General features: G+C 70.9%; 52 protein-coding genes (1 of these 52 running past the window's edge). 29 read left to right on the forward strand and 23 right to left on the reverse strand.

Annotation, left to right across the window (positions count from 1 at the left end):
* Window positions 1–100 precede the first annotated feature (100 nt).
* Window positions 101–982 (reverse strand): LysR family transcriptional regulator, encoded by an 882-nt coding sequence (locus E0504_RS25230; protein WP_112105369.1) that lies wholly within the window; start codon window positions 980–982, stop codon window positions 101–103.
* A 504-nt stretch (window positions 983–1486) separates the two neighbouring features.
* Between E0504_RS25230 and E0504_RS25235 the strand changes: the two genes are divergently transcribed.
* From E0504_RS25235 to E0504_RS25270, 8 genes are all read left to right on the forward strand, one after another.
* Window positions 1487–2329, forward strand: coding sequence for an alpha/beta hydrolase (locus E0504_RS25235; RefSeq protein ID WP_112105368.1), 843 nt, complete (start codon window positions 1487–1489; stop codon window positions 2327–2329).
* Between the two features lie 52 nt (window positions 2330–2381).
* The gene (locus tag E0504_RS25240) at window positions 2382–3566 is read left to right on the forward strand and encodes an acyl-CoA dehydrogenase family protein (protein WP_112105367.1); all 1185 of its coding nucleotides are present in this window, start codon (window positions 2382–2384) and stop codon (window positions 3564–3566) included.
* A gap of 112 nt (window positions 3567–3678) precedes the next feature.
* Window positions 3679–5328: an ABC transporter substrate-binding protein gene (locus E0504_RS25245; protein WP_112105366.1), complete on the forward strand. Its 1650-nt coding sequence runs from the start codon at window positions 3679–3681 to the stop codon at window positions 5326–5328.
* A 14-nt stretch (window positions 5329–5342) separates the two neighbouring features.
* Window positions 5343–6293: an ABC transporter permease gene (locus E0504_RS25250; RefSeq protein WP_112105365.1), complete on the forward strand. Its 951-nt coding sequence runs from the start codon at window positions 5343–5345 to the stop codon at window positions 6291–6293.
* A gap of 9 nt (window positions 6294–6302) precedes the next feature.
* On the forward strand, window positions 6303–7193 hold the full coding sequence (locus tag E0504_RS25255; protein ID WP_131625968.1) for an ABC transporter permease: 891 nt from the start codon (window positions 6303–6305) through the stop codon (window positions 7191–7193).
* Window positions 7184–8899, forward strand: coding sequence for a dipeptide ABC transporter ATP-binding protein (locus E0504_RS25260; RefSeq protein ID WP_373693936.1), 1716 nt, complete (start codon window positions 7184–7186; stop codon window positions 8897–8899). The genes E0504_RS25255 and E0504_RS25260 overlap by 10 nt, the downstream gene beginning before the upstream one ends.
* A complete protein-coding gene (locus E0504_RS25265; RefSeq protein WP_131625969.1) occupies window positions 8896–10734 on the forward strand; it encodes a rhodanese-like domain-containing protein in 1839 nt (612 codons plus the stop codon). The genes E0504_RS25260 and E0504_RS25265 overlap by 4 nt, the downstream gene beginning before the upstream one ends.
* The gene (locus tag E0504_RS25270) at window positions 10731–12137 is read left to right on the forward strand and encodes an FAD-binding oxidoreductase (protein ID WP_112105374.1); all 1407 of its coding nucleotides are present in this window, start codon (window positions 10731–10733) and stop codon (window positions 12135–12137) included. Before E0504_RS25265 ends, E0504_RS25270 begins: the two co-directional genes overlap by 4 nt.
* A gap of 88 nt (window positions 12138–12225) precedes the next feature.
* Here E0504_RS25270 and E0504_RS25275 read toward each other — a convergent pair whose 3' ends face one another.
* The 3 genes from E0504_RS25275 to E0504_RS25285 are packed head-to-tail and all read right to left on the reverse strand — an operon-like array spanning window position 12226 to window position 16020.
* Complete coding sequence (locus tag E0504_RS25275) at window positions 12226–13593, reverse strand: NtaA/DmoA family FMN-dependent monooxygenase (RefSeq protein WP_112105361.1); 1368 nt, start codon at window positions 13591–13593, stop codon at window positions 12226–12228.
* A gap of 28 nt (window positions 13594–13621) precedes the next feature.
* Window positions 13622–14818, reverse strand: coding sequence for an LLM class flavin-dependent oxidoreductase (locus E0504_RS25280; protein WP_131625970.1), 1197 nt, complete (start codon window positions 14816–14818; stop codon window positions 13622–13624).
* A gap of 5 nt (window positions 14819–14823) precedes the next feature.
* Window positions 14824–16020 (reverse strand): LLM class flavin-dependent oxidoreductase, encoded by a 1197-nt coding sequence (locus tag E0504_RS25285; RefSeq protein WP_112105359.1) that lies wholly within the window; start codon window positions 16018–16020, stop codon window positions 14824–14826.
* 504 nt (window positions 16021–16524) lie between these two features.
* Here E0504_RS25285 and E0504_RS25290 point away from each other — a divergent pair.
* Window positions 16525–16851, forward strand: a complete 327-nt coding sequence (locus E0504_RS25290) for a hypothetical protein (RefSeq protein ID WP_112105358.1) — start codon at window positions 16525–16527, stop codon at window positions 16849–16851.
* Between the two features lie 92 nt (window positions 16852–16943).
* Here E0504_RS25290 and E0504_RS25295 read toward each other — a convergent pair whose 3' ends face one another.
* Together E0504_RS25295 and ddaH are read right to left on the reverse strand one after the other, a co-directional pair.
* Complete coding sequence (locus tag E0504_RS25295) at window positions 16944–17090, reverse strand: hypothetical protein (RefSeq protein WP_165938603.1); 147 nt, start codon at window positions 17088–17090, stop codon at window positions 16944–16946.
* A 209-nt stretch (window positions 17091–17299) separates the two neighbouring features.
* Entirely contained in the window at window positions 17300–18256 is a 957-nt protein-coding gene (gene ddaH, locus E0504_RS25300; RefSeq protein ID WP_368672059.1) for a dimethylargininase, read from the reverse strand.
* 82 nt (window positions 18257–18338) lie between these two features.
* On the opposite strand from ddaH, the gene E0504_RS25305 reads away from it, so the two are divergent.
* From E0504_RS25305 to E0504_RS25320, 4 genes are all read left to right on the forward strand, one after another.
* Complete coding sequence (locus E0504_RS25305; RefSeq protein WP_112105356.1) at window positions 18339–19235, forward strand: alpha/beta fold hydrolase; 897 nt, start codon at window positions 18339–18341, stop codon at window positions 19233–19235.
* A gap of 93 nt (window positions 19236–19328) precedes the next feature.
* Window positions 19329–20654, forward strand: coding sequence for a DUF427 domain-containing protein (locus E0504_RS25310; protein WP_235013769.1), 1326 nt, complete (start codon window positions 19329–19331; stop codon window positions 20652–20654).
* On the forward strand, window positions 20651–21397 hold the full coding sequence (locus E0504_RS25315; protein WP_131625972.1) for a DUF427 domain-containing protein: 747 nt from the start codon (window positions 20651–20653) through the stop codon (window positions 21395–21397). Before E0504_RS25310 ends, E0504_RS25315 begins: the two co-directional genes overlap by 4 nt.
* A 661-nt stretch (window positions 21398–22058) precedes the next feature.
* Entirely contained in the window at window positions 22059–23126 is a 1068-nt protein-coding gene (locus E0504_RS25320) for a DUF222 domain-containing protein (RefSeq protein ID WP_131625973.1), read from the forward strand.
* A 200-nt stretch (window positions 23127–23326) separates the two neighbouring features.
* On the opposite strand, the gene E0504_RS25325 is transcribed toward E0504_RS25320, so the two are convergent.
* The 3 genes from E0504_RS25325 to E0504_RS50500 all read right to left on the reverse strand — a co-directional run bounded on the left by E0504_RS25325 (window position 23327) and on the right by E0504_RS50500 (window position 25008).
* On the reverse strand, window positions 23327–23797 hold the full coding sequence (locus E0504_RS25325) for an NUDIX hydrolase (protein ID WP_131625974.1): 471 nt from the start codon (window positions 23795–23797) through the stop codon (window positions 23327–23329).
* 3 nt (window positions 23798–23800) lie between these two features.
* Window positions 23801–24550, reverse strand: coding sequence for a helix-turn-helix transcriptional regulator (locus E0504_RS25330; protein ID WP_131625975.1), 750 nt, complete (start codon window positions 24548–24550; stop codon window positions 23801–23803).
* 299 nt (window positions 24551–24849) lie between these two features.
* Window positions 24850–25008, reverse strand: coding sequence for a hypothetical protein (locus tag E0504_RS50500; protein WP_165938605.1), 159 nt, complete (start codon window positions 25006–25008; stop codon window positions 24850–24852).
* Window positions 25009–25230: 222 nt separating this feature from the next.
* Between E0504_RS50500 and E0504_RS25340 the strand changes: the two genes are divergently transcribed.
* Window positions 25231–25527 carry a hypothetical protein gene (locus E0504_RS25340; RefSeq protein ID WP_131625977.1) on the forward strand — a complete coding sequence of 99 codons (297 nt, stop codon included), beginning with the start codon at window positions 25231–25233 and terminating at the stop codon, window positions 25525–25527.
* Between the two features lie 212 nt (window positions 25528–25739).
* Here E0504_RS25340 and E0504_RS25345 read toward each other — a convergent pair whose 3' ends face one another.
* Window positions 25740–27998 carry a serine/threonine-protein kinase gene (locus E0504_RS25345; RefSeq protein WP_131625978.1) on the reverse strand — a complete coding sequence of 753 codons (2259 nt, stop codon included), beginning with the start codon at window positions 27996–27998 and terminating at the stop codon, window positions 25740–25742.
* Window positions 27995–28579, reverse strand: coding sequence for a hypothetical protein (locus tag E0504_RS25350; protein ID WP_131625979.1), 585 nt, complete (start codon window positions 28577–28579; stop codon window positions 27995–27997). The genes E0504_RS25345 and E0504_RS25350 overlap by 4 nt, the downstream gene beginning before the upstream one ends.
* Window positions 28580–28998: 419 nt before the next feature.
* On the opposite strand from E0504_RS25350, the gene E0504_RS25355 reads away from it, so the two are divergent.
* The 6 genes from E0504_RS25355 to E0504_RS25375 all read left to right on the forward strand — a co-directional run bounded on the left by E0504_RS25355 (window position 28999) and on the right by E0504_RS25375 (window position 32876).
* Window positions 28999–29193, forward strand: a complete 195-nt coding sequence (locus E0504_RS25355) for a hypothetical protein (protein WP_131625980.1) — start codon at window positions 28999–29001, stop codon at window positions 29191–29193.
* A gap of 74 nt (window positions 29194–29267) precedes the next feature.
* On the forward strand, window positions 29268–29438 hold the full coding sequence (locus E0504_RS50505; RefSeq protein WP_165938606.1) for a hypothetical protein: 171 nt from the start codon (window positions 29268–29270) through the stop codon (window positions 29436–29438).
* 62 nt (window positions 29439–29500) lie between these two features.
* Window positions 29501–29866: a hypothetical protein gene (locus tag E0504_RS25360; protein ID WP_131625981.1), complete on the forward strand. Its 366-nt coding sequence runs from the start codon at window positions 29501–29503 to the stop codon at window positions 29864–29866.
* Between the two features lie 51 nt (window positions 29867–29917).
* The gene (locus tag E0504_RS25365) at window positions 29918–30118 is read left to right on the forward strand and encodes an ABC transporter permease (protein ID WP_131625982.1); all 201 of its coding nucleotides are present in this window, start codon (window positions 29918–29920) and stop codon (window positions 30116–30118) included.
* 98 nt (window positions 30119–30216) lie between these two features.
* Complete coding sequence (locus E0504_RS25370; protein ID WP_131625983.1) at window positions 30217–32409, forward strand: cell division protein FtsK; 2193 nt, start codon at window positions 30217–30219, stop codon at window positions 32407–32409.
* A gap of 242 nt (window positions 32410–32651) precedes the next feature.
* Complete coding sequence (locus E0504_RS25375) at window positions 32652–32876, forward strand: hypothetical protein (RefSeq protein ID WP_131625984.1); 225 nt, start codon at window positions 32652–32654, stop codon at window positions 32874–32876.
* A gap of 75 nt (window positions 32877–32951) precedes the next feature.
* Here the strand turns inward: E0504_RS25375 and E0504_RS25380 are convergent, their stop codons facing one another.
* The 5 genes from E0504_RS25380 to E0504_RS25400 form a co-directional block, all read right to left on the reverse strand.
* Window positions 32952–33776, reverse strand: coding sequence for a hypothetical protein (locus E0504_RS25380; RefSeq protein ID WP_131625985.1), 825 nt, complete (start codon window positions 33774–33776; stop codon window positions 32952–32954).
* Window positions 33777–34019: 243 nt separating this feature from the next.
* Complete coding sequence (locus E0504_RS25385; protein ID WP_243657614.1) at window positions 34020–35516, reverse strand: recombinase family protein; 1497 nt, start codon at window positions 35514–35516, stop codon at window positions 34020–34022.
* 500 nt (window positions 35517–36016) lie between these two features.
* Window positions 36017–36847, reverse strand: coding sequence for a crotonase/enoyl-CoA hydratase family protein (locus tag E0504_RS25390; RefSeq protein WP_112105352.1), 831 nt, complete (start codon window positions 36845–36847; stop codon window positions 36017–36019).
* Between the two features lie 78 nt (window positions 36848–36925).
* Entirely contained in the window at window positions 36926–37972 is a 1047-nt protein-coding gene (locus tag E0504_RS25395; RefSeq protein WP_112105351.1) for a DUF2889 domain-containing protein, read from the reverse strand.
* A gap of 84 nt (window positions 37973–38056) precedes the next feature.
* Entirely contained in the window at window positions 38057–39064 is a 1008-nt protein-coding gene (locus E0504_RS25400; RefSeq protein WP_071065562.1) for an LLM class F420-dependent oxidoreductase, read from the reverse strand.
* A 237-nt stretch (window positions 39065–39301) separates the two neighbouring features.
* Between E0504_RS25400 and E0504_RS25405 the strand changes: the two genes are divergently transcribed.
* On the forward strand, window positions 39302–40270 hold the full coding sequence (locus tag E0504_RS25405; protein WP_112105350.1) for an HdeD family acid-resistance protein: 969 nt from the start codon (window positions 39302–39304) through the stop codon (window positions 40268–40270).
* Window positions 40271–40400: 130 nt separating this feature from the next.
* A complete protein-coding gene (locus E0504_RS25410; protein WP_235013766.1) occupies window positions 40401–41243 on the forward strand; it encodes an enoyl-CoA hydratase-related protein in 843 nt (280 codons plus the stop codon).
* On the opposite strand, the gene E0504_RS25415 is transcribed toward E0504_RS25410, so the two are convergent.
* The gene (locus tag E0504_RS25415) at window positions 41227–42198 is read right to left on the reverse strand and encodes a GlxA family transcriptional regulator (protein ID WP_071065565.1); all 972 of its coding nucleotides are present in this window, start codon (window positions 42196–42198) and stop codon (window positions 41227–41229) included. The genes E0504_RS25410 and E0504_RS25415 overlap by 17 nt on opposite strands.
* A gap of 271 nt (window positions 42199–42469) precedes the next feature.
* Between E0504_RS25415 and E0504_RS25420 the strand changes: the two genes are divergently transcribed.
* On the forward strand, window positions 42470–42970 hold the full coding sequence (locus E0504_RS25420) for a hypothetical protein (protein WP_112105349.1): 501 nt from the start codon (window positions 42470–42472) through the stop codon (window positions 42968–42970).
* A gap of 19 nt (window positions 42971–42989) precedes the next feature.
* On the opposite strand, the gene E0504_RS25425 is transcribed toward E0504_RS25420, so the two are convergent.
* Window positions 42990–43583, reverse strand: coding sequence for a MarR family winged helix-turn-helix transcriptional regulator (locus E0504_RS25425; RefSeq protein WP_071065567.1), 594 nt, complete (start codon window positions 43581–43583; stop codon window positions 42990–42992).
* Window positions 43584–43945: 362 nt separating this feature from the next.
* On the opposite strand from E0504_RS25425, the gene E0504_RS25430 reads away from it, so the two are divergent.
* Entirely contained in the window at window positions 43946–45700 is a 1755-nt protein-coding gene (locus E0504_RS25430) for a serine/threonine-protein kinase (protein ID WP_112105348.1), read from the forward strand.
* A gap of 5 nt (window positions 45701–45705) precedes the next feature.
* Here E0504_RS25430 and E0504_RS25435 read toward each other — a convergent pair whose 3' ends face one another.
* Window positions 45706–48294 carry a helicase C-terminal domain-containing protein gene (locus tag E0504_RS25435; RefSeq protein WP_112105347.1) on the reverse strand — a complete coding sequence of 863 codons (2589 nt, stop codon included), beginning with the start codon at window positions 48292–48294 and terminating at the stop codon, window positions 45706–45708.
* Window positions 48295–48712: 418 nt separating this feature from the next.
* Between E0504_RS25435 and E0504_RS25440 the strand changes: the two genes are divergently transcribed.
* Window positions 48713–49840 (forward strand): RNA-guided endonuclease TnpB family protein, encoded by a 1128-nt coding sequence (locus E0504_RS25440; protein ID WP_112105346.1) that lies wholly within the window; start codon window positions 48713–48715, stop codon window positions 49838–49840.
* A 19-nt stretch (window positions 49841–49859) separates the two neighbouring features.
* On the forward strand, window positions 49860–52682 hold the full coding sequence (locus E0504_RS25445; RefSeq protein ID WP_235013765.1) for an acetate--CoA ligase family protein: 2823 nt from the start codon (window positions 49860–49862) through the stop codon (window positions 52680–52682).
* 156 nt (window positions 52683–52838) lie between these two features.
* Here the strand turns inward: E0504_RS25445 and E0504_RS25450 are convergent, their stop codons facing one another.
* Together E0504_RS25450 and E0504_RS25455 are read right to left on the reverse strand one after the other, a co-directional pair.
* The gene (locus E0504_RS25450) at window positions 52839–53828 is read right to left on the reverse strand and encodes a hypothetical protein (protein WP_131625987.1); all 990 of its coding nucleotides are present in this window, start codon (window positions 53826–53828) and stop codon (window positions 52839–52841) included.
* Window positions 53829–53833: 5 nt separating this feature from the next.
* Window positions 53834–54709 (reverse strand): alpha/beta fold hydrolase, encoded by an 876-nt coding sequence (locus E0504_RS25455; RefSeq protein ID WP_131625988.1) that lies wholly within the window; start codon window positions 54707–54709, stop codon window positions 53834–53836.
* A gap of 55 nt (window positions 54710–54764) precedes the next feature.
* Here E0504_RS25455 and E0504_RS25460 point away from each other — a divergent pair, with 55 nt between their 5' ends.
* Window positions 54765–55493, forward strand: coding sequence for a TetR/AcrR family transcriptional regulator (locus tag E0504_RS25460; RefSeq protein WP_112105869.1), 729 nt, complete (start codon window positions 54765–54767; stop codon window positions 55491–55493).
* Between the two features lie 183 nt (window positions 55494–55676).
* Complete coding sequence (locus E0504_RS25465) at window positions 55677–56147, forward strand: DUF4180 domain-containing protein (RefSeq protein ID WP_235013875.1); 471 nt, start codon at window positions 55677–55679, stop codon at window positions 56145–56147.
* A gap of 86 nt (window positions 56148–56233) precedes the next feature.
* On the opposite strand, the gene E0504_RS25470 is transcribed toward E0504_RS25465, so the two are convergent.
* Both E0504_RS25470 and E0504_RS25475 read right to left on the reverse strand, forming a co-directional pair.
* Window positions 56234–56440 carry a hypothetical protein gene (locus E0504_RS25470; RefSeq protein ID WP_131625989.1) on the reverse strand — a complete coding sequence of 69 codons (207 nt, stop codon included), beginning with the start codon at window positions 56438–56440 and terminating at the stop codon, window positions 56234–56236.
* Between the two features lie 96 nt (window positions 56441–56536).
* Window positions 56537–56728 carry a hypothetical protein gene (locus E0504_RS25475; protein WP_131625990.1) on the reverse strand — a complete coding sequence of 64 codons (192 nt, stop codon included), beginning with the start codon at window positions 56726–56728 and terminating at the stop codon, window positions 56537–56539.
* A 281-nt stretch (window positions 56729–57009) separates the two neighbouring features.
* Here E0504_RS25475 and E0504_RS25480 point away from each other — a divergent pair, with 281 nt between their 5' ends.
* On the forward strand, window positions 57010–57470 hold the 5' portion of the coding sequence (locus E0504_RS25480) for a FadR/GntR family transcriptional regulator (protein ID WP_112105865.1). The gene runs 346 nt beyond the window's last position; only the first 461 of its 807 coding nucleotides appear in the window; its start codon is at window positions 57010–57012; its stop codon lies off the right edge, out of view.

Raw genomic sequence — 57470 nt, forward strand, 5'->3', positions numbered from 1 at the left:
CTACCTGACCGGCGCTCTAGCAGTCACTTCCACCACCCCGGCCACCTCGACCTGGCAGATTCGCCATCCCGCTGCGACCGTGAGCGGCCCGCGGGGGTGGTCAGGCGGGGGCGCGGCCGGCGGCGAGGGTGCATGCGACCGCGTCGGCGATGAGGCTGGCCAGCCGTGGGGAGGCTCCGCGGCGCAGCCGGACCTGCATGGGCTCGGGGTCGACCGCGGGAAGGTCGGCCCGCCGCTCGAGGCCCTGCGGCGGCGGGCCGACGTCCGCCAGCAGGGCGACTCCGACGCCGGCCCGCGCCGCGTGCAGAACCCCGGCCAGGTAGCCGGACTCGCCGACGACCGACGCGACCCGGCCGGCGCGGGCGAGGGTCGTCAGGGCCTGGGTTCGGATCGTGCACGGGTCGTCGACCGCGACCAGGGGCAGCGGGCGGTCCGGCGGCGGGACGAGCCAGCCGGGGGCCGAGTACCACGCCAGCGGGAGCAGCCCGGCCGGGCGCCCCGCGGGGCTGCCGCCCGTCCCGACCAGGACGGCGACGTCCAGCGTGCCGCGGTCGAGGGCGTGGGCGAGCCGGACGCCGCGGTCGAGGCGGAACCTGACCTCGACGTCCGGGAACTGCTCGGTGAGCACGGCCATCACCCGGGGGATCAGGTGGTCGGCGGCGTGCTCGGTCGAGCCGACGGTGATCAGGCGCTGTAGGACGGACGCGCCCACTCCGAGCAGCTCCAGCGCGTCGTCGTGGGTGGCGAGGATGCGCCGCCCGGCGGAGAGCAGCAGCTCGCCGTCGGGGGTGAACCGGGAGCCGCGGCCGACCAGCTCGACCAGGGGCCGGCCCACCACCTTCTCCAGCCGGCGCACGTGCTGGCTCACCGCCGACTGGGAGATGCACAACGCCTCGGCCGCGCGGCGGAATCCACCGCAGTCGGCGATGGCCACGAGACTGCGCAGCGCCGTCAGATCCAGCGTGTTGGACACGGCAGCCATTCTATGTGATCTATCACGTTTTGCGATCAGTTTGATCACTCGGGGCGGCTTTACACTGCCCGATTTTCCAACCATCCTGATGCACATGCTGGGGAATGTGGGCGGGAGCGCGCCGGGACGAGCGAGTGCCACCGGCCGGCACCCGGCGGGCGTCGCGGCAGCGCCGCGGGTCCTCACCCGCCGACGTTTCGTCGACTACGGAACCCTCGCCTCGGCCTGCTGTCGCGCTCACTGACCGCCCGCGCGTCCGCGCCGCGCGGTCGGGACGGCGGCAGACCGGGCCGGTCCCGGCGGGCCGGTTCCTGCCTCTCGGCCCGGCACCGAGGCCCCGCGGCCGCGGTCGCCTGACGTACCCCTCGGGGCACAGGCCGGCGCCCCGGTATCCACCCCGCGCCGTCAGATCCGGCTGCGTGGGCGGGGCATGCCCCAACTCACCACGCCACGCGCCGCCCGCGGATCGACGTCCGCGGCGGCCACCCGACCGCACACGACAGGACTTCAGCGATGACCTCCTTCCAAGTCGTCCAGGACGCCCCGGCCAACGCGGTGGCCGGGTGGGACAACCCGCAGCCCGTGGCCCCGCGCGGCACGGTGATCCTGGTCGCCGGCCGCGGCGAGCACCCTGGTGTCTACGAGCGGTTCGGCACCCGGATCGCGGCCGACGGGTACAAGGTCAGGGTGGTCGCCGACGCGACCAGCGACGAGGACGGGGCCCGGGCCCGCGTCCGCGAGCTGCTCGACGACCCGGACCTGCCCGGCCCGCGGGTACTCGCCGGCTCCGACGCCGGTGCCGCGTTCGTCGCGGCCCTCGCGGCGACCGGAACCGGCGCGCGCAACGAGGTCGACGGCGTCATCCTGGCCGGCCTGCCCACCGCCGGCGAGCCGGCGGACAGCGGCGCCGGGGACAACGGGCCGGCCCGGGCGGACTCCTGGGAGAACGAGCTGGCCGAGCGCACCGCCTGCCCCACCCACCAGTCGCGGCTGAGCAACGACCCGCGGGTTCGGCGCGGCGCGCTGCTGGACCCGGTGCCCGCCGGCTGGCTCGCCGCCGCCGACCTGGGCCTGGTACGGGTGCCGGTGCTCGCCGTCCATGGTGACGCCGACCTGGTCAGCCCGGTGCGGGCGGCCAGGGCGAGCGTCGCGAAGGCGCCGTCCGCGGAGTTCGTGACCATCGCCGGCGGCCGACACGACGCGCTCAACGACGCCACGCACCGCACCGCCGCGGCCGTCATCGTCCTGTTCCTCGAGCGGCTTCGGGCCCTTCCCCAGACGGAGAGTGGCCCGGCCGGGCTCGCCGCCCCGGCCGCCGCGCTCCCCCGGATCGCCGAGTGGACGAGCTGGGCATGACGACTCCCACGTCCACGCCGACGATGCCCGTCCCGCGCCGCGGAGGAACGCCATGACCATCGAGCTCGGTACGACGACGCCGACCGTCGACGCGCGGTCGGCACTCCCGCCGGTGGACGTCACCGACGACGCCCTCGCCGCGGTGACCGCCCAGCTCGCCGCCACCGCGGAGGAACACGACCGCTCGGCCGAGTTCCCCTGGCGGGGCCTTCGGGTGGTCCACGACGCGGGCCTGCTGCGCCTCGGCATCGCCCCGCGCTACGGCGGCGCCGACCTGAGCTCCGTCGACAGCATCCGGGTGTTCGGGGCGTTGGGGCAGGGCGACCCGTCCGTCGCCCTGATCACCGCGATGACCGTGTTCCAGCACGCCCTGCAGAGCAAGGACCCGTGGTGGCCCGACGAGCTCTACCGCAAGGTCGTCCGCGACTCCCTCGAGCAGCCGGTGCTGATCAACGCGATCCGCGCCGAGCACGAGCTGGGCGCGCCGGTCCGCGGCGGGCTGCCGGCCACGACGATCCGGCGGACGGCGTCCGGCTGGGTCCTCAACGGGCACAAGGGCTATGCGACGGGTTCGGAGGGGCTGAGCTACCACCTGGTGTGGGCGGCGACCGACGACGCCGATCCGCTGCAGGGCCACGCGATCGTCCCCGGGGACTCCCCCGGGATCAGGATCGAGCGCACCTGGGACCATCTCGGCCTGCGGGCCAGCAGCACCCACGACGCGATCTACACCGACGTGGAGATCCCGGCCGAGAACTTCCAGGGGGCGCCGGCGTCGGAGCACCGGGGCGACGCGGCGTTCGCCGGCGTGGCGCTGGGAGCGTCCGCCCTGTACGTCGGGGTCGCCCGGGCCGCGCGGGACTTCTTCGCCCGGTTCGCCCAGGAGCGCGTCCCGACCGGGCTGGGACGTCCGATCGCCACCACCGAACGCATCCAGGCCGTGGCCGGGGAGATCGAGGCCCAGCTCGTCCTGGCCGAGGAGCTCGCCTTCGGGCTGGGCCGCCGCATCGACGCCGGTGAGTCGATCCCCCCGCAGCGTCTGGTGCTCGCGAAGCCGCTCATCGTCCGGGCCGCCGTCACGGCGGTGCAGACAGCCGTCGCCGCGATCGGCAATCCCGCGCTGACCAGGCACAACCCACTCGAGCGCCACCTTCGGGACGTGCTGTGCGCCCGGGTCCACCCGCCGCAGGAGGACACCGCGCTGCTGGTCGCCGGCCGCCACGCGCTCGCGCGCTGAACGACCGTCCGGTCACGCCGACCGGTTCCTCCCGCCCTGCACAGGTTCCGAGGATCCCCAACGTCCTGAGATCACCACTACCTGAGCTCATCGCTAGAGGAGCACCCTGACCATGAGCACCTCGCGCCGCCGCCGATCCACGCGGCGACTCACCGCGGCAGCCGTCCTCGCCTCCGCCACCCTGGCGGCGTGCGGGGGCGGCGGGTCCGGTGGAGACGGCGGCACGGACACCGGGACCCCGGTACCGGGCGGCACCCTGAAGATCGCGTTCTGGAGCAGCCTGCAGAGCTGCTTCGACCCGAACCAGGTCTACGTGATCGAGACCCGCAGCATCAACCGGAACTTCGCCGACTCGCTCACCGACCAGGACCCCGAGACCGGGAAGATCGTGCCCTGGCTGGCGAAGAGCTGGAAGGTGAACCCGGACGCCACCGAGTACACCTTCGTCCTGCGCGACGGCGTGACGTTCAGCGACGGCACCCCGCTCGACGCGAACGCGGTCAAGACCGCCTACGACGGGGTGCACGAGCTGGGCGCCAAGTCGCCGCTCGGGCTCTCCCTCCTGGCCGGCTACGAGTCGACGACGGTGGTCGACCCGCGCACCGTCACCGTGAAGCTCTCGACGCCGAACGCCGCCTTCCTGCAGGCGACGTCCACCACGACCCTGGCGATCCTCTCGCCGCAGACATACAAGGAGACCCCCGAGGACCGCTGCACCGGGAAGGTGGTGGGCTCGGGCCTGTTCGAGCTCGACAGCTACACCGCCGGCAAGGAGATCAAGCTGCACCGGCGGGACGGCTACGCCTGGCCCAGCGAGCTGGTCGAGAACACCGGCGCGGCCCACGTCGACGGCATCGAGGTCAGCTACATCGCCGAGGACAGCGTCCGGGTCGGCAGCCTGACCAGCAAGGCCATCGACATCGCCTGGCCGCGGCTGCCGATCAGCTCCGCCGACCAGGAGGTCGTCAAGGCCGCGGGCGGCACCATCGAGACCCGCTCCCTGCCCGGGATCTCCGGCCTGCTGTTCCCCAACATCACCGGTGACCGCCCGCTGTCCGACCCGTTGGTGCGCCAGGCGCTGAACAAGGCGATCGACCGCGGGAGCTACGCCTCCACCGTCTTCTGGGAGGGCTACCCGGTCGTCCAGGGCCCCTACGACGCGACGACCCCGTACGCGGCGAACCTCTCGGCGAAGCTCGGCCACGACCCGGACGGCGCGGCGAAGCTGCTGGACGAGGCCGGCTGGAAGCCCGGCTCGGACGGCTACCGCCACTCCGGCGACCGCAAGCTGACCCTCACCTACCTCACCCCCGCGGCGAGCGCCGGTGACCAGCTGCTGCAGGACCAGCTCAAGAAGGTCGGCATCGACCTGCAGATCAAGGTCGTCACGCAGGCACAGGCCATCCCACAGGCGACCGCCGGTGACTACGACCTGACGCCCGGCTACCTGACCCGGGGCGACCCCAGCGTCCTGGGCGCCATGCTCGACAGCGCGGCGGCACCGCACTACGCCTCCAGGTACGGCGAGGAGCCGCAGACCGCGACGAAGATCAGCGAACTGTTCGCCCGCGGGCTGACCACCGCCGACCCGGAGGAGCGCGGCGCCGCCTACGAGGAGCTGCAGACGCTGCTGATCGACGAGGGAGTCGTGTTCCCGCTCTACGACCGGCTGCAGGTGGTCGGGCTGTCCGACACCGTGCACGGTTTCGCCTGGACGTCGGAGGGCTTCCTGCGGGCCAACGACCTCTGGCTGACCAGCTAGCGTCGGCCACGACGATGCCGAGATATCTCGCCGGACGGGTCGCCCAGGCACTGGTGGTGCTCTGGGCGGCCTACACGGTCACCTTCGTCATCCTGCACGTCCTGCCCAGCGATCCGATCGCCCTGCAGCTGTCCGCCGGCGGCGTGGAGGCCGACCAGGTCCCACCCGAGCAGCTCGCGGCGCTCAAGGCCCGGTACGGGCTGGACGATCCCGTGATCACCCAGTACTTCCAGGGGATGTGGGGGGCCCTGCGCCTGGACTTCGGGGACTCGCTCACCCAGAACGTCACGGTGAGCAGCCTGCTGGCCGACCAGCTCCCCTCGACCCTGGCGCTCACCGCGTTCTCGATCGCGATCGTGCTGGTCGGTGGGGTGGGCCTGGCCTACCTGGCGACCTACGTCCAGTGGCGCCCGGCGCGGTCGCTGCTGACCCGGCTGCCGGCCGTCGGGGTGTCGCTGCCGACGTTCTTCGTCGGGCTGCTCGCCATCCAGGTGTTCGCCTTCTCCCTCGGCTGGTTCCCGGCGACCGGCACCGACGGCTGGCGCACCCTGGTCCTGCCCGGGATCACGATGGCGCTGCCCGGGGCGTCGATCCTCGCCCAGGTGCTCATCAAGAGCCTCGGCGACATCTGGCAGGAGCCCTACATCGTGACGGCCCGGGCGAAGGGGCTCAGCCGCGCGGGCATCCAGCTCCGGCACGCGTTCCGCAACGCGCTGCTGCCGGGCCTGACCCTGTTCGGCCTGCTCGTCGGCTACACGGTCACCTCCTCCGTGGTGGTCGAGACGGTGTTCTCCCGGGACGGGGTGGGCCGGCTGGCGCAGCAGTCGGTCCTCGCCCAGGACGTGCCGGTGGTCCAGGCGGTCGTCATCGTCGCGGCCGCGATCTTCGTCGCCGTGAACCTGCTCGTCGACCTGCTCTACTCGTTGCTCGACCCGCGGGTGGCGCACACGCCGCGGGTCGTCTAGGCGGTACCGATGACTGACAACACTCTCGTCGCCGGTGGGAGCCGGTCCGGGTCGTCCGCCGCCGTGCGCCGCGCCGCGCTGTTCCAGGCGGCACGGCCCTACCTGCGCCGGCCCGGATTCCTGCTGGCGCTGGTGTTCGTCGTGCTGGTCGTCGTCTCGGGGCTGCTGCCGGGCCTGTTCACCTGGCACAGCCCGACGGCCACCTCGCCGGCCGAGAAGCTGCGCGGCCCGGGGCTGGACCACCTCTTCGGCACCGACGAACTCGGCCGCGACCTGTTCTCCAGGGTCGTGCACGGCTCGACGCTCACGATCAGGGCCACCGGTGGCGCGGTGCTCGTCGCCGCCGTGGCGGGTCTGGCGATCGGGGTCGTCGCCGGGTTCGCCGGTGGCTGGGTCGACAGCGTGCTCATGCGCCTCGTCGACGTGCTGCTCGCGATCCCGGCGCTGCTGCTCGCGCTGTCGATCGTCACCGCGATCGGGTTCGGCACCCTGCCCGTCGCGATCGCGGTCGGTGTCGGCATCGCACCCGGTTTCGCCCGCACCACCAGAGCAGAGGTCTTCCGGGTCCGCGGTCAGGCCTACGTGGAGGCCGCCCGGACCGGCGGGGCGTCCTGGGGGCGGGTGCTGCTGCGGCACGTGCTGCCGAACTCGTGGGGTCCGGTGGCCGTACTCGCCGTCCTCGACTTCGGCACCGCGGTGCTGGCGATCTCCGCGCTGAGCTTCCTCGGTTTCGGGGCGGCGCCTCCCGCCGCCGAATGGGGCACGCTGATATCCAGCGGGCGCAACTACCTCATCACCAGCCCCTGGCTGTCGCTGCTGCCGGGCCTGTTCGTCGGGCTGGTCGTGTTCAGCCTGAACCACATCGCCCGGACCCTGGAGGAGGTGCGACGGTGGCAGTGAACCCGCCCACCCCGACCCCGACCCCAACGCCGGTACCGGTGGCAGGCACGGACGGCGGGTTCGTCGTGGAGCTGGCCGGGCTGGGCGTCGCCTACCTCGACCGCTCCGGTGTCGCCCATCCCGCGGTGACCGACCTCGACCTCGTCATCGCCCCCGGTGAGACCGTCGCGATGGTGGGTGAGTCGGGATCGGGCAAGACCACCACGGCCAACGCCGTCCTCGGCCTGCTGCCCGCCAACGGGCGGATCACCGCGGGCACGATCCGGATCGGCGGCGCCGACGTCACCCGGGCCGGCGAGCGCACTCTGCGGGCACTGCGCGGCCCGGTCGTCGGTCTCATCCCCCAGGACCCGATGGTGGGGCTGAACCCGACGATGCGCGTCGGCGGACAGGTCGCCGAGGCGGCGCGCCGACGCGGCGTCGACCGCCGGCTGCTGTCCGCCGCGGTGGTCGAGGCACTCGAACGCGCCGGCCTCGACGAACCCGTCCTGCGCGCGCGGCAGTACCCGCACCAGCTCTCCGGCGGCATGCGCCAGCGGGTGCTGATCGCCATCGCGCTGGCGGGCCGTCCGCGGCTGATCGTCGCCGACGAGCCGACCAGTGCACTCGACGTGACCGTCCAGCGCCGGATCCTCGACCATCTCGCCCGGCTGGTCAGCGAGACCCGCACCGCCCTGCTGATCATCACCCACGACCTCGGTGTCGCCGCGGACCGCGCCGACCACGTCGTCGTCCTGCGGGACGGCCGGGTGGTCGAGCGGGGTGAGCCGGCGACGGTCCTGCTCGCGCCGTGCGACCCGTACACCCGGCGGCTGATCGGCGCCGCTCCCGCGCCGTCCGGCGCGGGGCAGGTCGTCCCGCGGTTCACCGAGGTGCGGACCGCGCCGGAGATCCTGCGCCTCGACGGGGTCACCAAGGACTTCACCCTGCCCCGGACGAGAGGGGGCGCGCGCACCTTCCGGGCGCTGGAGGACGTGAGCCTGACCGTGCGCCGCGGGCAGACCCTCGGCCTCGTCGGCGAGTCCGGATCCGGCAAGACCACCGCGCTGCGGATCGCGATGCGGCTGGAGGCCCCGACGACCGGTCGGGTCCTGCTCGACGGCACGGACATCACCGAGGCCGGCTGGTCCGCGCTGCGCCCGCTGCGGCGGCGGTTCCAGCTCGTCCACCAGAACCCGTTCTCCTCCCTCGACCCGCGCTTCACCGTCGCCGAGTCGATCGCCGAACCGCTCGTGTCGTTCCGGGTGGGCACCCGGGCGAGCCGCCAGGCGCGGGTGAGCGAACTGCTCGACCAGGTGGCGCTGCCGCGGGACTTCCGCGACCGCCGCCCGACCGAGCTCTCCGGCGGCCAGCGCCAGCGGGTGGCGATCGCCCGGGCGCTCGCGCTGGCACCCGAACTGGTGTTCCTCGACGAGCCGGTCTCGGCGCTCGACGTGTCGGTGCAGGACCAGATCCTGCGGCTGCTCAGCCAGCTGCAGCAGGACCTGGGCGTGAGCTACTTCTTCATCTCGCACGACCTGGCCGTCGTCGCCCGGCTCGCGCACCACGTGGCGGTGCTGCGCGCCGGACGGGTCGTCGAGCAGGGCCCCGCCGCCGACGTCTTCGCCGCACCGGCTCAGGACCACACCCGGGAACTGCTCGGCGCGATCCCCGGCCAGCGATTCGCCGCCGCGCTCGCGGCACCTCGACCTGAGGAGACGGAATGACCAGCAGATACGTCATCATCGGAGCGGGTGCCGTCGGGGCAACCGTCGCCGCCCAGCTGCACGGCGCGGGCATCGACGCCGTCCTGGTCGCCCGCGGGGCGAACCTGGAGGCGCTGCGCGCCGGCGGCCTGCGTTACATCCGGCCCGACTCCGACCGGCGCCTCCCCCTCCCCGCCGTCGGCGGTCCGGACGAGATCGACCTGCTCCCCGGCGACGTGCTGGTCCTGGCCACCAAGTCCCAGGACACCGAGGCCCTGGTCGCCCAGTGGGCGTGGCAGCCGGTACGCCCGGGTGGCACCGCCGCCGAGCAGCTGCCCATCCTGCTCCTGCAGAACGGGGTGGAGAACGCCCGCACCGCGCTGCGCAGGTTCGACACCGTCATCGACGCGGTCGTGATCATCCCCTCGTCCTACTCGACGCCCGGCGAGGTGGTCTCGCCGGCCGCTCCCCTGGCCGGCGCCTTCTACCTGGGGCGCGCACCGCGGGGCGAGAGTGCGGCGGCGACGCGGATCGCCGCCGACCTGCGCCGCGCGCAGTTCGGCGTGAAGGTCGTCCCGGACGTCGAACGGTGGAAGGCCGGGAAACTGCTCGGGAACCTCGCCTACAACCTCGACGCGGTCTACCCGCCCGGCAAGGCCCGCGAGACGCTGGGCGCGACCCTCGTCACCGAGGCCCGCGAGGTGCTGACCAACGCCGGGGTCGAGGTGACCGACCTGCTCTCCGGCGACACCGGGCTGGACCTGTCCGGCTTCGTCCTGCACGACATCCCCGGCCATCCGCGCCAGGGCAGCTCGACGTGGCAGAGCCTGGCCCGCGGTGCCTCGGTGGAATCGGACTTCCTCAACGGCGAGATCGCGCTGCTCGCCCGCCTGCACGGGACGTCCGCCCCGCTGAACGCGGGCGTGCAGCGACACATCGCCCTCGCCGCCCGGGGCGGGCTGGGGCCGGGTGGCCTGGGCGAGAGCGACATCGCCGAACTGCTCGCCTCCGCGCCGCGCGCCGGTGACGTCCTCGTCGACGCGAAGCGACTGCACGACGAGCTCACGACGGCCCGCGCGCCGGTGCTGCTCGACGTCCGCTGGGCGCTGGGCGACCCGCACGGGCGGGACCACTACCTGGCCGGCCACCTGCCGGGCGCGGTGTACGTCGACCTGGACACCGAGCTGGCCGCCCCGCCGGGCGGGACCGCGGGACGCCATCCGCTGCCCGCCGTCGAGGACCTGCAGCGGGCGGCCCGACGCTGGGGGGTGGCGACCGGCCGGGGAGTCGTCGTGTACGACGACAACGGCGGGCTGGCCGCCGCGCGGGCCTGGTGGCTGCTGCGCTGGGCCGGTCTGACGGACGTCCGCATCCTCGACGGCGCGCTCGGCGCCTGGCGGGAGGCCGGATTCGAGCTGGCGACCGGCGACGTCGTCCCCGAGCCGGGTGGCGTCGTCCTCGACGCCGGTCACCTGCCCACCCTCGACGCGGACGAGGCGGCCCGGGTCGCCCGCGACGGCGTGCTGCTGGACGCCCGCGCCGCGGAGCGCTTCCGCGGCGAGATCGAACCGGTCGACCCGCGCGCCGGCCACATCCCCGGCGCGGTCAGCGCGTCCACCGGCGACAACCTGGACGAGCACGGCCGGTTCCTCTCCCCGGAACGGCTGCGGGAGCGCTTCGCCGCACTGGGGACGACCGGCGCGGGCGAACCGGTCGGTGTCTACTGCGGCTCCGGGGTGACCGCGGCGCACGAGATCGCGGCGCTGGCCGCCGCCGGCATCGAGGCCGCGCTCTACCCGGGCTCGTGGTCCGCCTGGTCCTCGGACCCGCAGCGGCCCGTCGCCACCGGGCCATGACGGACCGGCGGCTCACGGCAGGAGAGGCGTTCACGGCCGTACTGCCGGGCGGGCGGTGGAGCCAGGACGACGCGGTCGTCGACGCCCACCGGCTCGACCGCTCCGGATGGCATCCGCCGGGGCGGCCGCTCGGCGTCGCGTTCGCGCACACCGTCGACGACGTGCGGGCGGTGCTGCGCGAGGCGGTCGCCCGGGGGGTCCCGGTGACGGTACGGGGCGCCGGAACAGGTCTGGCCGGCGGCGCCGCGGCCCCGGACGGGGCCGTGATCCTCGACCTCGGCGGCATGAACCGCATCCGCGAGCTGTCGGTGGCGGACGCGGTCGCCGTCGTCGAGCCCGGGGTGATCACCGACGACCTGGACCGGGCCGCGCGGGCGGTGGGCCTGACCTACTCCCCCGACCCGGCCAGCTCGGCGATCTCCACCGTCGGCGGGAACATCGCCACCAACGCGGGCGGCCTGCGGTGCGCCAAGTACGGCGTGACCCGGGAGTCCGTGCTCGGCCTGGACGTGGTCCTCGCCGACGGCGAGCTGGTCAGCACCGGGCGGCGCACCGTCAAAGGCGTCGCCGGCTACGACCTGACCGGGCTGTTCGTCGGCTCGGAGGGCACGCTCGGCGTCGTCGTCGGAGCCACCCTGCGGCTGCGGCCCGCGCCGCGACGCACGGTCACCCTGGCGGCGTTCTTCGACTCCTTCGGCGCCGCCGTGGACGCGGTCACCGAGATCATGGCCACCGGGATCGTGGTGGCCATGGCGGAGCTGCTCGACGGGCCGACCATGCGGGCCGTGGACGCGGCGACGGGCAGCGACCTCGCCACCTCGGGACAGGCCTTCCTGCTCGTCCAGACCGACGGCGCCGGAGCCGGCGACGAGGCCGACGCCGTCGAGGCGGTGCTGCGCGGCCGCGCCCGCGCGGTGCGCCGCTCCGCGGACACCACGGACGCGGCGGCGGCGGAGCTGCTGGCGGCGCGCCGGGCGGCGCTGCCGGCCCTCGAACGGATCGGCCGGGTGCTGATCGAGGACATCGCCGTCCCCCGGTCGCGGCTGGCGCGGGCGGCGGCCCGGATCGCCGAGATCGGCGCCGATACCGGTGTCCAGATCTTCACCATCGCCCACGCGGCCGACGGCAACCTGCACCCGATCATCGTCGTGGACCGCACGGGCGGCGCGGGCGGCCCCGCCGGGGAGACGGACGAGATCCCGGCCGAGGCGTGGAAGGCCGCCGACCTGATCTTCCAGACCGCACTCGACCTGGGCGGCACCGTGACCGGCGAGCACGGGATCGGCGCGCTCAAGCGCCGCTGGCTCGGCGCGGAGCTCGGGACGGCGAACCACTCCCTGCAGCAGCGGCTGCGGCGCCTGTTCGACCCGACCGGGATCCTCTCGCCCGGTCGCGGCCTGTGACCGGATCCACCGCCATCCCGAGGTCGGCCTCGATCTCGGGCAGCGACCGTCCCTGTTGGCCACTACCCGGGTCTGCCGCAGGAAAGCCTCAGACCGCGTGAACCGGCCATCCTGGTACCGGGGCGAGACCGAGATGGTCGCGCAGCGTCGTCCCCGTGTAGTCGGCCCGGAACACGCCGCGTTCCTGGAGCAGCGGGACGACCGTGTCCGCGAACTCGTCCAGGCCGGCGGGGGTGATGTGCGGGACGAGGATGAACCCGTCCGCCGCGCAGGCCTGTACGAACCGGTTGATCGTGTCCGCGACGGTCGCCGGGCTGCCGACGAACGCCTGCCGCCCGCTGACCTCGATGACCAGCTCGCGGGTGGTGAGCTTCCCCGCCTCGGCGATCTCGCGCCAGCGGCGGGCGGTGGCCAGCCGGTCCTCGTACATCCGCACGCTCGCCCTGCCCTGGGCGACGGTGTTCTCCCCGGGCTGGGGGTCGACCTCGGGCAGCGGCCCGTCCGGATCGTGGTCACCGAGGTCGCGGTTCCACACCTGCTCGAGGAACTGGATCGCGGTGGCGCCGCTGACCTGCTGGCGGCGGACCTCCTCGGCCCGCTCCCGCGCCTGCGCGTCGGTGTCGCCGAGGACGAACGTCGCCGCCGGCAGGACGAGGAGATCCTCGGGCGCACGGCCGTAGCGGGCGAGGCGGCGCTTGACGTCCGCGTGGAACGCCTGCCCGGCGTCGAACGTGCTGTGCCGGCTGAAGATCGCGTCGGCGGACCGGGCGGCGAACTCCCGGCCCGCGTCGGAGTCACCGGCCTGGAAGATCACCGGCCGGCCCTGCGGGCTGCGCGGCACCGTGAACTGCCCGCTGATGTCGAAGTGGGCGTCGTGGTGCTCGAACGCCCCCGCCTTGGCATCGGCCAGGAAGACGCCGGACTCCTTGTCCGCGACGATCTCGTCCCCCCGCCAGGAGTCGAACAGCTCGCTGGCCGTCCGCAGGAACAGCTCGGCGCGCTCGTAGCGCTGCTCCTCGGCCAGGAAGCCACCGCGGCGGAAGTTCTCCCCGGTGAACGCGTCCCAGGAGGTGACGACGTTCCACGCGGCGCGCCCGTCGGAGAGATGGTCGAGACTGGCGAACTGGCGGGCCACCTCGTACGGCTCGTTGAACGTCGAGTTGATGGTCCCGGCCAGGCCCAACCGGTCGGTCACCGCCGCCAGCGCCGCGAGCACGGTGAACGTGTCTGGACGCCCGACGACGTCCAGGTCGTGGATGCGCCCGCGCTGCTCCCGCAGCCGCAGCCCCTCCGCCAGGAACAGGAAGTCGAACTTCGCCCGTTCCGCCGTCCGGGCGAAATGGACGAACGACTCGAACGCGATGTGGCTGCCCGAACGCGGGTCGCTCCACACGGTCGTGTTGTTCACGCCCGGGAAGTGCGCGGCGAGGTGGATCTGCCTGGTCGGGCTGCTCATCCGGTTCCTCCCGGTCAGGACGGACGCGTCAGGTGGCGGCGGGTTCGGGTGGGGCGGCGGCGTAGCGGTTGGCCGCCCGGGGGAACCCGAGCAGGCCGCGCAGCGTGTCCGCGCCGTACTCGGGCGGAACCAGGCCACGACGCCGGAGCTCCGGCACCAGCCCGCGGGTGATCGCGGTCAGATCGGTGGGAACCCCCGCCGGGCGCAGCTGAAATCCGTCGATACCCGCCCCCGCCCACTCCTCGAGGACGTCGGCGAGGCCGGCCGGCGTGCCGGCGAAGACGGCGGCGTCCGACCGGAACTCCCGGCCCGCGAGCTCGTCCAGGCGGGCCCTGCGCGCGGCGGCCCGGCCCTCAGCCTCGTCGAGGAACACCACCAGGTCGGCGAACACCCGCAGGGACTCCGCGAGCCGCCCGGCCGCGGCCTGCTCGGCCCGCAGGTCGCGCAGGATCCGCGCCGCGTCGGCGGCGTCGCGCGGTGTCACGTGGACGAGGTCCACCGAACCCGCGGCGAAACGGTACGGGACGGCCGCGTGCGCGAGCGCGGTGACCAGCGGCTGCCCCTGCGGCGGGCGCGGCACGATCGACGGACCCCGCACGCTGAACCACCGGCCCGCGAAGTCGATGTGGTGCAGCTTGTCGCGGTCGATGAACCGCCCCGTGGCCACGTTGCGGATCTCGGCGTCGTCCTCCCAGCTGTCCCACAGCCGGCGCATGACCTCGGCGTAGTCCGCGGCCTCGTCGAACAGGTCCGCGGGCCGCGCCGGCGGCAGGTCACGACGGCCGAAATGGGCGGCCTCGTCCCGCCCCGCGCGGACCCTGACCCGCACCCCGGCCCGCCCGGAACTGACATGGTCGAGAGTGGCGACGGCCTTGGCCACGTGGAACGGCTCGGTGTGCGTCACGACCACCGTCGGGACGAGGCCGATGGCCCGCGTGCGCGGCGCGGCGCGGGCCGCCACCAGGACAGCGTCGAGCCGGCCGCGGACCTGGTCGACCCGGCCGTCCGGGCCGTCATACCGGGACGACTGCAGCGCCAGCGTGTCCTCGATCGTCACGAAGTCGAGCCGGCCACGCTCGGCTTCCTGGACGAGCTCCGTCCAGTAACGGCCGGAGAACAGCTCGCGGGGACGGGCGTCGGGCTCCCGCCAGGCGGCGGGGTGCCAGCCGCAGCCGTCGAGCGCGACGGCGAGCCGCAGCTCGCCCGGGGCGGTGGGACCGGTCATCGATGTCAGCCCACCGCGCTCGACCGGGACCAGGCCTCGGCGAGCAGCTCGTAGGAACGCACGCGATCGGCGTGATCGTGGGTGATCGTGGTGATCAGCAGCTCGTCGGCGCCGGTGGCGTCCCGCAGGACCCGCAGCCCCCGCACGACCGTCTCGGGCGAGCCGACGAACTGGGTGTCCACCCGGTCGGCGACCAGTGCCCGCTCGGCGTCGCTCAGCCCGCGCGCCGCCACCTCCCCGGGGCTCGGGTACGGGATGGCGCCACCGCCCGCGCGGATGCTGGCCACCCACGGACCGTAGCCGCTGGCGAGCCGGCGGGCGGTCTCGTCGTCCGACGCGACGACGACGTCGGCGGAGACCATCACCCGCGGCTCGTTCAGCACGCCGGGCCGGAACGCGGCCCGGTACGCCGCGATCGTCTCGAGCACCGTGGACGGGACGATGTGGTAATTCGCGCCGAGCGGCAGGCCGAGGGCCGCGGCCGTGAGCGCGCTCCCGCCCGCGGTCGCCGCCAGGATCCAGATCTCCAGATCTGCGCCCTCCGCGGCCGGCGCGGACAGCGCCGTACCGTCAGGCGCACGGTAGGTACCACCGACGAACGCCTGGATGTCGCGGACCAGCGCGGTGTAGTCCTCCTCGGGTCCGTCCCGGAAACCGACCAGCCGCAACTGCCGGCCGAGGCGCTCCACGTCGAAGGTGACCGCCGGCGACTCAGGGAGGAGCAGGCCGTCGACCACCCGCGCCGAGGGTCGAGGCGGCGGCTGCGCTGTGCCGTTCAGGGGCTGCGCTGTGCCGTTCAGGGGCTGCGCTGTGCCGTTCGGCGTGGGCTTGGCGGCCCGGTCGACCAAGCGGCCCAGGTTGGATCGACCAAGCCCCAGGTCGACCCGCCCGGGGTGAAGGTGCGCGATCGTGCCGAACTGCTCGGCGACGACCACCGCCGTGTCATGCCCGGTCTGGACCGCCCCGGAGCCGACCCTGATCCTCTCCGTCGCCGCTGCGACCAGGGCGATCAGAACGGCGGGTGCGGCGGAGGCGACCCCCGGGGTCAGGTGATGCTCGGCGAGCCAGTAGCGGGTGTAGCCGAACCGCTCGGCCTGCCGGGCCAGATCGAGCGTGTTGCGCAGCGCGTCGGCCGCCGAGGATCCCGAGGGGAGGGGGGCCAGGTCGAGCACCGACAGCGGGACTGAGCCTGCTGGGGGCATGGGAAGCCACCGCCCTTCGACCACCGTCAGTAACCCCACTTTGTTCAGTCAATTAGTGAAGATATGGCTGTCGCCGCACGCTGTCCAGCCCCCTGACCACTCTGCCGGCCCGCGTTCCGCCCGGATCGTTCAGCCGGGACCGTTCCGCCCGGGCAGTTTCGCCCGCGCCGGTCGGTGTGCGGGATCGCGCCGGGTTCGCCCGCCCGCCGCCCCATCCGCGACCGGCGCTCCCGCGATCGGCGGCGAGCGGCAATGCCGACGCACGCGCCCGCGCCGCAACAAAGCCGTCGAACATCCCGCGACCCGCCGACCAGACCGCAGAATCCGAACTATTTAGAACAGCTCGAAATTCAGGATTCGCCCGACGGAGATGGACGCCACACCCACCCTGCCACCAGCCCACATAATTAGTCCTCGACTTTGCCGGGAAGCGCTTCTGGGGTAGCGTCATGGGCGCCGCCTAGCGGGAAATAAAAAGCCCGACTGAAAGGAGTCTCCCGAACCATGGAGCAGCAGCAGGCACAGCAGGTGGAGCAGCAGCTTCGGCAGAACTGGCGCCAGATCCGCTACCGCATCCTGGACCAGTTCGGTCAGGTGAGCACCGCCGACCTGGACGCGTCGACCAGCGTCAACGACCTCGTTGCGCGGATCGCGGACAAGACGAACCACAGCGAGCGGTACGTCGAGAACCGTATCCAGGAGCTTGTCGGAGCCGGCTCGGCCCTGGGCGGCGCCTCGCGCGACCGGCTCGGTTCCAGCCAGTACAACCAGTTCGGCCAGGGCGGCCAGGGCAGCCAGCAGCAGGGCCAGCCGTTCGGGGCGCAGCAGTGACCCGATGAGGTCTCACCGGACGGCGTCACCTGCCCGGTAGGGCGGAAACACCGTCCGGCGTAGCCGGGTTCCGGTCGCTTCGGAGCAGCCGCTCAGACGGCGGCGGCGAGGAGCGACCGGAAATCCAGCAGCTCGTCGATCAGATCGGTCACCACCGGATCCCGTGGAAGCCGGTTCAGCTCGACCAGCATTGCATCTGTTTCTTCTATGGTCGGCAGGCCGTCCACGGCCGCGACCATCGTAACAATTTTAGTCATAGGTTGTCCGACGTCGTCCCGATGATTCTCTCCAGAGTACTTCATGCCGCGATAGAAAGTACCTCCACAGCGCATCAGGCGAAAGTTGTCCTGATTGCCACGCCCGGCGCGCCCACGGAACGTGCACGATCTTCGCCGAAACGGCGCGGCGGTCTCGCTTGGTGAGCACTCCCGAGCTCGGTCGGCCAGGCTCAGCCGGCCGGACGCAGTTCCAGCGTGCAGCATTTCGCGCCGCCGCCACCCCGCCGGATCTCATCCGTGGCCACGCCGACCGGGATGAATCCATGGTCACGCAGAGTGCTCGCGAACCCGACAGCATCGGCCGAGATCACCACGTGCAGCCCATCACTGACCGCGTTCAGCGCGAACGCGACTGCCTCCCGCTCGGACACCGTGAGAGCCCCCGGAAACGTCTCCTGGAGCAGGGCGTTGCTACGCGCGCTGAATGCCGCCGGGTAGTACGCGACAAGGTCCTCGGTGAGGACACAGAGCGCGGTGTCGAGATGGTAGAAACGCGGATCGACCAGCTCCAGGGTCAGCACCCTGCGGCCGAGAACACCCGCCACCTCGGCGTGCGCACGTGGCTCGGTACGGAAACCCGTCCCGGCCAGGACAACGCCGCCGACCGGCAGGAAATCTCCTTCGCCCTCGTTGACGTACGACGGGGCGTGCACCCGCCGCATTCCAGCCCCGCGGAACCAGTCGAGGTAGTGGTCAGCCTCGGCCCGCCGCTGCGGGTACCGGAAACGCGCCCCGACCGCGATGCCGTCGACGACCAGGCCGCCGTTGGCCGCGTAGACCATGTCCGGTAGCCCGGGAACCGGCTCGACCAACTCGACCTGGTGGCCCAGCCCCAGATACACGGCCCGCAGCGCCTCCCACTGGGCGTGTACCCGGGCGAGGTCCGTCGGTACCTCGGGGCGCATCCACGGGTTGATGGCATAGGTGACGTCGAAGTACTCCGGTGGACACATGAGGTACCTGCGGGCAGAGGCTCGACGCGAGACAGTCGAATCCCTCGGGGCAGCGTCCACGCACCCCAGGATGCCAGCCCGCCGCCGCAGGCCCCGCGGACGAGACAACCGCGGAATCACGGGAACATCGGACGGACACGGATCGTCGGTCTGGCAGGACTTCGTCCGTGCCATGCGCAGGCCCTCCAGGGCCGGACGCGGCGTCCTCACCCGAGTCCATTGTCAACGAACGTCGTCTAGCGAACGGGGGCTACCGATGCCGTACTTCGACCTCGGGGTCGAGACCAGGCTGTTCTTCACCGACGATCCGGCCCGGGACGGGACCGCGATCCTCGGTGAGAGCCCAGGCCCGGTGAGCCTGAACGGGACGAGAGCGCCCAGCGCACCCCCGCCCCTGGTGCTCGTCCACGGCTGGTGTTGCGACTCGCACGACTGGAACTTCCAGATCCCAGCCTTCCTCCGGCGCCACCGCGTGATCGCCGTCGATCTGCGTGGCCACGGTCGGTCCACCGGTTCGAAGGGGCTGCGGCCGCGGATCCTGGCCGCCGACATCGCGGCCCTGCTTCGCGAGTTGGGGGTGACCGCGAGCAACGGCGGGGTGGTCGCCGTCGGACACTCGCTGGGCGCGATGGTCGCCAGTGCGCTGGCCGTGGAACATCCCGATCTCGTCCGCGCCGTCGTCGCGGTGGAGCCCGCCTACGGCCTGCCCGAAGCTGACGTTGAGAGATCCGCACGGTCGCTGGCGAACCTCGGCGAGCCGGGCGGGGTCGAGCGCCTGCTGAGGTATCTCGCGGCGCTGGCTGGCCCCGACGCCCCCGAGCACCTGACGACCTGGCACCGACGACGCGCGCTGGGCGTACCTGTCGACGTGGCCCAGGCGGCCTTCGCCGGCATGTGGCTGGATGTCGACCAGTTCGGCCGCCGGGAGCAGAGCGACGACTACCTGGCCAAGCGGACCTGCCCCGTGCTGTCCGTGTACGGGGAACGGCGCGCCGACCAGGCCGAATGGGAACGCGACTTGTCCGCGGGCCCGTCCGACGAGGTTCACGTGCTGCCGGGCGGCCACTGGCTGCATCAGGAGCACCCCGAGGTGTTCAACTCACTGGTCCTCGGGTGGCTGACCCGCCTGTCCTCGACGGCGGGCACCCACTGAGCGGCCACCGACGGCTCGAAACAGTCGGGTCCGATGCCCCTCGACTCCGGATTCCTCGTCCCAACCCTGGGCACAGTGTTAGCTTCCTGTGACGTGCAGCCTGTAACGGCCGACGCGACGTCGGCAAGCGATCCGGCTTTAACTCGGCAGCCATGCCCCTACCCGGCCCGAGCGTGGTGGGGTGACACCCTGGTCGCGGAGTCGACAGCCGCCGTCCGGGTACAGGAACCGGGGCAGGTCCCCGTCCTTTACTTTCCACGCTCCGACATCCGGTTCGACTCCTTCGGAGACGAGGGCCGGACGGTGTCGTGCCCGGTGAAGGGCACGGCACGCTTGTGGTCCCTCGAGGGGAAGGTCGACGCCGACGCCGTCGACTGGCACGACCCCGCCAGCACGACGACGGTCGACGGCCGGGACGCGCTGTGGGCCTTCACCCAGCCGGCTTCCGGCCTGGAGTGGCTGACCGACTTCGCCGCCTTCGACCACGACCGGGTCCGGGTGGAGATCGTCGACGAGCTCCCCGGCGAGCAGCCCCGCGACAGCACGATCAAACGCTTCCCCACCTGGGGCGACGCCTCAGATCTCATCGACATCATGAATGTCCGCCAGGCCGGCGACCGCAGATACGTCAGCGTGGCCCTTGCTGATCCCCGGCGGCCTGTCGTCGAAGGCAGCCAGATGCTCGGGCAGGCCGTGGTGGCCGGCGGTCGCCACGCGCCCGGGCGGCGGGTTGTCTCGGCGCACATGGTGTTCTACCGGGCAGCGGACGCGCGCGAACCTCTCGAGTTCGAGGTGGACGAGCTCAGCTCCGGCCGGAGCTTCACAACGCTGGCAGTACACGTCTCCCAGCGCGGAAAGCGGCGCGCCAGCGGCACCCTGCTGCTCGATGTCACCGCACCGGACGTCGTCCGCCACTCCGCGGCCCCGCCGCCATCCGCAGGCCCCTACGACAGCAAGCCCTACGACATGTCCGTGACCGGACGCGACATCCGCATGGTCGACGCGGCGTACACCGACGACCCGGCCGCGCCCGTGGGTCCTCCGGTCATCGACACATGGGTCCGGTTCCGCACGGTGCCGGACGACCCGTGCCTACAGGCCGGGCTGCTCGCCCAGTTCACCGGGCACATCTCCATCGCCGCCGCCCTGCGCCCGCATGAGGGGGTCGGCCAGAACCAGGCCCATCGCACGCTGTCGATGGGGATCAACGCGATTGGCATCTCCTTTCACTCCAATGTCCGGGCCGACCACTGGATGCGCTATCACCATCTGTCGACCTTCGCCGGCGACGGAATGACCCATTCCGAATGCCGGGTCTACGACGAGGCCGATGCACTGATCTCGTCGTTCACCGTCGACGCCATGATGCGGGGCTTCAGGAATGACGGGCGCGCGGTCGACGACAGGACCGCGCTATGAGTCTCACGACTGGACGAGGCCCCCTGTCCACGCGGCCAGCCGGCCGCTTCAGCGCGTCTCTCCCGACACCGCTTGTCTACGTCGAGCCCTTCCAACGTCGGGTACGCGGCCGTTCCGACGGTCGGACCGTGATCGACAGCGAGCGAGTGCTGCTGGTTCATGCACCGGGACAACCTCCGACCTATGCGTTCCCCTCCGAGGATGTCCAGGTGACTGTGGCATCCGAACCCGAGCCCGCCGTCGCAGGACACGTACGGGTTCCATGGGACGCTGTCGACGAATGGTGGGAAGAAGAGGAACGGATGCTCGGGCATCCGCGCAACCCCTACCACCGGGTCGACTGCCTTCGCTCGACTCGGCGCCTGCGCGTCGAGGTCGGCGACGCGGTCCTCGTCGACACCTCGGACACCGTTGCCCTGTACGAGTCCGCGCTCGCACCACGGCTGTACGTTCGCCGCCAGCAGGTCGACATGGGACTTCTCCGCCCGAGCACGACGACGACCTACTGCCCCTACAAGGGAGCCGCGTCCTACTGGTCGGCGATCGTCGGGGACGTCGTCGTGGAGGACGTCGCCTGGTCGTACGAGGATCCGCTCCCCGAAAGTATCCCGATCTCCGGCCTGCTGAGCTTCGACGGATCGCGTGTGACGGTGAGGCACGATCTGCCCGCCCCGACCCGCGCCCTCGAGGACCTCGAGCCGCAGCCGGACGGACCGACCTGCAGTAACGGCGGACGGTGCTGACCGGGTAAGTCGCCGTTCCCAGCAGCTGGGGTGCATCGCGGCTGGGCCGCCATCGGCCGACCCAGCCGCGATCACCGCGCGGCCACCCAGGGCATGATCTCCTGGATGGCCGAAGTGCGGGTGTGATCGCAGGCGACGGCGGTGTGACTCGGCCCGAAAAGTCGCACCGACCACTCCGCCCTCAACTCTGGCCGGCCCACGAACCCGACGTGGCGCAGAGAATCCCGCGACACCGGAACCCACCCAACCATCCAGGCACTGTTTATTTGATAACCCTCGAATTCATTTATAGATTCGACGACATTTAGCCCTGCCGTCAATGTGACGGTGACACCCGCCGACAATCACCGTCCGCGACGACGCTACGCGGACCACCCAATCCGGTCAACCGCCTTGCCGGGCCGACCGACAGCCTTCGCGCACCGCGTCCGGACCGGTCCCTCCGCCGGGAAAAATACCTGGTCGGGGCACCAATAGCGGGGTGCGATGAGACGGGCGAGAACCATCTCGCCGGCGCGCTCACACAGCCCGGGGACCTCCCCGCGAGCGCAGGAGACACATTTGTGGTCTCGTCAACGAGCACGCTTGCCTGACCGCACCAACCTCACCTAGAGTCGAACGCACGTTCGAAACGGTCTCGCGTTGGCAGGCGGTCATCCCCATGCACACACCCAGCCACACCCCGCCCCAGACGTCGGAGACGAATACAGAGCAGCCAAAGCGGCACCCGAAACTCCTCCTCAACGTGCTCGCAGCCGCACACGCCGAACTGACCGGAGACACCAGACCGACCTTCACAACGGCGCAGGAAATCGCCATCACACAAACCGAGGAGGCCAACCAGATCTCCGGCAGCGGGTCGGCTGCCGAACAATTCCGCCATCACCTCGACAACTACCAGAGCAAGGCCATGCTCCTGGGCTGGATCCAGGCAGAAATGATCGAGGACCTCGCCGCACTCGCCCGGATCTGCTCACCTGACAACACCACAACCACCGCAGCGCCCAGCGAGCTCGCACCCGAGGACGTCGCCATCGAGATCAGCGTCTCCCCCATCACCGCCGCCCGCGACATGTCCCACGCCCGCACCATCACCAACCGCCTCCCCCACGCACTCCACGAACTGAGAAAAGGCCGCATCGACCTCCCACGACTCCACACCCTCGCACGCGCCACACGACCCCTGGACGACGACCTCGTGGCAGCCGTCGAAAAACACGTACTCCACGGCGGCCCCCGCCGCACCAGAGAAGCCTTCACCGACGCCACCCGACGCGCCGTACACACCCTCGACCCCGACGGTTCCACCGCACGCACCCAAGCACGAAAAGCCGAACGCCGGGTTCGGATCCTCACCAGCGAAGACAACGCCAGCAGGCTGACCGCCTTCCTCCCCGCCGACGAAGCCCATGCCTGCTACCAGCGCATTGACCAACTCGCCCGCCGAATCTCCACCCAGAACACCACAGCCGACAACAGAACCACCGACCAGATCCGCGCCGACGTACTCGTCGACCTCCTCACCGGCCGCACACAACACGCCCAGCCCCTCAGCTGCGACATCCAGGTCATCGTCCCCATCACCACCCTGCTCGGCACCTCCACAGCCCCAGGCGAGATCCCCGGAATCGGGAGCATCCCCGCCGCCATCGCCCACGACATGGCCCACCGGCCGGGATCAACCTGGCGGCGCATCCTAGTCAAATGTTCCTCATACACCATGCGCTGACCTGCCCCGATAGCGCGGGTCTCGCCGAACGCGGGCCCTTCAGAGGCATGATCGCGATTGGTGTGATCGGGCCAGCACTAGACGGTCGCTGCCGTCATCGATGACACAGCCCTACCGCGGTGGGGCAGCCCCTGGGCATGCTGCTGCCGGCGGCGCCATTGCAGCGGCCTGTCGGGGCAGATGCCCGGCGTTTGCAGTACCTACCCGATGTACGGCTCAGGTCGCGATTCCAGATAGTGACGCACTCGGAGTTGTATTGACGGGTGCATGTTGTAGGTGAGAACCTCTTTGGCCGACACGAACCGAACTTCCGATGACTCGCTACTCGTCCGGATTACCCCGCCCACCATTCGCGTTCTGAAGCAAATAGAGAATTGCTGGCGAACCTCGCCATCGTCATATGCAGCAACATGGCCCGGATTTGAATAAATCCCAACTACTCCGGTGACTTCACAAATAATTCCGGTCTCTTCTTCCACCTCGCGAGTCGTGGCCTGACTCACGGATTCGCCCGCTTCAACACCACCACCGGGAATTGCCCAATACTTATTATCCGTCCTACGGATCAACAGGATACGGCCCTGATCATCAGGGACGATCGCACTCACCGCGGGAACAATGCTATTAGCCTTCGGTGCGTTAGGGTCGTCGAGGTAGTCAACGCGGGGCACGATTCAGCTCTCCTCACGGTCTATGATGCGACTCTGCGACCAGACCCGGTCGAAGGACTCCGCATAGGTCTCAAATAGGGGTCCACCTTGAATCCTGCGAAGGTGGATGACCGGGGCGCGAAACGCGGGCATACTGTAGATATGTGGATTGATCAGCATCTGATCATCGAATCGTAGAATTGAGTTGTATAGAACCGTCGAGTGGAACCCGACTTCCAGATTCTCGGTACCTAGAATCGGCTGGTGCCAGGACAGGGCGTACCTGATGCGAGCCGCCATTCCCACCCCCACCCCTTCTTCTTCCCCCCGGGTTTGCACTTCCACAGAATCGGGATCACCAAAGGATATCCGAACCTTAACGCCACTCTCGCATTTTCTTTGAATTTCCCTCACCCAGGACGGATTAGCCTCGGGGAGATGTAGGCCAGCGAAAACCAGGATGTCTACTCGCTCGCTTGCACCCTGCAACAGGGCAAGCCAGAGCGCATTAGGAACGGCACTGCGCTCCGTGTAAACCGTCACCACCTCGCCGTGTCGCTCATCCATGGCGACGCGCTTACCCATATCAGGCCAGAGGTAATCCGGATCTTCTCCCAGGAGTCGGGCAGCACGCATCGCGGTGGTCCGGTGGGGCGTCCGCCCCTTCGTGACCCACCGCTCGACGGTCTTGGCATCGACGCCAAGCGTCTCCGCAAGTGTGGGCGGAGTCCAGCTCTTGCGTGTCAGCGCGGTGCGGAGTCGTTCGTTGGGCATACCTCTCCCGGGGACGCAGGGACGTTTCAAGCATAGAACGTCCCAAGGTGTCCCTTGCAAGGGGTAACCGCGTCCCTCGCCATCTGTCAGGTTGGCGATGGGCGCTCCGGGGCAGCTACCACGGGCCACACACGACCGGGGCGCCCACTCAAACGATGGAGACGGGGGCACCGGTGCCATACGTGAAGATCACCAGGAAGCGCGGCGAGTGCAGTTCGACCGTGTATCTACCTTGGGTGGCGGTCCGGGATCGCCTCCCGGAAGACGTGGCCCGGGAAGCTCTGAGCGAGCCCGGGGTGTCAATGGCGGAGTTCCTCGACGACGCCCGGACGCTCGTGATCGCGGTGGAGAAGTCTGCCGATGGGCTGGCCGTCGAGCTCCAGACCGAAGCGGAACAGGCGGAACAGGCGGCGCGCCCGGCGCCACAACCGGTCTGGTAGGCGCAGGATGTTGATCATTCTAAATTACGTGGGCGAGCGGGAACCCTCGTCCGTGATCGTGGATCGTGAAGTACTTCGGCATGCCGACCTTCCTGCCCTTGCCGGTCAGCTACTACGGTCCCTGCCGTCAGCCTTGAGGGTGCGGATCTACCCCGACTGGCACGGTCAGGATGCGCCGGTCGTTGATACAGGCGACCCGTTCATTGCGCCCGACGCAGACGAGACGACGGGGACGACACGGTGTTCGTGGTCGTGAGAGGCGTCAAGACGGACGAGAAGCCGGAAGCCCGGTCGCGGTGGACCTGGTACCTACCAGAGTGGCGGGCCTGCCGGATGGATCTTGAGGCGATCGTCCGTCAGATCCTTGATGATGGCGACGTGGAAGCGGTCGACGTCTGGGACGATATCTGGGAAACGCGACGCTGTTTCACCCGGGATGGCGACCTGATCGAGACCGTGACAGACGATCGAATCGACGTCCCTATCACTCCCGGTCGCGCGCTCTCACTGTCGAGATTAGGTGTCGTCCGCCTGTAGACGCAAAAAGGCGGGACACTCAAGAGAGTGCCCCAAATCGTAGATGCTCGCGGTCCAGGATCAAGCCGATGGTCCCGGGTTGCTATCTATGCGACCGATGCATTGGATGAAGCGGGATTCGATATCGCTCGAAGATCGGACACTCAAACGGCCTGAGAATAGGCGCGATACGTCTCGGCTCCGCGCGATACGGGTAGGAGTCGCTGGAAGATCTAACAGGCTACTTCATAGGGCAATCCTGTCACTGTTCCCTGCCATTCCTGTTCGGTGAGATTGATATTGTCCACTAGTGCACTGCACAATGTTTCAGCGAGGCGGGTAGGGTCGGTGTTCCATAGGCGGGTAGTTCCGTCGTGCGAGGAGGTGATGAGTGTTTTTCCGTCGGGTGTGTAGGTGAGGTCTCGGACGGTGGCGGTATGCCCGGCGAGTTTACCGGCTGAGCTGGGTTTGTTGGGATTGGTGATGTTCCAGAGCTGGACTGTTCCGCTGGTGTTTGCTGTGGCGAGGGTGTTTCCGTCGGGTGAGATGTCGAGTGCGGTGACGGATGTTCCGTCTGGGAGTATTGATTCTAGGTGTGGCTGTGCTGGGTTGGTGATGGTCCAGATGCGGGTGGTTCCGTCGGTTCCTGCGGTCGCGACGATGTTGCGGCTGGTTTGAAGGTTCCATATGGGTTGTGTGTGGCCGGTGAGTGTTGCGGCGAGGCGTGGCCGGTTCGGGTCGGTGATGGTCCAGAGTCGGGCCACATTTTCGTTGCCGTTCGATATTGCAAGGGTGTCCCCGTCGGGGGTGAACGCGATGGACGCGACGGGCCCTTGCCCTAGGGTGGTTACTCCTAGTTGTTCGGGGGTGCTGGGGTTTTCGATGTTCCATAGGTGGGTGGTTCCGTCGTTGCTGCCGACGGCGAGGGTGGTTCCGTCAGGGGATAGGGCGATTTCATAGAGGGGTCCGGCAGGGTCGGTGATTTCGGCCGTGGGAGTGCTCGGGTGGGTGGTGGTCCAGATGCGTGCGATGCCGTCGGCGTGCGCGGTGACGGCCGTGGTTCCGTTCGGGCTGAACACCGCGCCTTGGGCGCTGATCTGCTCGGCGGGTAGTTCCGCGAGCAGGCGGGGTTGCTTCCCGCTGATATCCCAGAGCTGGGGATTGACGTGGCTGGGGGCGGTCACCAGCGTCTTACCGTCAGGACTAACGTCGACCTCGTTGATAGCCCCGGCCGTCACGCGGATCTCGCCGTTCTCGGCGACGCCTAAAGCGGCGGACGCGCTGATGAGCGCTGCTCGTGTTTCGGCGGTGTCGGCAAGGCGGTAGGCGGCGAGTGCGAGACGGACGGCGGTTTCGCTGTCGGTGGCATGGGCCGCTCGGGTCGCAAGGGTATGGGACGCGGCGGTGAGGTCGCCCGGTCGGCTGGGCGGGTCCTGGGCGGCGGTTCCGGTTGGGTGCCCGCGAAGGAACACCAGCGGGACCGCTACAGCGGCGGTCAGAATCGCCGTGGCGGTGAACGCGACGAGCGGTGCTCGTCTCCCCCCGCCCCGCGCTCGCCGTGGCGGGGGCGCGGCCGGTAGGGGCTGTGGCATGGCGGTGCGTGGCGCGCGAGGTGGCGGAGTGGGGGGTGCGCCCGCCGGCGGGTGGGGGTCGGGTGTGGGCTGGGCGGTGCCGAGAAGCATCCGGTAGAGATCGGTGGTGGCGGGTCGGCGGGTGGGGTTCTTGTGCATCGCAGCAGTGACCGCCGCGTGGAGTGCGGGTGGAAGTCCGGTGGTGTCCGGGGGTTCTCTCAGGACGCGGTGTCCGACGAGCGCCACATGATCGGTCCCGAATGGGTAGTGACCGGTCGCGGCGTAGATGACCAGCCCGCCCCACGCGAAGAGGTCGGTAGCGGGGGTGACGGGCAGGCCGATGATCTGCTCGGGTGTCATGAACGCCGGAGTGCCCACGGTCACCTGGTGCCCGGTGAGGGTCGCGGTGTCGTGGCGGGTGGCGCGGGAGATCCCGAAGTCGATGACCCGCGCGCCGGTCGGGCCGAGGATGACGTTTCCCGGCTTGAGATCCCGGTGCACGACACCGGCGCCGTGGATCGCCGAGAGTGCGGTCAGGACGTTGATGGCGACGTGTTCGGCGTCGGCGGGGGGTAACGGGCCGTGCTGGGCGATGTGCGCGGCGAGGGTGGGGCCGGGAACGTACTCGGTGGCCAGGTAGGGGATGGGCCCGTCGGGGTCGGCGGTGAGGAGAGCGGCGGTGCAGAACCGGGGGACGCGTGCGGCGTGGCGTGCCTCGCGCGCGAACCGGGCGCGGAACTCCGGATCGTCTGCCATGTCGGCACGGACGACTTTCACCGCGACGTGCCGTCCGGCGGGGTCGGTGGCGAGGTACACCGTGCCCATGCCACCCGCGCCGAGACGGCGGATCAGCGTGTACGGGCCGACATGGCGGGGGTCGGCATCGTCGAGCGCGGTTCCGGGCGAGGTGGGGCGGGTCATCGGGTCGGGCGTGGGGGCGGGTCACGGCGCGGCCGGTCGGGCGCGGCGCGGCGGTGCTCCGCGCTGGTGGGGCGGGGCGTGATGGTGGGGGGCGGTGCTGGGGGCTGTCGGTGCTGCTCGGTGGCGTGGGTGGTGTCGATCCCGACCCGCACCCGCTGATACAGCTCCACGGCGAGGCGTTTTGCAAGGCGATCTTCGGTGTGGCGTTGGACGGTGGAGGCACCGACCCCGAAGGCGATACCGGCTTTCTCGCGGCGTTCGGCGCGGGTGAGTGCGACGGCGCGCCGTCCACGGATGGCGGGGTGCAGATCTAGGAGTGCTTCCAAGGCGTGGGCGGTCGGTCCGCCGAGTGCGGTGACCGCCGCAACGATGGTGCGGTGCGCTTGGGTGGCCCGGTCGGTGGGGTGGACTCCAGGGCGGGGTGGGCTGAGGTAGTCCACGAGCGCGCACCCGTCGGGGGTGGCGAGTAGGTCGGTGGCGTACGGGATGCCGAGAGGGTAGAGCCCTTTCACGATGTGCCCCACCAGCCGTGGCGTGGGGTCCTCGGGTTCGGGGGCAGGGCTTACAGGGTCAGTGGTCACGTCACCATCCGTTCGCGCAGAGTCGAAACCAGCAATCAGCACACTGCTTGTCACGATCTGACTACGATGCCTGGTTTCTGCTGCTTGTGAGCATGTTGTCGCGCCGGTGCCCGATCTGCGCCCGATCCACGCCCGATCCACGCCCGATCTGCGCCACATCCGGTCACGTTAGGTGTTCGGCTGGGTGCGCCGCTGGATCGGGTAGGGGTAATTGCCTGATCGGCGCCACTGCCTGATTGACGCCCGGTTCCCGCCCGGTCGGGAACGTCTGGGCGCTGGATAATTTCCGGTAATCGGACCGGTTCTGTTTCACGCGGACGGTACTCGGCGGCAAAGAATGGTCCCTGTCAACACGCCCCACCCGCACATCCCGGTGGTGTGCGAGGTGGAAGGCTCTCATTCTTGCGTGGAGGTCTGTCATGCGTCGTGTCTACCTCGTCCGGTCCCCGTGGCGGATATTCGTTCGCTGGTGTGTTTTCTTCGGTGGCCTGTTCCTGCTGCTGACCGGTGTCCAGTACACCGCGCGGTTCTTCTTCGAGTCGGCGGGCGCGTTCTTCATCGTGTCCGTTCTGGTCGCGGCGGTGTTCTGGGTCGCTTCGCGGCTAGGCCGGTGACCGTGAACCCTCTTGCTTTCACGGTCGACCCGCTGTGTCCGGCTTCCTCGCCCATCGTGCCCACGGGATTCCTCGTGTACGACGCGGCGTGGTGGCTGTTCGAAAGCGTTCTGATCTTCGGTGTCGTGTTTCCGGTCGTTCGGAACCGTCGCGTTCCTGTCCTGGTGTGGCTCGCGATGCTGTGGGCGCTGATGACCGTGGTTCGTTTCTTGCCGGTGCTGACCGGTCTGCCGTTCACCCGCTGAACACCACCGAACCCCTTTCCCGGCTTCCCGTTTCCTGTTTCTTCTCGGAAGGGATTCATTTCGTGTCGCACGTTTCGCGCTCGGCTGCTGTGCCCCCGGACGACCTGTCCGGGCCCCTGACCTTGGACGACTTGGAGAACCGGGCGGACAAGGCGTACGCCCGGCACATGGAGACCTACACCGCGGTGACCGTTCTTCACCGCGTCCACATGGACCACGCGGTATGGAACGACACCGCGTCGGACACGCTGGGTCTCGCTCGGGAAATGGTCACCGCGTACCGGGATGTGACCCGTAAGGAGTGGTACGAGGCGTACATCGCGTGGGCGACCGCGGCCGGTTTCGAAATCCCCGCCGACATGGTGAACGACGGTACCGACATTCCCACGGGCGCGGCGGACGACCCGCCCGACCACCCCGTCTACTAGCCCACTCGGTCCGCATTTCCTGATCCTGTTCACCCTGTGGAAGGGGAATCAGTGGAACCGACGATCGTCATGCTTCTCGGCGCGCTCCTGATCCTGGCACTGATCGGCCCGAAGATTCGTTTGAGCAGGCTGGTTCCGGTCGTCGGAATCCTGCTCGGGTTCTTCCTCGCCGCGCGCGGATTCCTGCCCACCCTCGGGGACGTGTTCGACCTCATCCGCGGATTCTTGCGGCAACTCCCGATCGATCTCTAACCGCCACCCTCACCCGTTGGCACGGTGCGGCGCGCCCCGGTTCGGTTCGGGGCGTGCCGCGCCGGACCCCCGCATTTTCGAGAAAGGTACGGCCTGCCGTGTCTTCCGACATCCCGCCGGAGTCCACCGGCGCGGTGGTGAGCTGGGTACCCGACGTCGGGACCGCGCTCACCCCGCACCCCCCAGACGTAAGGACCGACGGGGCGGTGCTGCCCTACCCGCCCCCGCCGCTTCCCGCGTCCCGTGACCGCTCGTTCGACGTGGCGTTGGACCCGATCGACTCCGGCCGGTCGGTGCCGGTCCCGGTCGACCCCCCGACCCCGCCCCCGGTCGACGTCGAACGACGCCCGATCATCCCGCCGTCATTCACCCGCGCCCAGCTCCCCGCCACCGTCCGGCACGCGGCCGGACGGTGGGCGCACATCACCGCCTACCACCTCGTCCGCGTCCCGTGGTACCTCCCGCTCATCCTCGCCACCGCGACCGTGGGCGCGGTGCGCCTCGCCGCGCGGCACGCGGGGTGGGTGAGCGTGGCGGAACAGGCACCACTACGCCGCGCGGCGGTGGAAGCGGGAGACACCGCCACATGGCTCAAGCTGCACAAGGAAGCACGCGGCACCCGCCGCACCCGCGCCATGGTGCTCGTCGCGGAGCTGGCCGGTGTGGTCCTGGGCGCCACCGCCCTACCGGGAGTGCTCGCGGCCACCCCGCGCCCGCTGGTGTGGCTCGCGACCGCCGGTGTGGTCGTGGGGCTCGCGCAGGCCGGGCGTCCGGCCGGACGCCCGTTGATCGCTCCGGCGGTGGTCACCCCCCGGTTCCGGAAACTCAACGCCGACATCGTGTTGCGCGCCTACTACGCCGCACGTCTCGGCGCGCCCGACAAACCAGGACAAGAAATCACGTTCGGTTCCGCCATGGCACGCGAAGGAAACGGAAGCCGCGTCGCCGTAGACCTCCCCTACGGGAAAGGATTCGGCGAGGCAGTCAAAGCACGCGACGCCATCGCGTCCGGATTGGACGTCGCCACCACACAGGTTTTCCTGATCCGGGATAAAACCTCCCACCGGCGGCATGTCCTGTGGGTAGCTGACCGTGACCCCCTCGCGCTCCCCGCCGGACGCACCCCCCTTCTCGCATGCCGCCCCACCGATATTTGGACACCGGCACCGTTCGGACTGGACGAACGCGGCGGTAAAGTCACCATCGATCTGTTGTGGAACAGTATTCTTGTCGGTGCCCAGCCCCGGCAAGGGAAAACGTTCACGCTCCGCGGGTTGGGCCTGTTCGCCGCGTTGGACCCGTACGTGAAACTGTCCGTGTTCGACGGGGGCGGGAAGCCCGACTGGCGGCGGTTCGCGCTGGTCGCTGACCGGTGCGCGTTCGGACTGGCACCCACCCGCGACGGTGACCCGATCGACATCCTGCGGTACACGCTCCGCGACATCAAAACCGATGTGCAAGACCGGTACGTACGCCTGTCCGACCTCCCTGCCGACATCTGCCCGGAAGGGAAACTCACCCGCGACATCGCCCGTGACCCCCGCTACGGAATGCCCGTCCGTCTCCTTCTGATCGACGAATTTCAGGAATACTTCAACACCGGAGACAGCGAGGCAGACAAGGAAATAGCCGACCTACTCGTCTACCTGATCCGCGTTGCGCCCGCGGCTGGGGTCATTATCGGTACCGCCACGCAACGGCCGTCGGGGATCGGGAGCGGGGACACCGCCCGGAAATTCACCGACTTCCGCGACAATCACATTGTCCGGTTCGCGCTCCGCACCGGATCATGGCAAGTATCAGATCTTGTCCTCGGGTCCGGAGCGTTCTCCGAAGGACTCGATTCCTCCACCCTGCTTCCCGAACACAAGGGCGTCGGCATGCTCCGTGGCGCGTCGGAGCACACCCCGACCGTGCGGACCTACCTCGCGGACGCCCAGGACACGGAGAAGATCCTCACCGTCGCGCGGGCCGTGCGGGAACGCGCGGGCATGCTCACCGGCCACGCGGCCGGACACGCACCCCCCACCCCGGCACGCGACATCCTCACCGACGTACTCACGGTCTTCGGTGAGGATGCCGGACTGCACTGGCAGCAGATCACCGAACGTCTCGCCGCGCACATGCCGGAGCACTACACCGACGCCACCCCCGACGCGATCAGCGCCCAGCTCCGCGCGCTCGGCGCGCCGAGCGTCGACGTCAAACGACACGGCCAGGTCCTCAAAGGAGCGCGCCGCGTCGCGCTCGCCGAGCTTCGGGACCGCCGCGCGCTCCCGTCCGGGGGGTAGCGGGCACCGGCGGGAAGGTAGCGCCCGCGCTACCACCCCCGCTACCGCCCACACCCACCGTGACCAGCCCAAATACCGGCCGGTAGCGGGTAGCGGCCCCACCCGCCGTACCCCCGCAACCTGCCGAAACCGGCTCCCTGGACCCCCAACCCGCCGCTACCCGCTACCCCGCGCGGGCGGGCGGACAAGGGCCCACGGGCGGACGCCGGTGCCACCATCCCGCCTCCCACTGCCGGAGTGCCGTGACCGCTGGCGACCCGACCGATCCCAGCACCGAACCCGCCGAACCACCCACCGCCACCACCGGCCCGACCGGCGACGATGACGAGGTGAGCCGACGCACCGACCGGGCGTACCACCTCGCGCGCACCATCGCCCGGTTCCGCGCGACGATCAGCCCGGAAGGTGCCGCCCGCCTCGCGGACATCCTCACCATCGATACCAACCCACCCACCGACACCCTGTAGACCCCCGAACGCGGTGCGGCCCCCGACCGGGGTTTTCCCGGTCGGGGGCCGCACCTTGTCGTGTCAGCCGGTGGCCTACGGGCCACCGATCACCAGCGGCGGACCAAGCTCGTCGGCGGGCCGGTTGAGGGTGAACCCCATACTCGCCAGCACTTCCGCCGTCCGCTCCGCCATCATCGTCACCACCGGCCGGTCCGCCTCACCCCCGCCGAAGATGACCCCGTGCGCCATATGCGGGTGCGTCACCCATCCCAGAGCGACGCCAGGAAGCTCACCGGTACGGGTGGGGGTCAACGTCACCCCGCCGCACGGTTCGGGGCTGTGCGGGTCGTACAGCGGCAAACCCACGGCGGTAAGAGCATCCGCGACGCGAGCCGCAAGCGTGCTCACCCGGTCGCGTTCCGGGACAAGCGGTGTCCGATCTTCCTCCACCACCCGCGCGCGCATCCGCGACACCAGCCGCTCCCACGCGAGATCCTCCGGCGCGGGCCGCGCGGCGAGGCTGCCATCCGGTGACAGCCACCCGTACGCCGCAGACGACCCCGGGCGCGTCCGGACGCTGATCAGCGCGTCGAGCTGGTCACGGTGGGGGCCGTCGACCGCACGACCGGCGCGCACCGTCCACCACGCGGCAACCCCCCGTCCCACCGGCATACGACCGGCGGACGGGCCATCCGATCCGGGAACACCTGGCAGAGCGGGAAGCCACCCCCCGGCCGGGGCCGTCGCAGGGGCGGGCGCCGCGTCACGGGCGGGCCGGGGGCGGAACACCAGCACCGACCGGTGCTGGTCACCGTAGAAGTGGATGAACACAGCACCGACGGGAAGATCAGCCGACGCGGTGATCAGATCATCGGGCGTCGCACCCGGCACGATCACCAGTTCGTAGAGACCGGTCATGGTCCGGGACACGTGGGTGAGGGGGCGCCCCTCATCCCGGTCACGCCGAGACGGCATGATGGGCATAGGTCGTCATCTCCTGTAGCGGCAGGGGAAGGGGATCTAGACCCCGGGACGGCGCGTCAACGCCGTTTCGGGGTCGCCTTGTCATCTCGCCCTACGGGCGAGGTTTCCCGTCACGAGAACGGGAAGCGAACCAAATCCTGCGACCGGGCACACACCCGGCCGGATGGGTGTGTATCGTCAGAGCTTATTTTCTACGACGCGGATTCTGCCGTAGTCGAAAGTTCCAATCGGGGTGGTCGACTCTCCGATAATCACGGCGTCGAAGAGGAACCGCAGCACCGCGTTCATCCTCTCCTTCTCGCCGTTTTCCGCCATCCGGTCCCACGCGGCGCGCGCGTTCGGCCCGGTCAGGCCCGCCAGAATCTCGACTGTCGGGCGCGGCGCAGAACTCCGCTTCTCCAACTCCCGAATCTGATCGGTGATGACCTTCCGATCCTCTCGGTACTCACGCGCGGAAAACTCACCCTTTTTCCAACCCTCCCGCAACTCCTCAAGATCGTTACGGAGTTCATCCAACCTTTCCTGGTTGGGGGCGGGAAGGCCGGACGCGATGGCCGGGGTGCCGGAAACGTTCAACTTTTCCAGCCACCCGACAGCGGCATCAGACGCAAACTCCTCAACAGCTTTCGCGCTGATACGGCGCACGCAGTGACGGGAGTTCGACGCGGCAAGCTGCTGACGGGTGCACACGTAGTACCGACCCCGACCCGTACCCGCCATCCGCACCGTGCACCGATCGCACATGATCAGACCACGCAGCAGGTAGAAATTCTCGGCCCTCACGGTGAAATGCGCGGCCCGGTAAGACAACCGCTCCTGAGCTTCCTCCCACACGCCCCTACTGATGATCGCAGGCCACTGCCCCTCGCCGATAATCTCGCCGTGGAACTTGCGCAGTCCGGCCAAATAAGGGTTCTTCAACACGTCACGCACCGACGCTGGAATCCACGGAGTTCCTTTACGGGTCCGACCGTGCTGACACAAAACGTCGGCAATCTTGTACGGCGACATTCCCGCGAGAAAGAGACGGAAGATGACCTTGATTAGCAAGGCTTCCTTCGGAACGATCTGCATTCCGGTACCGTCGTAACCGTACGTACGTCTCCCGCCGTATCGGGGCTTTCCTTCGCTCGCCTCTTCTAGCCGCGCGTCCTTAATTCGCCGGGAAGCATCGTCCGACGACCGGCAGGCGTGCGCAACCTCAATCCGCAGAAAAAAACGGTCATCCGGATCGGAAAGATCGCGACGGTTCGCCTGACCATGCAACGTAATATTGTGATCATCTGCAATGGTCAGCAGCTCTTCGAGGTCTCTCGGCTGACGCATCAACCGATCCGGATGGTAGGCAATCACATGCCTGATCTTCCGCTTCCGGGCAATGTCCAACAGGCGGTCCCACCCCGGACGCTTCCGATTCCGTTGCCACGCCGACCGGTTCGGATCAATGAACACGTGATCGGGACTGACAACCAGCCCCAACCGGTCGGCTACCTCGCGCGCGATCTCCCGCTGACGATCAACGCCCGTCTGATCATCATCCCTGATGTGCGAGATCCGGCAGTAGATCGCGGCAGGCTCACCCGCCCACGGACGCCGCCGATCCTCACCGTTGCCACCACCGGCCCGCCGCGCACGCAACCGAGCACGGACCTCCCGCGCGCGCTCCTTGTCCACGCCATGATCGCTCATGGGCCGTAGTGTATGAACTCGGTTCGGTCCTCACCGACCCCCGCGGACACCTCCTCGAAGTCGCCAACCGCCGCCACCCGACACCCGCCCAGACACGCCACATCCGAACCCGCGACCGGACATGCCGACACCCAGGCTGCACCCGACAGGCGATCCACTGCGATATCGACCACACCATCCCCCACACCGACCACGGACCCACCGTGACCCGAAACCTCGGGCTCCTCTGCCGCCGTCACCACCGCATGCGACACCAAGGAAAATGGAAAATCCACCAACCAGAACCCGGTATCTTCCACTGGACCACCGCCCTCGGCCACACCGTCACCATCAACCCAGACCCCTACCACCACCCCAACCCATCACCCAACACCAACCGACCCGACGACAGGGACAACCCACCCTCCTGAGGCGAACCACGAGGAGGGATTCGGTCTCGTACAGGACGACTTCGACAGGGCACTCGGATTCGGACGACGGCGCCGTCAGGTATCCGAGGTCGACGGGAGATCCGGGTAGCTCGGGACGCGCTTCTCCATCCGGGCCTGAATCGACTCGGTAACGTCTACTGGCTGGAGTGCCCCCGCCTGCCAGGTTGCCGTGTGTGCCAGGGCGTCGGCGACGGGGTGATCGCGCGAGTAGAGCAGCATCTCCTTGCTCCCCCAGACCGCCATTGGGCTGTTGGCGGCAATTTCCTCCGCAACCTCGCGTACACCGCGCAGCATCGCTTCCTGATCCGGGTAGACCTCGTTCACCAGGCCGACGGCGAGAGCACGGTCGGCGGGAAGTCGACGACCGGTGTAGACGAGCTCACGCGCAACTCCGTCCGGAATTATCTTGGGGAGTCGCTGCAGTGTGCCGAGATCGGCGGTAATTCCGATCTTTGTCTCCTGAACAACGAAAAACGCGTCCGCGGTGGCATAACGCATGTCGCAGGCCGTCACAAGGTCGAGGCCACCCCCGACACAACCGCCCTGCACCGCCGCGAGAACGGGGAAGCGCACCCGTTCCAGCGCAGTGAGAGCGCCCTGCATGCGAAGAATAAGCGAGCGGCGGGTCATGTTGACACGAGCCGGCTCTCCGTCCGAAAAAAGCTCCGTGCCGCCGAAGATATTCAGGTCCAGGCCCGCGGTGAAGTGTCGACCGGTCGACGAGATCACGAGCACCCGGACGCCTCCGTCCTGGTCAATCTTCGAAACGGCCAGGGGGAGATCTCGCCAGAAATCCGGTTGAAGCGTGTTGAGTTCTTCCGGCCTGGAGAGAACGAGCCATGCGACCTTGTCGACCACGTCTATCTCGAAACTGCGGCTACCCACGAAAGACTCCCGAAGAAACTGTGTCCCGTCCGAATCCGTCCACCTTCTCCCATCGACACACTCGCCGCAAGATCACGCCTACGGTGCCGAGCGCCCTGGCAGCATGGCCGCCAGGGCGGGGACATCGCCGAGCGATCGCAGTGTGTCGTTCAGGTGCGTGCAGGTGGACGTACCGCGGAAGGTTGTGCCCACGACCTGCCGGACGTCTGCGGCTGCGGCGCCAGCCAGCCGGGTGGCGCTCGCGGCCGCGCTCGGGCACTCGACCCACGGCAGCGCGCGCGGAGTCGACTCGATCTCGGTGAACGTCATTGTCTCCGGGTCGAGCAGCGCGTTCACCGTGTACTCGTGGATGACGGCCTCAGGTCCGCTGTCGGACTGGTAGCTGTCCCGGAAAAGCACGTCCACCTGCAGTGCGTCGACGCCGGCGGGCAGCAGGTCAAGGCGGCGGGCCCGCCGCATGCCGTGCGGAGGCAGTCCGGTCAGCGCATGCCATGCCATCGGATCATCGGGCACCAGCAGGGACGGCGCCCGTGGGCCGGTGACCATGGGTGGGCCGTTCCCGTCCTCGATCGAGTTGATGATCGTCGCGCCGCGCGCCCAGCCTGCGCATTGGTCGGCCTGCGCCAGCATGATCCGTCCATCGCCGTGAACGAGGCCCATGCGAGCTGTCGCGTAGCCGGAGACGAGCGAGGTCACCGGGGCATCGTCGAACAACGCGGCAAGCAGCGGATGGGTGGCCCGGAGCTCCGGCACGATCTCGGCCAGGTGACGACGGAAGCCGGATGTGGAGCTCACGCCGATGAGGCCGGCCAGTTCGGGGACCTCTGGAGCAGTCTCGACGCGCAGGATTTCGCGACGGCTCTGGAAGGCGATCTCGAAGCGGAACATCGCCTCGGCGATCACGGAGGCGGCGCCCTCGGGGCCGGTGGCCAGGTCCCGACCGCGGCCGATCAGGATCAGGTTTCCGGTCGGGCCGTCCGGGCGCAGCGAGTCGAGTGTGATCGTTCGCCGCACCGAACCGGGACGGCGCGGGGGGCTGCCTGCGGTCGGCTCGTGTATGCCGCGCCGCGGGTGCAGTGGCGGCTCCGCAGGCGGTGGGGGCACAAGCTCCCAGTTCGAGGCCATCCTCATCCCCCTTTGTCACTCGGGGCTCGCCTAGGAGGACACCTGGCGACGGCTACCCATTCCCGATGGGGCGTGCCGGGCGGGTCAGCGGGCCGCGTCGAGCACCGCGGGCCAGTGCGCCGGGTCGGAGCCGCCCGAGTCGTAGAGCGTTGTCCGGGCGTAGACGCCGCCGATCTTCTCACCGAGTGCGCGGCCGACCTCCTCGGGGGTGCCTACGACGGAGAACTCGGCCATCATCTCGTCGGTCACCAGGTCGGCCATGTCATCCCAGCGGCCCTGCTTGGAGAGGGCCGTCAGCTCGGGCTGCACCTCGCCCCAGCCGTGCATGTCGAAGACGGCGCGGTAGGCGGGGGTGGAGCCGTAGAAGGCGATCTGCTTCTTGGTGGCGGCCACCGCGCGGTCCATCTCCTGTGCGGTCCGGCCGATGGTGACGAAGGAAGGCCCGCAGATCGTGAAGTCCTCCAGGTCGGTCTTGCCGGCCTTGGCCCGGCCGCGCAGCAGTGCGGGAATCGTCACCTCCTCGACGTAGCGCATGGTGCTGAAGGGATGGACGAGGAACCCGTCCGCGACCTCGCCGGCGACCTCGGTCATGCCGGGTCCCACCCCGGCGAGGTAGATCGGGGGCGGGCCGAAGGAGTGCGGCTTGGGGGTGAAGAACGGGGTCATGAGCGTGTGGGTGTAGAAATCGCCGCGGAAGTCCAGCTTTGTGCCGTTCTGCCAGCAGTCCCAGATTGCCCGGATCGCCAGGATGAGCTCACGCATGCGGGCGGCGGGGTGCGACCACGGCATCGAGAAGCGCTTCTCGATGTGCGGCTTGATCTGCGATCCGAGGCCGAGGACAAACCGGCCCTCGCTGTACTGCGCCAGGTCGTATCCCAGATTCGCCAGTGTCATCGGCGTGCGGCCAAACGCGATCGCGATCGATGTCCCGACCGTCAGGGAACTGGTCGCGGTCGCGGCCTGAAGACACTGCATGAACGGGTCGTGCCGGGTCTCCCCGACCCAGGCGCCGGCGTACCCCTCCTTCTCGACGCGGGCGGCAGTGGTCGAGGTAGAGGCGATGTCGTCAGACAGAGTGAAATCGATCTTCATCGCGTCTCCTCGTTGCAGTCCCGGGCACGCCGCCGGTCATCAGGTTGGTGCCAGCGGACCGACGCAGGCAACCGATCCTGCCACCACGTCCGTCATGTGCACCGATCGGACCGATCTCGTCACGCACGGTATGACATGCCCGTACCCAGGGCACGTGAGAGACCGGAGGACACGTGAGGAGCACGCGCGAAGGAGGACAGGCGGCACAACCACCACTCCACTGGAGGGGATGACTTCATGAGTGCATCTACTGGCGCCGGCGGTCCGCGGCGTGAACGACGCGGCGGGCGCGCCGATCCGGAACTGCCCGACGACTTCTCCACCCGATCCACCCGATCAGGTGGAGATTCCGCATCGGGTAGGGGGAGCGCAGAGCATCCGAACGCGGGTACGGACGACCAGACGATCTTCGCCGATCGCTCCCGGACGCCCGACAGCACCTACCAGAACCAGCCTGACCACCTGCGTGGTGAGCACGCGCACGGCGGCCGGACGGGCGCTGGCGGCAGCGGCGCCCTCGGTGGCCCGGGACTGGCGGCCAAGGCTGGTCCCGCGCTGCTGATGCTCGGGATCGGATGGATCCTGTTCGCGCTGGCCATACCGATGTTCGGCCTCACCACCGGGAAGTCGATCGCCATCCTGCTCGGGATCATGCTGCTGGTCGCAGCGGTCAGTGAGCTCGCCGCCGCGATGACGGCCGCGGCGGACTGGCGCCCCACGCATGCGTTGCTGGCGCTGCTGTTCGTCATCGGCGGCATCGTCGCGCTCGCATGGCCGGCACCCACGCTCACCGTGGTGGCCCGCATGGTGGCGTGGTATCTGCTGGTCGCGGGAATCCACGCCATCGCGACGGCGTTCGCGCATCGGCGCGTCGACCGCGGTGGCCCGACCTTCGGCACGGCTGCCGGGAACCTGCGTGGTGGGGCTCCGTGGTGGGCGCCGCTGGCGATCGGTGCCTTCTCGATCGGCATCGCCTTCTGGGCGGCGGCGCACCACTACCCGACCTACTCGTTCGTCGTCCTGTGGGTCGCGCTGGCCGCGCTCGTCACCGGTCTGACGAAGGTGGCCGCGGCGTTCCGGTCCAGTGGTCGGGCCGACGAGCAGGGGGTGGACACGCTGGCCGAGAGCGGCTTCAGCGGACGCGCCACCGCCGAGTCCGCGCGGTCGCAGGCACGCGGTGACACCCGGGTTCGCGGTGGAAGGTAACCGGGTGGAACGTAATTGATCAGAAGCAGAAAGTGGCGGTCGGGGTTTCCCGGCCGCCACGAACAAGGCATGTCACAAGCGGGCGCATCGCCTGCCCGCGGTCGCCTACGCTCACGGACGACGACAAACGATGACGGAGGCGGGCACGGTGACGGAGGCGGGCACGGTGACGGCGGAGACCGATGAGAAGGAGATCCTGACCGAGATCCGCGACGGCGTCTGCGTCATCACGTTCAACCGGCCGCAGGCACGCAACGCGGTGACCAGCACGATGGCGCTCGCCTATGCGGCCGCCCTGCGTGCGGCGGATGACGACCCGCAGGTCCGGGCAATCGTGGTCACTGGTGCCGGCGCGGGCTTCTGCGCCGGAGCCGATCTCGCGGTGCTGCGCGACGGCGCCGAAGCGATCAAGAAGTTCGTACCGGCTCGCGAGGACCTGCCGGCCCTCACGATGCGCCTGCGCAAGCCGGTGATCGCCGCGGTGAACGGCGCCGCGGTGGGCATCGGTTTCGCCTACATGATGGGCAGCGACATCCGGATCGCCGCCGAGTCAGCCAAGATCGCGACCGCGTTCTCCCGGCTCGGTCTCGCGGCGGAGTACGGCGTCTCCTGGCTGCTGCCACGGGCCATCGGCCTCCAGCCGGCGCTGGACCTGCTTCTCACCGGGCGGACCATCGGCGCCCAGGAGGCTGCGAAGCTCGGGCTCGTCCAGCAGGTCGTCCCCGACGGGACCGTTCTGGAGGCCGCGGTCGCCTACGCGAAGGACCTGGTCGAGAACTGCTCGCCGTTCTCGCTGGCAATGATCAAGGAACAGGTCTACCTGGACCTCGATCGTTCTCAGGACGACGCGCTGACCGACACGCTCCGCCGGATGGACATCGCCTTCGAGGGCCCAGGGCTCGCGGAGGCGCTGACCGCGCGCACGGAGAAGCGGCCCGCCGTCTTCGACGCGCTCCCTACCCGGGAGGCGTGACAGCGTCACGGAAGGCCCGGCGGTAGGCCTGGGGGCTGGTGCCGACCAGCCGGCGGAACCCGTCCCGGAAGGCGGTGGGCGATCCGAAGCCGACCTGCGCGGCGATCCGCTCCACCGAGTGCCCGGTGGTCTCAAGCAGGTACTGCGCCTGCCGCAGGCGCACCCGGTGCAGCCACTGGGACGGGGTCGTGCCCGTCTGTTCGCGGAAGCGGCGGTTGAGCGTGCGTGGGCTCGTCATCGCCTGGGCGGCGAGGTCGTCCACCGTCAACGGGCGGTGGCAGTTCGCCTCCATCCACCGCAGCAGTGGTTCGAGGACGGAGCCGTCCGGCGGCGGGCGGTCGCGGACGATGAACTGGGCCTGGCCTCCTTCCCTGGCCAGCGGGACGACCGACAGCCGGGCGACGTCCGCGGCCACGGCGACCCCATGGTCGGAGCGGATCATGTGCAGGCACAGGTCGAGGCCGGCCGCGGCGCCGGCCGAGGTCAGGATCTGCCCGTTGTCGACGAACAGCACGTTCGGGTCCACTTGCACGGCGGGATGACGGCGGGCGAGCTCCTCGGCGGCGATCCAGTGCGTGGTCGCGCGCAGGCCGTCAAGCAGGCCGGTCTGCGCGAGCAGGAACGCGCCGACGCAGACGGAGGCGATACGGGTGCCGCGCGCGGCGGCGGCCCGCAGCGCGGTGACGGACTCCGGGGGCAGGGGTCCGGCCTGCTCGCCGACGCCGGGGACGACGATCGTGTCGGCCTCGGCGAGCGCGTCCAGCCCCCAGGGGGCCCGCAGGGAGAACGCCCCGCCGTCGGCCTCGACGGTGCCGCTGATGCTCCTACCAGCGCAGATCTTCACCCGATAGGCCGCCCGGCCGTCGGGGAGCCGGGCACGGCCGAAGGTGTCGACGGGCACCGCGAGATCGAAGGGGACCACGCCCTCGAGGGCGAGAACCGCCACGGTGTGCATGGCAGGACGATAACCAGGCAACTGTTTCCCGCCAACGGGCGATCCCGCCGGTCCCACCCCTGACCTGAGCCCAGCTCACGGGGGTATTACGCCATGAACAGGAACTGTTCACCGCCGACAGCTGTGGGTGTCAAGGGCCGAAGGGGAGGAGTCCCCGTGGCGGGAATCCGTCGGTAGATGGCACTCCTGCCACTCACGAAAGCGGCGGTTCGGCGCCTACCGTGGCGGTTGCCGCATCCTCCGGCTGCCTCCGCACTCCCAGGACGGACCCGTGACCACATTCCTGTTGAGCGTCCACGTTCTCGTAGCGATCATCGCCATCGGCCCGGTGACGGTCGCGGCGAGCATGTACGCGCCGGCGGTGCGGGCGGCGCTGCGTGACCCGGGCGACGTCAGGACGGCGGGAGTGGTCGGCACGCTGCACCGCATCTGCAACGTCTACGCGGCGATCGGCATCACCGTGCCGATCTTCGGTTTCGCCACCGCCGCGAGCATGGACGTCCTCGGCGACCCGTGGCTCGTCACCTCGATCATCCTGACGGGGCTGGCCGCGGTGCTGCTGGCGACGGTGGTCCTCCCGTGGCAGCGGCAGCTTCTGGAGGAGATCGCCCCAGGCGGGGCCACCGGGCCGGCCGGCGCCGGGCACGCGAACCCGGCGGCCGTCGCCGCACGGACGAAGCGGCTCGCGATGACCACCGGCATGTTCAGCCTGCTGTGGGCCGTGGTCACGGTGCTGATGATCGCCCGTCCGGGGTCGACCACAGGCGTCTGACCCGGCCCGGGCCGGCGGTTCAGCGGGGCCGGGGTGGCGGCGCGGTGTCGAGGCGGTCGAGGATCTGGCCGCAGATGGCCGCGAGCTGGTCGAGCTGGTCGCGCGCGAGCGCCTCGACGACCAGGTCGCGAACGGTCTCCACATGGCCGGGAGCGGAGTCGGCCAGCTTCGCGAAACCGGTGTCGGTCAGCGTGGCGTTCGTGACTCGTCCGTCGGCCGCGCACGGGGCGCGGCGCACCCAGCCCTTGTCCTCGAGACGCTTGACCGCGTGCGAGAGCCTGGACAGCGAGCCGCAGGTGAACTGGGCGAGCCGAGCCATCGCGAGCGTCCGGTTCGGTGCCTCCGAGAGCCCGACCAGCACCGAGTACTCGAAGTGGCTCAGTCCGGCGTCCCGGCGGAGCTGGGTGTCGAGGGCGGCGGGCAGCCGGGTCATCACACCGATCAGACCGCGCCAGGCCGCCCGTTCGTCGGCGTCGAGCCAGCGGGGCTCGGCGGCGGTCTCCCCCGCTCGGCCGCTCCCGTGGTCGTGCTCGCGACCGGCACCCTGGCCGGGGTCGTGGCCCGCTCCCCGGCCCCCCGCGCCATCCGACCCGTGACCTGCGTGCGCGTTCAAGCTGTCTGCCTGTGCCTTCCGACTTGATGTACCGACCGGTGGACGGCGGGCCGGGCCTGCGTGCCGGCCGGCGTCGCGGACGTCCGCCGCCCCCTTGTCTACGACTTCAGCGGGTTCGGACCGCCGCCGCTTCCGGATGACCTGCGACACTCCGGGGATCGGCCACCGCAGGCCCGGGCCGGAGCCGGACCCGCCGCGGCCCGAGGCGCCGCTCATCGTCCCGGCCGAGGGTTACATGATGGGACTGCCCAAACGATCGTTCCAGGTCGCCTGAGTCGCGCGGCGGCGGGACGGGGCCGGCCGCGCGGGACGGCCGGCGGCCCCGACCGGCAGTCCGCGACGGGCGGGAGGAGTCGTCCCGGATGGAACCCCTCCGCGCGGATGATCCCCGGACCACCGGCGGATACCGGCTGCTCGGCCTGCTCGGCGCCGGCGGGATGGGCCGGGTGTACCTGGCCCGCGGCCCGGGCGGGCGCACCGTCGCCGTCAAGGTGATCCGGCCGGAGTTCGCCGGCGATCCGACGTTCCGCGCCCGGTTCCGCCGCGAGGTCGAGGCCGCCCGCCGGGTCGGCGGCGCCTGGACCGCGCCGGTGATCGACGCCGACCCGGACGCCGAGCAGCCCTACCTGGTCACCGGGTACGTCCCGGGACCGTCCCTGCTGGAGGCGGTGCGCCGGCGCGGCCCGCTTCCGGTACCGACCGTGCGGGCGCTGGGTGCCGGCCTCGCCGAGGCGCTGAGCGCCGTGCACGCCGCCGGCCTGGTGCACCGCGATCTCAAGCCCTCGAACGTGCTGCTCGGCCTGGACGGGCCACGGGTCATCGACTTCGGGATCTCCCGCGCGTTCGACGCCACCGTGCTCACCCATTCCGGGTCCGCGATCGGCTCGCCGGCCTTCATGTCACCCGAGCAGATCGGCGGGCAGGAGGTGGGGCCGGCCAGCGACGTCTTCGCCCTCGGCTCGGTGCTCGCCTTCGCCGCGACGGGATCAGGCCCGTTCTCGGGCAGCAGGATGCCCGCGGTGATGTACGGCATCCTGGCGGGCGAGCCACGGCTCGACGCCGTCCCTGCCGAGCTGCGCGGCATCGTGGACGCCTGCCTGCGCAAGGCGGCGGGTGAGCGCCCGGGGCCGCTTGACGTGCTCGCGGAGCTCGTCCCGGGCGGCGGCGCCGCCGAACTGATCACCGCCGGATGGCTGCCGCAGGACCTGGTCACCGGGCTGAGCCGGCAGGCCGTCGCGCTCCTCGACCTGGACGTTCCCGCCACCACCACCGTGACGAACGACCACGCCACATCGGAAGATAACAACCGGGCACTGCCATGGCCGCCGGAGCCGGCCGCACCGCCAGCCACAGCGGCCGCACCATCGGGCGTATCGCGGGCCGCACCACCGGGCGCACCGGCCGCACCATCGGGCACCCCGGTCGGGCCCGACGCCCCGCCGGCCGGTGGGCTGCGCGCCCTCGTGACCGTGGCCGCCCTGGGTGTCGTGTGCCTCGCCGTGATCGTGACGGCCGTCCTGCTGGTCGCCCTGCGCGGCTCGGACGGCGGCTCGGACGGCGGCGGCGCGGACGCCCGCGCGAGCCCCAAGGCCACCGCCGGGATCGGCTCCCTGACCGACCTCCTCGACCAGCCGACCTCGAGGCCGACCGTCGGCGGGCCGCCGGCGAGCTCGGGTTCGGCGCCCTCGGGCGGGTCGGGTCCCACGGTGCCGGGGGCCCTGCCGGCCGGATACGCCGGCATCTGGGAGGGACGCATCATCTCGCGGCTGGGGGTCGCGCAGGACGTCGTGATCACGCTGCGGCCCGGCGAGAGCGGTCAGACGGTCGGCCACTCCGAGGTCACCCTGGTCGGGCTGGGGGCGTTGGGAGGTGACGCGCCGATCCGGTGCGTCGGTGACCAGCAGCTCGTGGGCATCAGCACCGCGGCGGGTTCCGGGCCCGAGGTGGTCCTGCGTGACATCGGGGGCTCGGGCGACAACCCCACCCTGCTGGGTCTGCCGGTGTGCACGAGCGGCGGCACGACGAGGCTGCGCCTCGCGGCGGACGGCGCCCTCGACTACCAGTCCGAGGACGAGGCCGGCGGGCGCCCGGCGGGAAGCCTGCGCCACCGCCCCTGACCCGCTCAGCCGGGTGTGACCCCCTCGATGCGGGCGACGGCGAACTCGCGCCGCGCCTCGCGGAGGTGGCACCAGGAGTCGAGACGCCCGCCGAGCAGCTCCACCGGGGCGATCAGACGGCTGGTCCGCCGTTCGAACCGGTCCCGGTAGATGATCGTCACGATCTCGCCGTGGTCGAGCGCGGCGGCGAGGAGCTGGCGCTCGGCGAGGGTGAGCCGCGGGTTCAGCCGGCCGAGCTGGCGTACGACGCGCGGGTCGGCCCGGGCGGCGTCGCCGGCGCCGGCCCGGTTCGCGAGGATGCGCCGCGCCACATCCGCCGGAGCCGCCCACGTTCCGGACTCGCCCGTGCTCCCCGTGCTCCCCGTGCTGCCACGCTCCGAAGCCGCCCCCGCGGCGGCGTCGCGGCCCGAGGCCGGCGGGCCGCCCGGCCGCCCGCGGATGACGACGGTGCCGTGCTCGTCCTCGACCACCGGAGCCATGCCCGCGGCGCGCAGGCGTTCGGCCACGTCCTCGGCGTCCGCGCCGCACGCCGCGACGGTCGGTGCCAGTCGCCGCAGGTCCAGCGACCGCAGCGCCCGGGTCGCCAGGATCTCGTTGATCGTCGCCTCGTCCGCGACGACCGCGGCCCGCACCGCCCGCGCGCGGATGTGGCCGTGGCGGCGGGCGACGTCCGCCACGAGGTACTCGAGCCCTTGGGGCACCTCGTGCGCCGCGCCGGCGCGCAGCTCGTCGAGCAGCTCCTGCGCGCTCCAGCCGACGTCCAGCGCGCCGCGGATGCTAGCGGAGGTGAACCGCCACATCCCGGCGGCGCCGCGCGACTCCGACACGGCCGCGTCGGCGAGCAGGCGGGCGATCGCGTGGTTGGGCTGGCCGGCCACGGTCGCGGTCAGGTCGGACTGCAGGATCATGGTGGACGCGTCGCCCGGCAGGGCGGGGCCGCACCGGCGGGCCAGCTCGTCCACCAGCGGCCCGAGGGTTTCGGTGACGAACCCGGCCAGCGTGGGCGTCGGGAAACCGTACTGGTGGGCCCGCATCTGCCCGGTCGGGTCGAGCGGCGCCGCCGCGAGGACCTCGCAGACCGCGACACCGAGATCGGAGACGGTGTCCTCGGCGGCGACGCCGAGCAGCTCGGCCTCCCGGACGGCGGCCTGGCGCTTGTTCGCCAGCTGGGGCCGGTCGTAGCCGTGCAGCGGCAGGAACCACTCGAGGTGGCTGCCCGCGGCGGCCAGCGACCGGCCGGGGCTGGCCGTGGTGAGCAGCGTCCGGCGCACCCGGCCCGCGCCGGAGGCGAGCGGGAGCGGCGGCGGCTGGTCCCGGCCGCTGTCGATCTCACGGTGTGTCGGGGACTGGTCGAGGAGGAACCAGGCCAGGGCGAGCACCGCCCAGCGACGTCCGACGTCCGACCCGCGCCAGCCGGGGTACTCGCCGGTCGGCGCGTAGCCGCCCTCCTCGCGGGCCAGCAGCCCCGCGGCGTGGGCGACGTCGATCCAGAGCGGGAGCTCGTCCTCCGCGAGCGCGAGGGTCCGGGCCAGCCGGGCGCGTTCCCGGGTGCCGATGCCGCCCTTCTTCAGCGCGGCGAGGGGCGCCCGCTCCGCCTCGGCGAGCAGCGCCGCCACCGACCGCAGGGCGTGCCCGGCGGCGGCCTGGATCCCGGCGGCGAACGTCTCGTCCGCGCGGTCCGCGCCCGCCGGGCCGAGGCTCGGCGGCCCGGTCAGCCGGACCTCCGGGTCTGCCGCCCACAGGACGGTCACGACCTCCCGGGGCACCTCGATCTCACCGCCGACGAGCAGGAGCAGCCCGGACTCGACAAGTATCCCGGCCGTTTCCTCCCGGTTCGACCCGGCCGGGAGCCGCCCACGGGCCCCGCCATCGAAGCCGTTCGTACCGAGGGCACCTGTACCGAGGGCACCTGTACCGAGGGCGTCGTCGGGCTCGTCGCCGGTCATCAGACCCGTCGGGTCGCGGACCAGTTCGGCCAGCAGGTCGCGGGCCGGCCGGGGCAGCCGTTGCACCGCGGCGGCGACGCCGTCCGGGTCGGCCATCAGCTCCCCGACGACGCGGGCGGACCGCTCCCAGGTCGTGGACGAGGTGACCCGGGCCCCGGGAACGAGCCCGCGGGCGGCACGGCGCAGGTCGGTGACGGCGATGGCCGGGATGAGCTCCGCAGCCGGATGCCACACCGCGACCTCGTCGTCCCACAGCCGCCGGAACGGCTCGAAGGCGTGGACGACGCCGTCGCTCTCCCAGAGCAGCGCCCGCCGGGTGACCGGGCGCAGCGCCGCGCGGATCCCGTCCCTGGACCCGCCGAGCAGCATCACCAGCCGGTCCAGCGGGACGGGCGGGCCCAGCATCATGACCGCGTCGCACAGCAGGAGCCCGTCGCGGTCCAGGTCGTTGACGGCGGCGAGCATCGAGTCCGCGTCCCCGAGCCGGCGCACGAGCTCACCGACTCCGCGCGGCGGGTCCTCGAGGACGTCCGGGCGGGCCCGCAGGACGGCGGTGAGGGCTGCCTCGTCCAGACCCTGGACGAAGTCGAGGTAGCTGTCGGCCGACCTGCGCGGTTCCCGCAGGGCCGCCGCCCGCCGTCCAGCCATGTGACGCTCCCGTCGTCGGTTCAACCCATGCCGGGCACGGCGCGTCCGGACGCACCCCGCCGCGACCACCTCGTGTGTCGACAACCTGCTCGTCGGACACCCCCGCGGCATCCGCCGGCCGCCGCCAGGTCTGCACCATTGTGCAGTCCGATGCCGGACGGCGACCGATACGGGGCGAGCGACAGGCTCGCATCGGGCGCGGCGGGTCGTCGCACCACGGCGGGGGCGCCGCGGGGCCGGTGGCGGGGACCGGGCGCCGGCGACCGAGGCGGCGCGGTCCGGCGCGGAATAGCGTCCACAGGGTGACCCATGAAACGTAGCGCGCAGGCCCCGCCCTTCAGGGCGGGGTTAGCGCGTCAGCTCCGCCGTCAGGGTGACAGTCGAATGATGTATTCTGCCGGTCGTGGGGAGTCGGGTTGTGAAGCGGGCCTACAGGTACCGTTTCTACCCGACTGTCGAGCAGGCCGAGCAGTTGGCGAAAACGTTCGGCTGTGCGCGCTACGTGTACAACCGGGCGTTGGCGGAGCGGCACCGGGCGTGGTTTTCCGAACAGCGCCGGGTCACACATGCCGAGACGGACACGATGCTGACGGCATGGAAACGCGACCCGGAAACAGCGTGGCTGGCCGAGCCGTCGAAGGGGCCGTTGCAGGCGACGCTGCGGCATCTGCAGACCGCCTACGTGAACTTCTGGGAGAAGCGGGCCGGCTACCCGTCCTTCAAGAAGAAGGGCCGGACCCTCGACTCGGCGACCTACTTCCGCAACTGCTTCGGTTTCCGCGACGGGCAGGTCAGGCTCGCGAAACAGGACCAGCCGCTGGACATCGCCTGGTCACGTCCGCTGCCCGAGGGTGCGGCGCCGTCCCAGGTGACGGTGTCGCGCAACGCCCGCGGCCAGTACCACATCTCGATCCTGGTCGAGGAGACCATCACCAGCCTGCCTCCGTCGCCGCAACAGGTGGGGGTCGATGCGGGCGTCACGTCCCTGGTCACCTTGTCGACGGGCGAGAAGGTGACCAACCCGCGGCACGAGCGGGCCGACCGTGCCCGGCTCGCCCGCGCGCAGCGGGAACTGTCCCGCAAACGGAAGGGTTCGGCGAACCGGGCCAGGGCCCGGCTCACCGTGGCACGTGTCCACGGGCGGATCGCCGACCGGCGCCGGGATCATCTACACAAGCTGTCCACGAGGATCATCCGCGAGAACCAAACGGTGGTCATCGAGGACCTGACGGTCCGCACCATGGTCCGCAACCATTCGCTGGCACGGGCGATCTCCGACGCTTCCTGGTCGGAGCTACGGCGGATGTTGGAGTACAAGGCCGACTGGTATGGCCGCACGGTGATCGCGATCGACCGTTTCTACCCGAGCAGCAGGACCTGCTCGGCCTGTGGGTCGATCATCGAAAGGCTGCCGTTGCACGTACGGGAGTGGGAGTGCCGCTGCGGTGCGCACCACGACCGGGATGTCAACGCTGCGAAGAGCATTCTGGCCGCGGGGCTCGCGGTGTCTGCCTGTGGAGACGGAGTGAGACCACCTCGCTCCTAGAGCGAGGAGGCGTCCGTTGATGAAGCAGGAACCCGTATCGCAAGGTGCGGGAATCCCCAGCCGTCAGGCCGGGGAGGATGTCAAATCTCGCTACCCGGCGCACTGGGCGGCGGACGGCGTTCTCGCCGACGGCGCGCCCGTTCAGCTGCGCCCCGTGCTGGGCACCGACGCGCCGGGCCTGGCCGAGCTGCGGTCCGGCCTGTCCACGGCGGACGTCGCGCGCCTGCCCGCGCGGTGGGCGCAGCGCTCCCCGGAAGAGCTCGCCGGGCACCTGACCGCGGCCGGCGACCCGGCCGCCGCAGGTCACCCCACCATCACCGGTCACCCCACCACCGGTGACAGCGGGCGGCTCGCCGTCGCGGCCGTGCTGCGCGGACGTCTGGTCGGCACGGCGGACTACGAACGGATCGCCGGCTCCGACGACGCGGTGGTCGCCCTGGTCGTCGAGGCTGCGCACCGCGGCCGTGGGCTCGGACTGCTGCTGCTCGAGCACCTGATCGCCGCCGCCCGCGAGCGCGGGGTGAGCCACCTCGTCGCCGATCTGCGCGCGGGCGACGACCGGGCGCTGCGGGTCTTCCACGCCGCGGGCTTCGCCGGCGCCGAGACCCGCCCGCACACCCCCCGGCAGGACGGCGCCGGTCAGGACGGTGCTGGTGGCGTGCGGGTGGTGTTCCCGACGGCGCAGACTCCGCACACCCGGGGCATCTCCCGGGCGCTGGAACAGCGGGCGGAGGCGCGGAGCATCGCGCGGCTGCTCACACCGCGCGCGGTCGCGGTCGTCGGCGCGAGCCGGCAGCCCGGCAGCGCCGGCCACGAGGTCTTCCGCCGGCTGCTGGCCAGCGATTTCCATGGCCCGGTCTACCCGGTCAACCCGGCGGCGCGCCAGGTCGCCTCGGTCTACGCCTACCCGGACGTCCGCGAGATCCCGGACGCGGTCGACCTCGCCGTGATCGCCGTCCCGGCGCCGGCCGTGGCCGACGCGGTGCGGGCCTGCGCGGAGAAGGACGTCCGTGGCCTGATCGTCGTCTCGGCCGGGTTCGCGGAGGCCGGGCCCGACGGGCGGGCCCGGCTCGCCGAGGTCACCCGGCTGGCCCGGGAGTCCGGCATGCGGCTGATCGGCCCGAACGCGATGGGCCTGATCAACACGGACCCGGCCGTCCGCCTGCACGCCACCTTCGCGGCCGGCGACCCGCCGGTGGGACGGGTCGGCGCGTTCACCCAGTCGGGGGCGCTGGCCGGGACGTTCCTCACCGAGGCGTCGCGGCGCGCGATCGGCCTGTCCACGTTCGTCTCCACCGGTGACCGCTCGGACGTCTCGGCCAACGACGTGCTGCAGTACTGGCAGTCGGACCCGCGCACCAATGTGATCATGCTGCACCTGCAGGGGTTCGGCAACCCGCGCAAGTTCGCCCGGATCGCCCGGCGGGTGGGTCGACGCAAGCCGGTGATCGCGCTGAAGAGCGGGCGCAGCGCCGCCGACCCGGCCCTGGACGCCCTGTTCACCAGCGCCGGGGTCATCCGGGTGGACACGTTGAGCCAACTGTTCGACCTGGCCGCGCTGCTGGCGTCCCAGCCGCTGCCCGCCGGGCGACGCGTCGGCGTCGTGGGGACGTCCAGCGCGCTCGCCGCCCTGGCCACGGACGCCTGCCGGACGGCCGGCCTGGAGGTACCGCCCTTCTCCACCGCCACGGCGGAGGCGTTGAGCGACACGCTCGGCCGCCCGGAGCCGGCCAACCCGGTGGACCTGGGCGCGATGGCCGCACCCGAACGGTTCGAGCGCGCGCTGCGCGCGGTCGCCGCCAGCGCGGATGTCGACGCCGTGCTGGCGCTGATCACCCCGCACCCGGCCGTCGAGGAGCTCGCGCGGGCCGTGCGGGCCGTGGCGGGCTCCGGCCGGGTGCCCGTGGTGGCCTCCTACCTCGGGTACGACGGGATGCCGTCCGCGCTGGCCGCCCCGGGCGACGGCACCGTGACGCCCGCACCCGGCTCCGTGCCGTCGTTCGCCTCCCCGGAGTCGGCCGCGCTCGCGCTCGCCCGGGCGGCGGGCCACGCGGCGTGGCGCAGCCGCGAGCAGGGCGTCGTCCCCACTCTCGACCGGCTCGACCTGGACCACGCGCGCCGCGCGGCGGCCGCCGGCCCGACGGACGGGACGTGGCTGCCCCAGGAGCTGGTCGGTGACATCCTGGGCGGGGTGGGGCTGGCGGTCTGGCCCAGTGAGCCGGTGACGACCGCCGCCCAGGCCCTGGACACGGCCGAACGGCTCGGCTGGCCCGTCGCCCTGAAGATCGCCGACGAACGCTTCCGCGGGCGGCTGGACGTCGGAGCCGTCCGGCTGGGCGTCGAAGGGCCCGGCGCGCTCGCGGAGGCCTGGCGCACGATCCGCGCCGCGGTCGGGCCGGGCGACATGGTCGTCCAGCCGATGGCGCCGGCCGGGGTGTCGACCGTGATCCGGATGACCCAGGACCCGGCGATCGGGCCGCTGCTGTCGCTGCGCCTCGGCGGGGCCGTCGCGGACCTGTTGGTCGACCCGCTGGCCCGGGCGCTGCCGATCACCGACCGGGACGCCGCCGAGATGGTGCGGGGCATCCGCGGCGCGGTGCTGCTGGTCGGCGGCGCCGGCACCCCGGCGGCGGACACGGCCGCCCTGGAGGACGTGCTGCACCGGCTGGCCCGGCTCGCCGAGGAGGTGCCGGCGGTCGCCGAGGTGCTCCTGGATCCGGTGCTCGTCGGCCGGCCCGGCGTGGTCCTACTGCATGCCGGCGTCCGCCTGCTCCCGCCGGGAACCGATCCCGAGTCACTGCCCCGGCGGATGACGGGCTCCGGCGTCGAGTACTTCCGCTAGTACCGCCATGGCATTTTGTACCCGGGTGCGGCGACGGTCGGCGACGGCCGCTTCAGTTTCGTCGACGGGCGCTCTTAGAACGAGCTGACCACCTGGACCAGCCTCGACAGGGAGGTCATGGAGCTCGCCGCGCACAGCATCGCCGCGCCACCGAACCTAGCGCGCCTCCGGTGCCCGGCTCGGAGCAAGCAGGCCGGCCCCGACCAGGAACGCCGGTAGCGTCGACATGAACGGAACGGTCAGGAGATAGGCCGTCCAGGCCGCTGGCGCGCTCACCCGTTCCAGGCCCGGCACGTCGAACGCGCCACCTGACACCGCGAGCCCCACGGCGAGGACCGTCACCCCGGCCAGAGCCGAGCCCCCGACGGCCGCGACCCGCGCGATCGACGCGTCCAGCCACCCGTGCCGGCCCAGACTGACGGCGAGCAGCACCACCGCCACCTGGGTGAGCACGACGTAGCCAAGCTGCAGCAGGTCGAGCCAGACCAGCAGCAGCACGACCGCGGACGGCTCGGCCGGCAGTCCCAGCAGGTAGGACCGGGCCTCCCAGGCGCTCGTCTCGACCCGGGCCTGAGCGGGTGCCGCCCCGGCCAGCACCACCCCCACCCGCGCGACCAGGTTGGCGAGGTAGCCGGCGCCACCGAGGAGGAGCACGGCGCAGGCCATCGCGGCCGGCGCGCGCCCGGGCCCATCCCACAGGCGGGCCGCCGCCAGCACGACACCCACCGCGATCAGGGCCGCGGCAAGCATGAGGACGGCGGTGTTCGCCAGCATCGCGCCGGGATGGTGTGCGGTCGGTATGCCGGTGAGGGCGGCCAGGGCGAAGACCGAGACACCGGCCCCGAGCAGCAGTACCGCCGGGGCGTCCGGTCCCCCGCCGTGGGCGCCGGCACGCGCGCGCAGCGCCCGTCCGACCAGCACCGCCGCGAGCACGAGATAGGCTGCGTCGAGCGGGACGAACAGCGGCGTGGCGAGCGCGCCGGCCCCGGCATGTGCCCCGGTCAACGCCAGCCCCAGCGGCCACAGCACCCACAGCACCCGTCCCGGGCCGGCCGGTCCACCAGGGTGGGGACGTGTCGTGCGGGTGTCCCCGGCGGCCAGGCTGTTCGCGGCATCCCCGGTCCACGGCGCGCGGGTGGTCCTCATGACCGTCACGACACCGGACCGCCGGCGCGCGCCGCCCGCTCCGCAAGGTGGGTCGCGAGCACCTCGGGGCGCGACAGGTGGACCTCGTGATCGTCGGCGCCCGCCACGGTGGTCACGGGCAGATCGGCCCATTCGGCCAGCCGATCGGCGATCAGCCGGTGGAGCGGACTCGTCCCCGCCCCGACGGCCACGGTGATCCGGTCGGGCGGGAGGTCCGCCGCGGCGAAGGGGTGCGACGTGATCAGCCGGGCGTCGTCACGCACAAACGCCTCGGCGTTGACCGCCGAGCGGATCACAGCCGGATCCGTCAGATCGGCCGTGCCCCCGGAGAGCACCTCGAGCGCCCGGTGGTAGGCGCCCGTCCAGTCCCCCGGGCGGCGCGCCGTGTACTCCTCGATCGGCTTCATGATCTCCGCGTGGGCGGCGGCGCCGTCCGGCAGTACACCGATCGCCGCCGGCTCCCAGGCGATCGCCTCGGCAACCAGGTCCGGATGCCGGCCCGCGAGCGCCATCGCGACGACCCCGCCCGAGCTGAACCCGAGAACTGTCACCGGCCCGGAACGGCCGGGAGCGCCGGGAGCGCCGGGAGCGCTGGGAGAACCGGAACCGCTGGCAGAACCGGAACCACCGAAAGCGCTGGGAACGCGGGCGAGCTCACGGATCAGGTCGGCGGCGTCATCGGCGTGCTGGTCGACGCCGCCGCCCGGCCAGCCGTCCCGGGTGCTGGCACCAGTTCCCCGGCGGTCGTACACGACCGCACGCCACCCGGTGGCCGCCAGCGCCAGGGCCTGTGGGGCGAGCATCGCCGCGTCTTCGGCCCCGCCGTGCACGAGCAGGATCGTCGGGCCGTCCCCGAAGATCTCGTAGGCCAGTCTGATCACAGCCGCCTCCTTTGGTTTTATCGAAGCTATATCCAATACTGGCTAGAGTAAGCGAATGACGGTCAGCCGACAGCCGCGACGCCGGTACGACGCCACCGGCCGCCAGGCCCAGGCCCGGGAGAACCGCGCCCGGGCGATCGGTGCGGCCACCGAGCTGTTCGTCCGGCAGGGCTTCGCGGCGACCTCGATGGCCCAGATAGCCGCGGCTGCCGGAGTCTCCACGCCGACCGTCTTCGCCTACTTCTCCTCGAAGATCAACCTTCTCAGGGTGGCCGTCGACGAGGCGGTCGCGGGCGACGACGAACCGGTCGCCCTGCACGAGCGGCCGGCCATGCGGGCCGTCCACGACGGCGCCACGGCCGGCGAGGTGCTCGGCGCGTTCGCGGTGGCCGCGACGGAGATCGCGCAGCGCGCCTTCCCGCTGCTGTCGGCACTGCGCCGGGCCGCGGACGTCGATCCACAGGCCGGCGAGCTCGCGCGCGACCTCGAACACCAGCGCCTGACCGGAGCGGGCATCGTCGCGGCGACCGTCGCCGATCGCCTGGGCACAGCCGCCGCGGACGACGTCGAGCGCATCCGCGACACGCTCTGGACGATCTTCTCCCCGGATGTCTACGGCCTACTGGTCCGCGAGCGCGGGTGGTCCCACGACGCCTACCGCGAGTGGGTGACAGACGCCGCGCTCGGCGCGCTGACCCCCGACCGGCCGCGCACCACCCAGCCGCCCGCCACCCAGCCGCCCGCCACGGAGCCGCGATCAACTTCACGGGCAGAGTTCGACTGACGCCAGCACCGACGAGCCGGTCGACGCGCACCGGCGACGCGCACTATCCTTCCCTAAACTTCCATAAAAGGATCAGTCATGCCGTGAAGTCGGCATCAATAAAGAACCATAGGGATGCCGCAGGTCGAGGGGTCCGGTGGGCGAGGATTACCGCGAACAACGGGCAGTATCCAGGTCGCCACCGTGAGTTTCGACGCGCTCCTCGCCAGCGCGCACTCACGAGAAGAGGAAGAAACCGTGGCGGAGGACCTCACGATTTCCAACGGGGCGGTACCCGACGAGCTCGAACAGGTGGGCGCCGTATCCGTCCTCGTCTGCTCGCCGGAGGGTCCTCTGGTCCGTGTCGAGCAGAACGCTCTGGACATCATCGGCACCGCGATGTATCTGCGGGCCGCGTGGGCGGCGGTCCCGGTCACGCGGCTCACACCGGAGTTCTTCGAGCTCCGCAGCGGCCTGGCCGGTCAGATCCTGCAGAAGTTCGTCAACTACCAGGTCGGGCTGGCCGTGGTGGGGGACATCTCGGCGTTCACGGCGGCTAGCGGCGCCCTGCGGGACCTGGTGCGCGAGTCCAACCAGGGAGTGCACCACTGGTTCGTCCCCGACCTGGACGCCGCCCGCTCCCGACTCGCCCCGCCCGACAGGAACGGCTCCTGACCAGTCGCCTCACGTGCCCGCCCGCAGGGCGAGCCGGATGCCAAAGTGCGAGCCCCGCCTCGGCCCAGGGTGCCGGGGCGCCGGGGTCACCGCGGACGAGCCGGACGCCAAGGGGGGACCTGCTTGCCGTCGAGGCTGCCCATGGTCAGCCAGGCGGTGCCGACACCGATCCGGCTCTCCCGGGCCTGCTCGACGCTCTCCCCGAAGACCACCTCGGTCGTGGTGCCCGGGCGGATCGAGGTCGCGAACGGCCTGCGCTCCGCCCTGCAGAACACGGGGCTGGCCGTGAGCACCGGGCTGTCACCCGGAGTGGCACCGCCCAACTGCCGCCAGCGCAGAAGGCGGCGGCGTACGCGGACCGGCCCGCCGAGCTGAGCACGTCGGAGCTCTCACTGCTCCTCGACGGCTTCCGGCTCGCGTTCGCGGCGCTGGGCCTGCTGTGCCTGACCGGGATAGCGGCCGCGCTCGCCCCCGGATCCAGTCGCGATTCGGCCGCCCGGCTGGACGCGCGTCCGGGCGCTTGTTCGGACGGCGGCGGCCCGGCCCGTGGGCGCCCCCACCGCGGCGGGCAGGACGTCCACCGTCACTTTCCGTGGAGAATGCGCCGGGTGCCGGGCGCCTCACGGGAGAAGCGACGGATCCCGCGAGAGATAAGGCGCCGCTTTCTCGGCGCGCTCCCCCGGCAGATGTCACACAAGACAACCTCTGCCCGGACGAGCCTCGACAGACTCACGGTCCAGCCACCCCACCTAAATCGTCTGATGTATAGTGACCTCGCTGACTGACAACTTCTGGCGGCTGTTCTTCGAGACGGTCGTTGCTTCGACATCCGCTGTGGCGGCCGCGAGACGGGTGGACTGGGATGCTCAGCGTGGAGCGGGTGCGCCCCGCCTACGTCCAGGTTGCGGCTCAGCTACAGGAGCTGATCGTGCGCGGCGATCTGACCGCCGGTCAGCGCCTGCCCGTCGAGGCCGAGCTGTCGACGATGTTCGGCGTCAGCCGGTCCACGGTCCGCGAGGCGCTACGGCTACTGTCGTCCCAGCACCTGGTCGAGACGCGGCGGGGAGTCCACGGCGGCACCTTCGTCGCGGCGCCGGACACCGGCCTGATGGGCGATTTCCTCGAGACCGGCCTCGGCCTGCTCTCGGGCGCCGACCTGGTCAGTGTGGATCAGCTGATCGAGGCCTGTGACCTGCTCGAGGTCCCGGCCGCCCGGCTGGCCGCCGTCCGGCGGACGCCCGCCCAGCTCGAGATGATCCGGAAAGCGACCACGGCCGCCGAACGGATCGAGGATCCGGTCGAACGGTACGAGGGCAGCAACGG

This window comes from Parafrankia sp. BMG5.11, from assembly GCF_004337455.1.

What these genes read in the sequence shown, in the direction of transcription:
- E0504_RS25405 (WP_112105350.1), top strand. Translation starts at nt 39,302, where the DNA reads ATGAGTGCATCTACTGGCGCCGGCGGTCCGCGGCGTGAACGACGCGGC.
- E0504_RS25345 (WP_131625978.1), bottom strand. Translation starts at nt 27,998, where the DNA reads ATGACCCGCCCCACCTCGCCCGGAACCGCGCTCGACGATGCCGACCCC.
- E0504_RS25270 (WP_112105374.1), top strand. Translation starts at nt 10,731, where the DNA reads ATGACGGACCGGCGGCTCACGGCAGGAGAGGCGTTCACGGCCGTACTG.
- E0504_RS25330 (WP_131625975.1), bottom strand. Translation starts at nt 24,550, where the DNA reads ATGCCCAACGAACGACTCCGCACCGCGCTGACACGCAAGAGCTGGACT.
- E0504_RS25450 (WP_131625987.1), bottom strand. Translation starts at nt 53,828, where the DNA reads ATGAGGACCACCCGCGCGCCGTGGACCGGGGATGCCGCGAACAGCCTG.
- E0504_RS25395 (WP_112105351.1), bottom strand. Translation starts at nt 37,972, where the DNA reads ATGGCCTCGAACTGGGAGCTTGTGCCCCCACCGCCTGCGGAGCCGCCA.
- E0504_RS25250 (WP_112105365.1), top strand. Translation starts at nt 5,343, where the DNA reads ATGCCGAGATATCTCGCCGGACGGGTCGCCCAGGCACTGGTGGTGCTC.
- E0504_RS25235 (WP_112105368.1), top strand. Translation starts at nt 1,487, where the DNA reads ATGACCTCCTTCCAAGTCGTCCAGGACGCCCCGGCCAACGCGGTGGCC.
- E0504_RS25305 (WP_112105356.1), top strand. Translation starts at nt 18,339, where the DNA reads ATGCCGTACTTCGACCTCGGGGTCGAGACCAGGCTGTTCTTCACCGAC.
- E0504_RS25415 (WP_071065565.1), bottom strand. Translation starts at nt 42,198, where the DNA reads ATGCACACCGTGGCGGTTCTCGCCCTCGAGGGCGTGGTCCCCTTCGAT.
- E0504_RS25290 (WP_112105358.1), top strand. Translation starts at nt 16,525, where the DNA reads ATGGAGCAGCAGCAGGCACAGCAGGTGGAGCAGCAGCTTCGGCAGAAC.
- E0504_RS25240 (WP_112105367.1), top strand. Translation starts at nt 2,382, where the DNA reads ATGACCATCGAGCTCGGTACGACGACGCCGACCGTCGACGCGCGGTCG.
- E0504_RS25275 (WP_112105361.1), bottom strand. Translation starts at nt 13,593, where the DNA reads ATGAGCAGCCCGACCAGGCAGATCCACCTCGCCGCGCACTTCCCGGGC.
- E0504_RS25445 (WP_235013765.1), top strand. Translation starts at nt 49,860, where the DNA reads ATGAAGCAGGAACCCGTATCGCAAGGTGCGGGAATCCCCAGCCGTCAG.
- E0504_RS25295 (WP_165938603.1), bottom strand. Translation starts at nt 17,090, where the DNA reads ATGGTCGCGGCCGTGGACGGCCTGCCGACCATAGAAGAAACAGATGCA.
- E0504_RS25285 (WP_112105359.1), bottom strand. Translation starts at nt 16,020, where the DNA reads ATGCCCCCAGCAGGCTCAGTCCCGCTGTCGGTGCTCGACCTGGCCCCC.
- E0504_RS25460 (WP_112105869.1), top strand. Translation starts at nt 54,765, where the DNA reads ATGACGGTCAGCCGACAGCCGCGACGCCGGTACGACGCCACCGGCCGC.
- E0504_RS25265 (WP_131625969.1), top strand. Translation starts at nt 8,896, where the DNA reads ATGACCAGCAGATACGTCATCATCGGAGCGGGTGCCGTCGGGGCAACC.
- E0504_RS50500 (WP_165938605.1), bottom strand. Translation starts at nt 25,008, where the DNA reads ATGATCAACATCCTGCGCCTACCAGACCGGTTGTGGCGCCGGGCGCGC.
- E0504_RS25430 (WP_112105348.1), top strand. Translation starts at nt 43,946, where the DNA reads ATGGAACCCCTCCGCGCGGATGATCCCCGGACCACCGGCGGATACCGG.
- E0504_RS25355 (WP_131625980.1), top strand. Translation starts at nt 28,999, where the DNA reads ATGCGTCGTGTCTACCTCGTCCGGTCCCCGTGGCGGATATTCGTTCGC.
- E0504_RS25380 (WP_131625985.1), bottom strand. Translation starts at nt 33,776, where the DNA reads ATGACCGGTCTCTACGAACTGGTGATCGTGCCGGGTGCGACGCCCGAT.
- E0504_RS25435 (WP_112105347.1), bottom strand. Translation starts at nt 48,294, where the DNA reads ATGGCTGGACGGCGGGCGGCGGCCCTGCGGGAACCGCGCAGGTCGGCC.
- E0504_RS25320 (WP_131625973.1), top strand. Translation starts at nt 22,059, where the DNA reads ATGCACACACCCAGCCACACCCCGCCCCAGACGTCGGAGACGAATACA.
- E0504_RS25255 (WP_131625968.1), top strand. Translation starts at nt 6,303, where the DNA reads ATGACTGACAACACTCTCGTCGCCGGTGGGAGCCGGTCCGGGTCGTCC.
- E0504_RS25230 (WP_112105369.1), bottom strand. Translation starts at nt 982, where the DNA reads ATGGCTGCCGTGTCCAACACGCTGGATCTGACGGCGCTGCGCAGTCTC.
- E0504_RS25400 (WP_071065562.1), bottom strand. Translation starts at nt 39,064, where the DNA reads ATGAAGATCGATTTCACTCTGTCTGACGACATCGCCTCTACCTCGACC.
- E0504_RS25245 (WP_112105366.1), top strand. Translation starts at nt 3,679, where the DNA reads ATGAGCACCTCGCGCCGCCGCCGATCCACGCGGCGACTCACCGCGGCA.
- E0504_RS25315 (WP_131625972.1), top strand. Translation starts at nt 20,651, where the DNA reads ATGAGTCTCACGACTGGACGAGGCCCCCTGTCCACGCGGCCAGCCGGC.
- E0504_RS25280 (WP_131625970.1), bottom strand. Translation starts at nt 14,818, where the DNA reads ATGACCGGTCCCACCGCCCCGGGCGAGCTGCGGCTCGCCGTCGCGCTC.
- ddaH (WP_368672059.1), bottom strand. Translation starts at nt 18,256, where the DNA reads ATGGCACGGACGAAGTCCTGCCAGACCGACGATCCGTGTCCGTCCGAT.
- E0504_RS25410 (WP_235013766.1), top strand. Translation starts at nt 40,401, where the DNA reads ATGACGGAGGCGGGCACGGTGACGGAGGCGGGCACGGTGACGGCGGAG.